Here is a 55375-nt window from a genome sequence, read left to right as displayed (position 1 = left end):
AGGGCCGCGAGCAGCGAGCCGCCCACGGCGACGGTCCCGGCGGCGAGCACGATGCCGCCGAGCACCGCCGCCTTCGCCGTGAGGACCGTGCCCCGGCGCGGCACCGCCGCCAGGGTCACCCGGATCATCCCGGTGCCGTACTCCGCTCCGATGAGCAGCACGGCGAGCACCGCGACCCCGGCCTGGCCGGCCTGCACGCCGGCCAGGCCGACCTTCGCCGGGTCCTGCCCGCACACCGCGCCGGGCGCGGCCCCGCAGTGCACCGCCGCCGCGCTCGCCACGCCCACGGCCACCGTGCCGACCGCGACCGCGGCCGCCAGCCACAGCAGGCCCGGCAGCGTACGGACCTTCGTCCACTCGGCGCGCACCGCCTGCGAGAGCGCGCTCACGCGTCCCTCCGCCGCAGCCGTACGGCGGCGAGGCCGGTCGCGACGGCGGCGTAACCGCACAGCACGGCGAATCCGGCCCAGGGGGCGAGCGGGAAGTACCCGTCTCCGGGCGAGTAGTCCGCGGTCACCTGCGCGTACTGGTGGGCGCTCTGCTGGACGGCGAAGGCCGCGGCCGGGGTGACGCGGGTGAGCCAGCGGGACGGGCCGGTGGGCAGCATCCCGGAGACCGCGAGGATGTAGGGCACCACGATGGCGACCACGACCGCGGTGACCGCGCCCGCGCTGCGCCGCAGCAGCGTGCCGACGGCGAGCGCCAGGACGCCGGTGACGGCGAAGAGCCCCGCGGTGCCGAGGACGATCCGCAGCTCGGTCCCGGCCGACAGGTGGTGGAGGGCGAAGTGCTTGTGCTTCTCGACCGCCCCGACGAGCGGCACCGCCACCAGCGCGGCGACCAGCCCGGTGACGAAGCACAGCCCGCCGACGACGGCGGCCTTGGCCGCGAGTACCCGGCCGCGCCGGGGCGCGGCGGCGAAGGTGGTGCGGATCAGCCCGCGGCGGTATTCGGCGGTGACCGACATCGCGGCCACGACCGTCACCACGACCAGCCCGGCGAAGGCACCGATGAGGCTGTCCTCGACGGACTTGCCGGGCTCGTCGCGGCCGTGCACCAGCGGGGCCACGTCCCCGCTGCCGGTGAGCGTGTAGGTGCCGCCGGACTGCCGGTAGCCCAGGTCGGGGTTCTTGTCGGGACCGCCGTCTGCGCCGACGGTGTCGCCGGTCCACGCGCCGGTCCGGTCACCGCCCGCGGCGCCCCGCACGGTGACCGAGTCGAAGGAGGCGGTCGCGGTGCTGGGGCCGCCGTCCACCGAACTGCCGTTCAGCGAGCGGCTGGTGACGACGTACTCGGGCGAGGTGGTGAAGAGCCCGATCTGCACGGTGGCCGGGAGCCCGGCCGGGCGGGCCGTGCCGATCCGCGTCCAGTGGATGCCGTCGGTGGAGTCGTAGCCGGTGAGGGTGCCGCCGCTGCGGGTCAGCCGCAGCCACCGCGGGGAGTCCGCGGTGACCTTGCCGGGCAGGCCCGCCGTGTCGTGGGTGAAGTCGTACTGCATGCGCACGCCGTGCGCGCCGGTGAGCGCGACGGCCGCGTACGCCGAGCCCGGCTTCGTACCGTCCTTGACGATGACCCCGGCCTTGGCCCAGGGCTGCACGCCCGAGGCGAGCCCACCGCCGCCGCTTCCCGGTCCGGCGTGGCCCTCGGGCGCGTACTGGCCGGTGAGCGAGGTGATCCGGGCGGTGACCGAGCCGTCGCCGGTCAGCGGGCGGTGCACGAAGGTCAGGGCGTCGCGGACCTCGACACCGCCGGGACCGGTGAGCGCGGTGTGGTCGCACGCGCCGCCGTCGGGGCCGTTGCAGACGATGCTGCTGCCCGCCGCGCCGAGCAGGCCCACGGCGACGGTGACGACGGCGGCGGTGACGAGACCGGCGACCCAGCCGCGTACCGTGCGGAATTTGGTGAACTCCGCGTGCAGCAGCCGCAGGAAGCCGTCCCGGCCGGGGGCCTGCGGGGAGCGGTACGGGGTGGTGGTCACGGGCGCGGGGGCGGTCACAGCGCACCTCCGGACCGGAACTCCACGGCGTCGCGGGTCAGTTCCATGTACGCCTCCTCCAGCGTGGCACGGTGCGCGCTCACTTCGGAGAAGGGCAGGCCGGCCCGTCCGAGCAGCGCGGTGACCTGCTCGGCGGCCAGACCGGCGACGGTGAGCGTGTCGCCGCCGGTCGCCGCGACGGTGGCGCCGGCCTGCGCGAGCAGGGTCATGGCGCGGACGCGTTCGTTGGTGCGCAGCCCGACCCGGTCGCCGGAGGCCGCCGCGATCAGTTCGGCGACCCCGGTGTCGGCTATGACCCGGCCGCGGCCGACGACCACCAGGTGGTGGGCGGTGTCCTGGAGTTCGCTCATCAGATGGCTGGACACCAGCACCGCACGGCCCTCGGCGGCGAGCGCGCGCAGCAGGCCGCGCATCCACACGATGCCTTCGGGGTCCATGCCGTTGAAGGGCTCGTCCATGACGAGCACCGGCGGATCGCCGAGCAGCGCGGCGGCGATGCCGAGCCGCTGGCGCATGCCCAGCGAGAAGCCCCCGGCCTTGCGGCGGGCCACCTGTTCCAGGCCCGCCAGGGCGATGACCTCGTCGACGCGGCGCGCGGGCAGACCCTGCGAGTGCGCGAGCCACAGCAGGTGCCCGCGGGCGCTGCGGCTGGGCTGGAGCGCGCCCGCGTCGAGCAGCGATCCGACGTGGGCGAGGGGGTTGCGCAGCTCGCGGTAGGGGCGGCCGGCGACCAGGGCGGTGCCGGAGTCGGCGGCGTCCAGGCCGAGGACCACGCGCATGGTGGTGGACTTGCCCGCGCCGTTGGGCCCGACGAAGCCGGTGATCCGCCCGGGGGCGACGGTGAACGTCATCCCGTCCAGTGCCGGTGCCGCCCCGAACCGCTTGTGCAGTTCGCGGACTTCGATGGTTGCTTCCATGACGGACGAGGCTAGGCAGCCGCGGGCCGCGGCGCGTCACGCGGCGGAGCGGTCCTCGGCGTACCGTCGCGGTGGTACGCCGGACGGGTGGTGTCCCCCCTGAGATGTACGGCGGAGTCCCTGGCCAGGAGGACGCGCCGGGTGCGGACTTGCGGGGAGAATGCCGGTGTGAGGCCGAAAGACACCACGTGGGTCGGGGAGTTCGCGGCGTCGCCACGGGCTCCGGCGGTCCTGGCGGCGCTGCTCGCCGCTGCCGCGGTCGCGGAGGCGGCGGTGCGGGTCGCGGTGACGGGCGGTCACGGGCGCTCCCCGGCGTTCGCGCTGCTGGTGGTGGCGCTGCTGGCGCTCGCGACGACGGTGCCGCCGGTGTTCCTGTCCGCGCCGCCCGCCGCGGTCGTGGCGGCGGCCGCCGCGGTGCTGTCCCTCACCGCGTTCGGCACCTTCACGGCCGCCGGGGCGGTGGCGGTGCCGCTCGCCCTGCACCGGCTCGCCGCAGGGGCGCAGGCCGGGGGCGGCGCCCGGGTGGGCCTCGCGGTGGGGCTGGCCGTGCTCCTGCCGGTGGTCGCGCTGTGCGACCCGCGGCTCGCGGGGGAGGCGCGGGTGCTGGCGCTGCTGGCCGCGTCCGCCGCGCCGGGCGCCGCGTGGGCCGGGGCCGCACGGGCGGCACGCGCCGAGGCCAGGGTGCACAGCGCGGCCCGGCAGATCACCGCGCGCAGCCTGCTGGAGCACACCGCGCGCGGCGAACGGGCCCGAATAGCCCGGGAGTTGCACGACGTGGTGGCGCACCACATCTCGATGATCGCGGTCCAGGCCGAGACCGCGCGGCTGACCACACCCGGGATGCCGCCCGCGGGCGCGCAGCGGCTGTCGGACATCGGCGACACCGCGCGCGCCGGGCTGACCGAGATGCGCCGGCTGCTCGGGGTGCTGCGGCAGGACGCCGAGGTGGACACCGCCGAGCGCCGTCCGCAACCGGGCCTCCAGCAGCTCACCGAGCTGGTCGACGAGGCCCGGGGCGCCTCGGGCGCCGGTGTGCGGCTCATCGTGTCCGGCCCGGCGGCGGCGCTGGACCCGGGGGTGGAGCTGGCGGCCTTCCGTATCGTCCAGGAAGCGCTCACCAACGTGCGCCGGCACGCCCGGGGCGCCGCGGTGGACGTGGAACTGCACTACGGGGAGGACGCGTTGCGGCTGCGGGTGCGCGACAACGGGCCGGGGCCGCGGCCCGCGCCGGGCGGCGCCGAGGGGCCCGGCGGGCACGGGCTGCCCGGGATGCGGGAGCGCGCGGCCGCGGCGGGCGGCACGCTGAGCTGCGGGCGGGCGCCGGGCGGCGGCTTCGTGGTGGAGGCCTCGCTGCCGGTGGCCGCGGAGGTGCTGCGGTGAGCGCCGCTCCCCCGCCGCCGGTGCGGGTCCTCGTCGCGGACGACCACCAGGTGGTGCGGACGGGCTTCGCGGCGCTGCTGGACACCCAGCGGGACTTCACCGTCGTCGGCACCGCGTGCGACGGGGCCGAGGCGGTGGCCGCGTGCGCGGAGCTGGCGCCCGACGTCGTGCTGATGGACATCCGGATGCCGGTGCTCGACGGCATCGAGGCGACCCGGCGGCTGACGGCCGTGGAGGGCGCCGCGCCGCGGGTGCTCGTGCTGACGACGTTCGACCTGGACGCGTACGTGTACGACGCGCTGTGCGCCGGGGCGAGCGGCTTCCTGCTCAAGGACGTCACGGCGGAGCGTCTCTTCGAGGCGGTGCGGGTCGTCGCGGCGGGCGAGGCGCTGCTCGCGCCGGGCGTGACGCGGCGGCTGATCGCCGAGTTCGCCCGGCTCCGCCCGGCCGCCGCACCCGGCTCCCCCGACTCGCCCGGCTCCCCCGCCGCCCGGCCGTCCTCCGAGCTGGCCGCGCTCACCCCGCGCGAGACGCAGGTGCTGCAGCTGGTGGCGCAGGGCCTGTCCAACGCGGAGCTGGCCGCGCAGCTGACGGTCACGGAGGAGACCGTGAAGACGCATGTGAGCCGCATCCTGGCCAAGCTCGGGCTGCGCGACCGCACCCAGGCCGTCGTCATGGCGTACGAGACGGGGCTGGTCACGCCGTCGGGCCGGTGAGACCCCCGCTCAGCCGGGGTCCGGCCCCGGCCCGGACCGGTCGCGGAAGGGCGGGACGGGCGGGCCCTCGGGGAGCAGTTCGATGATCACGAAGGCGGTCACGGCCGCCAGCACCACCACCGGCAGCGAGCCGGTGTACCCCAGCAGCAGCGCCACCAGCACCACCGTGCTCACCGGCAGCCGCATGGCCGCCGCCGCCGCGGCGGCCATGCCCGCCGCGGTAGCGGGCACGACGCCGAAGCCGGGCAGGGGCGCGAGCAGCACCCCGAAGGCCGCGCCGAGGAAGAGCGACGGGAAGATCGGCCCGCCGCGCAGGCTGCCGAGGCTGATCGCGTAACCGGCCGATTTGAAGACCAGCACCGCGACCAGCGCGCCCACCGACCACGCGTGCGGGTGCGCCGCCAGGTCCGGCAGCGTGGACTGCCCGGACAGCGCCACGTCGGTCGGCGACCGGCCGGTGATGCCGGTGTACGCCGCGGCGCAGCACCCCATGGCGAGCGCGGCCAGCAGCGTGTTGCGCAGCGGGTGGGCGACGACCAGGATCGCGGTGCGGCGCCCGGCGAGCATGACGTAGTGGATCACCACCGCGATGAGCGCGGCCATCAGCACCGACCACACCACGTCTCCGGCGTCCAGCAGCGGCGGCGCGGGCAGGCCGATCTCCAGGCTGCCGGTCTTCAGCCCGGTCCAGTGGCCGAAGCCGGTGAAGACGATCGCGCCGACACCGCTGGACAGCAGCGCGGGCAGCATGACGGCGAAGAGCCGGGGCCCGCCGACCCCGGCGACCTCCATCAGCATCACGGCGGCCACCAGCGGGTTGCCGAAGATCGCGGCGATGGCCGCGGCGGCGCCGGCCGCGCCGACCAGCGCGGTGCTCGCCTCCGTCGCGGGGGCGCGGGCCAGGTCCCGGAAGAGCAGCGCCAGGCCGCCGCCGAGCGCGATGAGCGGTGCCTCGGGCCCGAGCACGACGCCGAAGGGCAGACAGCACAGCGCGGCGAGCACGACGCCCGGCAGCGACGCCGGGGTGGAGCTGCCGGAGTGCAGGCCGGCCACCGGGACGTGCCCGCCGCGGCCGGGGAAGCGCAGCACCACCAGGGCGGTGCCCGCGCCCGCCACGACCGCCCCGGCCAGCGACCACCACCACGGGGCGCGGTCGTACCCGAGGTCGTGCGGCCACTGTGTCCAGATCAGGTGCTGGAGCTCGTGCAGCGCGGCCAGGAACCAGAAGGCGACGAGCGACACCGGGATGCCGATCACCCCGCTGAAGACCAGCGCCCGCCGGTACTGCGGCCGGCGCAGCATGTCCCGCAGCGCGTCGGCCTCCTTCGGCTGGCTGCCGGGGGCTCCCCCGGCCGGGGCGCCGGGGGCGGGGGCCGGGGCGGCCGGGGTCTGCTCGCTGATGGGTCGCCTCCTGGCTCGGCGCCCGCGGGCGCCCGGACCGTATACGAACGGGACGGACCGCGGGCACGGTTCGGACGGGCCGCGCGGCGGGGTGGGACGCCCCCGCCCGGCGGTCAGCGCACACTAACCGCGGCTTCGCCGGCCACCGCCCGTGGCGCGCTGCGGCCCGGCCGAAAACCGCCCGGTGGGCGGCGGTACGTCTGCGCGGGGAGGGGAGCCGCGGGGCCGCGGGGCCGGGGCGCGTGGTCCGCGGGCCGTCACGCGGTCCGTTGCAGGGCCACCACCGCGACGTCGTCGCCGAGGCGGCTGCCGACGTGCCGGGCGAGGTCGGCGGTGAGGGCGTTGACCAGGTCGGCGGGGGCGAGGTCGCGCCAGTCGGCGAGCCGGTCGGCCAGCGGGTAGAAGGTGCCGTCGCAGTCCCTGGCCTCGATGACGCCGTCGGTGTAGAGCAGCAGCACGTCGCCGACCGCGAGGTCGTACGTGTCCAGGTGCTGGGTCTCCGGGGTGAGGTCGCCGAGGCCCAGCGGCACCGCGGGGTGCGCGGACTCCAGCGGCAGGACCTCGCCGTCGTGCAGCAGGATCGGCGGCGGGTGGCCGCAGTTCGCGATGCTGATGCACTCCCCGCCGGGCGCGACGTCGACCATCACGGCGGTGACGAAGCGCTCCAGGGCGCCTGCCGACGGGGCCGCGGCGGGCTCGGACGCGGGCCCGAAGGGTGTCTGGGGGGTCGGGGGCGGCGGCGGTGCCGGGGGGAGTTCCGGGGCATCGGTGAGGTCGTCGCGCAGGCTCTCGTCGAGCGCGGCAGGCAGCGCCCGCAGCGGGGTGCGGTGCCGGGCGGTGCGGCGGAAGGCGGCCAGCAGCATGCCGGTGACCTCGACGGCGGCCATGCCCTTGCCCTGGACGTCGCCGACCATCACGCGGATACGGCCGCCGCCGAGGTCCGCGGCGGCGTAGAGGTCGCCGCCGATGGCCGCCTCGCGGTCGGCGGCGAGGTAGGTGGAGGCGATGGCGAGCGGGCCGAGCCGGGTCGGCAGCGGGCGCAGCAGAGCCCGCTGGGTGACGGCGGCGACCCATCTGACCTGCGCCAGCTCGCGTTCGCGGCGCTGCCGTACGGCCGCGGCCAGTACCGACGCGCCGCCGATGAGGGTGGTGGTGGCCATGACGACGGGGAAGTTCACCGCGTCGAGCTGGCCGTTGTTCCAGGCGGCGATCGCCAGGCACGGGAAGGTGGCGGCCACCAGCAGCAGGACGGCCCACGGGCCGAGGAAGACCGCCGACAGGGCGGGCACCCCCACCATGAGCCCGCCGATGCGGATCCGCGTCCCGCCCGAGACGTCGAGGACCAGCAGCAGCGCGAGCAGCAGCAGCGCCGCGACCAGCCGGGCCGTCGTCGAATAGGCGACCCTCGGCAGGTGCGCGTCACCGGACGCACCGTTCCGGGTCATATGTCCAAAAATACCGCTGAAAGCCCCAGGTCATCCGCCCCCGGGTGGGTGACCTGGCGATCAGGCGGACGGCGGGGCGGTGCTGCGCCGGATGACCAGGCTGGTGGCGAGCTCCATACGGGTGGTGGAGGTGGTGCCGGGCGCCGCCCGCAGCCGCAGCATCATCCGCGAGGCCTCCTCGGCCATCCGCCGCAGCGGCTGCCGGACGGTGGTCAGGGCCGGGCGGGACCACTGGGCCACGGCGACGTCGTCGTAGCCGACCACCGAGAGGTCGGCGGGGGTGCGCAGTCCGTGCACGCCCGCCGCCTCCAGGACGCCGATGGCCTGCAGGTCGCTGCCGGCGAAGATCGCCGTGGGCCGGTCGGGGCGGCCCAGCATCCGCATCGCCTGCTCGTAGCCGCCCTCGACGTGGAAGTCACCGAAGGCGATGAGTTCGGGGTCGATGTCGAGACCCGCGGTCGTCATGGCCGAGCGGAAGCCGTCCAGCCGGGCGAGCGAGCACATCATGTCCTCGGGACCTGTGATTATCCCGACACGGCGGTGTCCGAGTTCGATCAGATGCCGGGTCGCGGCGAGGCCGCCGGACCAGTTCGCCGACCCCACCGAGGGCACGTCGGGCTCCGGGTCGCCGGCCGGATCGATGATCACAAAAGGGATCGAACGGCTCCTGAGCTGCTGCTTGAACTCGTGGGGCAGCGCGGAGAAGACCAGGATGACGCCCATCGGGCGGCGCCGCAGGACCCCCTCGATCCACTCGTTGTCCGGCGAGTGGCGGGTGCCGCTCTCGGTGAGCACCACGCTGCCGCCGATCTCCTTGGCGACCTTCTCGACGCCCAGGATCAGCTCCATGGCCCAGATGGCGTCCAGCTCGTGGAAGACGATCTCGATCAGGGGCGCCTCGGAGCCGCCGCGGGTCGTCCGGCGGTATCCGTGCAGCTCCAGGAGTCGTTCAACTTTCAACCTCGTCAGCGCCGAGACGTCCTGACGCCCGTTCAGCACTTTCGAAACTGTCGAGACGGAGACCCCGGCAGTTTCGGCGACCTGGGCGAGCGTGACCCGACTCTCGTCCACCTCTTCATCCATAAGAGCGCAGCGTACGACACATCTGCGCGTAACGCTTTGATAACCCGGAGCCCGAGGGTTGACCGTTTCGCAGCCGCACCTTAGCGTCACATCGCGCAGCAATTTTCGGCGAGGATGCCGAAACATTTCGAAAGGCTGGACGATGAAGAAGAGATGGCTTCCCCGTGCTGTGGCCGGCAGCGTGGTACTCGCCCTCGGGCTGACGCTGGCCGCGTGCGGCGGTGGCAGCTCCAGCAGCAGCGGCTCTGGCAGCTTCACGGTGCTCGTCTACGGTGACGCGAGCAACAAGGTCGAGAAGCAGATCGTCGACACCTTCAACAAGACCTCGAAGGTCAAGGCGAAGCTTCAGACGATCCCTGGCGCGGACTACCAGACCAAGCTTCAGACGATCATCAACACCAAGCAGGCGCCCGACGTCTTCTTCAACTGGGGCGGCGGCAGCATCGCGCCCTTCGTCAAGGCCGGCCTCCTCCTGCCGCTCGACGACATGATCGCCAAGGACCCGGGCCTGAAGTCCAACTTCCTGCCCTCGGTCTTCAACGGCGCCGTGGTCGACGGCAAGTCCTACGGCGTCCCGATGCGCGGCACCCAGCCGGTCATGCTCTTCAACAACAAGAAGGTCCTGAGCGACAACGGCCTGAGCGCGCCGAAGACCTGGGACGACCTGCTGAACGCGGTCAAGGTCCTCAAGGCCAAGCACGTCACCCCGATCGCCCTCGGCGGCGGCGACCAGTGGCCGACCCTCATGTGGTACGAGTACATGTACGACCGCATGGCCGGCCCGAGCCTGTTCGACAAGGCCCTCGGCGGCGACAAGTCCGCCTGGGACACCCCCGAGAGCCGTGCCGCGCTGGGCAAGCTCAAGGAACTGATCGACGCGGGCGCCTTCGGCACCAACTACGACTCGGTCAAGTACACCGACGGCGGTTCGGTCGCGCTCGTCGCGCAGGGCAAGGCCGCCTTCGAGCTCATGGGCTCCTGGTACTACTCGCAGCAGCAGCAGGACAACCCTGACTTCGCGAAGGCCGACCTGGGATACAGCACCTTCCCGACCGTCTCGGACGGCAAGGGCGACCAGACCGACATCGTGGGCAACACGAACAACTACTACTCGGTCCTGAAGAAGACCAAGTACCCGGACGCCATCGCGCAGTTCCTGAAGCTGCAGTACAGCGACGAGTTCGTGAAGGCCCACGTGGCGATCGGCAACCTGCCGACCACCACCAACACCACGAACTTCCTGGACCAGGCCGCCGACCCGGCCTACGCGAAGTTCCAGTACGACCTGGTGAAGGCCGCACCCTCGTTCCAGCTCTCGTGGGACCAGGCCTACCCGCAGTCGGCCAGCAACGCGATGCACACCGCCGTCCAGCAGTTCTTCGACGGCAAGCTCGACGCCGACGGCTTCATCAAGGCCATGCAGGCCCTGCCCACGTCCTGAACCGGGATCCAGAAATGACCACCACTGATTCACCCAGGGTGGGGAAGCGCCGGCCCGTACTCCGGGCCGGCGCCGGCCGGCCGGGCCGCAAGTCCGGTGCCTCCGTGGCCCGCCCAGGCTTTGCCTGGGCGGCGCCCGCCACTCTGTTCTTCGCCCTCTTCGCCGTCCTGCCGCTGATCATGGTCGCGGTGCTGTCCTTCTCGAACTGGGACGGCATCAGTGCGCTGTCCTTCACCGGCGTGGACAACTGGACGAGGCTGTTCCACGACCACGTGATGCTGCAGAGCATCGTCCTCACCCTCGTGGTCACCGTGCTCGGCGTCGTCGTCCAGACCCCGCTAAGCATCCTGCTCGGCGTGTGGGCGGCCGGCAAGCAGCGCAACCGGGCAGTTCTGTCCGCGATCTACTTCATCCCGCTGCTGCTCTCGGCGACGGCGATCTCCATCCTGTGGCGCGCCCTGCTCGACCCGAACTTCGGCATCCCGTCCCAGGCCAAGTGGCTGTTCGGCGACGGCAACCTGTTCGGCCACCAGGGCACCGCCATCGGCGTGCTGATCTTCGTCGGCGCGTGGCAGTACACCCCGTTCCACACCCTGATCTACCAGGGCGCGGCCCGCGCGATCCCGCCGGTGCTCTACCAGGCCGCCGCGATCGACGGCGCCGGGCGCTTCCGGCAGTTCTGGTCCATCACGCTGCCGCAGCTGCGGACCACCATGGTCACGTCGATGATCCTCATGGTCGTCGGCGGCATGACCGTGTTCGACACCGTGCTGATCCTGACCCAGGGCGGCCCCGGCACGGACACCACGACCACGCCGTACTACTCCTACGTGCAGGCGTTCAAGAACTTCGACTTCGGCTACGGCTCGGCCATCGCCATGGTCCTGGTCGTGATCGCCACGATCATCTCGCTCGTCATCGTCAAGTTCTCCGGTTACGACAAGATGCGCAGCTCGACGGAGGGACTGTGATGAAGCGCCGTCCCAATTACCTTGCCGGTTTCGGCTCGCTCGTCTGGCTGGTCCTGATCGGCCTGCCGCTGTACGTCATGCTCGCCGCGACCCTGCAGAGCCGTTCGGACTACTCGGCCAACGGCCCGCTGTCGTGGCCGAAGCACTTCACGCTGTCGAACTACACCCAGGACTTCTCCAACGGGTTCGGGCACTTCTTCCTGAACACGCTGCTGGTCACGGTGGCCGTGGTGGCGATCGTGCTGGTGCTGATCCCGCCGCTGTCGTACGCGATCGTACGCAGCCAGGGCAAGACCACCACCGGCATCTTCCGGCTGTTCCTGCTGGGCCTGGCGATCCCGTCGCAGGCGGTGATCATCCCGATGTTCTACGTGATCACCAAGGCCGGTCTGTACGACAACCTCATCGGCCTCATCCTGCCGACCGCGGCGTTCTCGCTGCCGGTCTGCGCGCTGGTCCTCACCGGCGTGATGCGGGAGATCAACTCCGAGCTGTACGAGGCCATGGCCATGGACGGCGCCTCGCCGACCCGGACGTTCTTCCAGCTCGTGGTTCCCCTGTCCAAGAGCGGTCTGTCCACGATCGTGGTCTTCTCCGCCCTTCAGGCCTGGAACGGCTTCCTCTTCCCGCTGGTTCTGACCCAGACCGACAAGTCCCGGGTCATCACCATGGGCCTGTTCCAGTTCCAGACCGAGCACGGCATCGACGTCCCCGGCCTGCTGGCCGCGGTCGTGCTGTCGATGCTGCCCATCTTCATCGTCTACCTGTTCGCCCGCCGTGCCCTGGTCCAGGGACTCATGGGCGTCGGAGGAAAGTGACCGGCACCGTGGCCGAAGAGAACAAGTCCGCTACTCCCCCCTGGAGGGACACCTCCCTCGCCCCGGAAACCCGGGCCGACGCGCTGATCGCGGCGATGACCGTGCAGGAGAAGGTCGCGCAGCTGTTCGGGATCTGGGTGGGTGCGTCCGACGAGGGCGGCGAGGTCGCCCCGTACCAGCACGAGATGGAGGAACCGGTCACCCTCGAGAGCCTGCTGCCGCAGGGTCTCGGCCAGCTGACCAGGTCGTACGGAACCGCGCCGGTCGACCCGGCGCTCGGCGCGCTGTCGCTGCTGCGCACGCAGCGGAGCATCGCCGCGGCGAACCGTTTCGGCATCCCGGCCGTCGCGCACGAGGAGTGCCTGGCCGGCTTCGCGACCTGGGGCGCGACCGCCTACCCCGTACCGCTGTCGTGGGGCGCCAGCTTCAACCCGGAGCTGGTCCGCTCGATGGCGGCCCGGATCGGGCAGGACATGCGCTCCGTCGGCGTGCACCAGGGCCTGGCCCCGGTGCTCGACGTGGTGCGCGACGCCCGCTGGGGCCGGGTCGAGGAGACGATCGGCGAGGACCCGTATCTCATCGGCACGGTGGCCACCGCCTACGTCCAGGGCCTGGAGTCCACCGGCATCGTGGCGACGCTCAAGCACTTCGTCGGCTACTCGGCCTCGCGCGCCGGGCGCAACCTCGCGCCGGTCAGCATGGGCACCCGGGAGCGCGCCGACGTCATGCTGGCGCCGTTCGAGATGGCGATCCGGGAGAGCGGTGTCCGCTCGGTCATGCACGCCTACACCGACATCGACGGTGTGCCCGCGGCCGCCGACGCCGACCTGCTGACCGGGCTGCTCCGTGACACGTGGGGCTTCACCGGCACGGTCGTCGCGGACTACTTCGGCATCGCCTTCCTCCAGCTGCTGCACGGTGTGGCCGGCAACCTCGGCGAGGCGGCCGGTGCCGCCCTCAACGCCGGTGTGGACGTCGAGCTGCCGACCGTCAAGGCGTTCGGCGAGCCGCTGCTCAAGGCCATCGCCGACGGCCAGGTGCCCGAGGCGCACATCGACCGCGCCCTGCGCCGCGTGCTGATCCAGAAGGTCGAGCTCGGCCTGCTGGACCCGGACTGGGACCCCGTGCCCGCCGCACTGGCCGGCGTGGACACCGCCGACACCGCCACGCTGCGCGGCGCGGTGGACCTCGACTCGGCGGAGAACCGGGCGATCGCCCGCGAGATCGCCGAGCAGGCCGTGGTGCTGCTGCGCAACGAGAACGGCACGCTGCCGCTCGCCCGCCCCGCGAAGATCGCGGTCATCGGCCCCAACGCCGAGGTCCCGACCGCGGTGCTGGGCTGCTACTCCTTCCCGGTGCACGTCGGCAGCCAGCACCCCGAGGTGCCGGTCGGCATCGAGCTGCCCACCCTGCGCGAGGCGCTGGCCGAGGAGTTCCCGGACAGCGAGATCGTCACGGCGCGCGGCTCGGACATCGACACCGACGACACCGGCGGCTTCGCCGAGGCGGCGCGGCTGGCCGCCGAGGCGGACATCGTTGTCCTCGCGCTCGGCGACCGTGCCGGGCTCTTCGGCCGCGGCACCAGCGGCGAGGGCTGCGACAGCGAGTCGCTGACCCTCCCCGGTGTGCAGCAGCAGCTGCTCGACACGCTCCTCGACGCCGGCACCCCGGTCGTCGTCACCATGCTCGCGGGCCGGCCGTACGTGCTGGGCCGCGCGGTGGACGAGGCCGCGGCGATCGTGCAGACGTTCTTCCCCGGCGAGGAGGGCACGCGGGCGGTCGCCGGTGTGCTGTCCGGCCGTGTCGCGCCGTCCGGCAAGCTGCCGGTCAGCATCCCGCGCAGCCCCGGGACCCAGCCGTCCACGTACCTGGTGGCCAAGCTCTCGCACGCCAGCGAGTCGTCCAACATCGACCCGACCGCCGCCTACGGCTTCGGTCACGGTCTGACGTACACCAGCTTCCAGTGGGGCGACCTGGAGGTGCCGGAGCTGGAGACCGGTACCGACGGGGAGATCGGCCTGTCCTTCACCGTCCGCAACACCGGTGAGCGCGCGGGCACCGAGATCGTGCAGCTCTACCTGCACGACCCGGTCGCCTCCGTGGTCCAGCCGGTGCAGCGGCTGATCGGCTACCGCCGGGTCGACCTGGAGCCGGGGCAGTCCGCCCGGGTCGAGGTCACGGTGCCCGCCGACCTGGCGTCCTTCACCGGGCGCGACGGCCGCCGTGTCGTGGAGCCCGGCGAGCTGGAGCTGCGGCTCGGCGCGTCCTCCACGGACCAGCGGCTGACGGTGGTCGCGACCCTCACGGGCCAGGTCCGCGAGGTCGACCACACCCGCAGGCTGCACGCCGCCTTCCGCACGACGGCGGCCTGACGGTCTGACGGCCTTACCCCGAAGCGGCTGCGGCCGCCGGCTCCCACCGGCGGCCGCAGCCGCTTCGCCGTGTCCCGGGGCTTCCGCCGCCCGGGGAATGACGCGACCGGCCCCCGTGCGCGGACGATCGCGCGAAGCACCGCACGGGGCGGCCCGCGGCGCCGGGACCCGCGGCCCGCAGCCCCGCAGCCCTAGGCCAGCCGCAGGACCTCCCGCAGCGCCGCGGCGAGTTCCGCCTCCGGGTCCGCGGAGGCGGCGGGCGCGCGCCAGGCCACGAAGCCGTCGGGGCGGACGAGCACCGCGCCGTCCGCGGCGACGGTGTGGGCCGCGGCCCAGTCCGCGTCCGGCTCGGTGAGCAGGTCGGCGGCGGGGTCGGCGCCGACACGGTAGCGGTCCAGCGGCACCCCGAGGGTGCGGGCGGCCCGTTCGGCGGCGGCGTGCCACCCGGCGCCGGACGCGGCGCCGCTGAGCAGCACCGGCACCTTCTCGTACAGGTCGAGCGTGGACAGCCGCTCGCCGCCGCGGGTGACCCACAGGTGCGGGGCGCGGGTGCCCGGGTCGCCGGTCCACAGGCGCGGGCCCTTGCCGCCGGGGCCCGCGGGAGCCTGCGGCGCGGGGCGGCCGGTGGCGGCGTGGCCGTACGGCGGCAGGACCGGGCCGCCGGGGGGCGCCTGCTCGCCGGGGCGGGCGGGGGTGTGCGGGACGACGGGCCCGCCGGTGTCGCCGGGGCCCGCGGGCGGGGCGGGCCGCGCGGGGGGCTGCGGGACGACCGGGCGGTCCGGGTCCACACCGACGACCGCGCCGGCCGGGTAGCGGTAGCCGAGCGCCACGGTGAGCACGCCGCTCTGCCGGTTGCCGGCGGCGGGCAGCGCGTCGTAGCCGGGGTGGCTGTGCTCGGCGGAGCGCTCCGAGGCGCGGGCGCTGGTGGCGACGGCGACCGGCCGCCGCTCCTGGCCGTAGGTCTCCAGCAGGCCGGGCCCGGCCCAGCCGCCGAGCACCGCGGCGAGTTTCCAGGCCAGGTTGTGGGCGTCCTGGATACCGGTGTTGGACCCGAACGCGCCGGTCGGTGACATCTCGTGGGCCGCGTCACCGGCCAGCAGCACCCTGCCCTGCCCGTAGCTCTCGGCCACGCGTTCGGCGGCGTGCCAGGGGGCCTTGCCGGTGATCTCGATCTCCAGGCCGGGCACGCCGACGGCGGTGCGGATGTGCGCGGCGCACCGCTCGTCGGTGAAGGCGTCCAGCGGCTCGCCGTCCTCGGGGTGCCAGGGGAGGTGGAAGACCCACTGGTCCTGGTTGTCGACGGGCAGCAGCGCGCCGTCCGCGTCGGGGTTGGTGAGGTAGCAGGCGATGAAGTGCCGGTCGCCGACGACCTCGGCGAGGCGCTTGGCGGTGAAGGTGACGCTGACGTTGTGGAACAGCTCGCCCGCGCCGGTCTGCCCGATGCCCAGCGCGTGCCGCACGGGGCTGCGCGGCCCGTCGGCGGCGACGAGGTAGTCGGCGCGCACGGTGCGGGTGGTGCCGCTCTCGCGGTCCAGGATCTCCGCGGTCACCCCGTCCGCGTCCTGGGTGAAGGACGTCAGCTCGGTGCCGAAGCGGATGTCGCCGCCCAGCTCGCGGGCCTGCCGCAGCAGTACCGGTTCCAGGTCGTTCTGGCTGCACAGGCACCAGCCCGAGGGGCTCAGCGCGGCCAGGCCGCCGCCGGGGTCGATCTCCCGGAAGAGCCAGCGCTGGTTGTCGCCGGTGAGCGATTCGGCCTGGAGGATGCCGTGGTTGCGGGCGAGCACGGAGGCGGCCTCACGGATCGCCGGCTCGACGCCCGCGGTCCGGTAGATCTCCATGGTCCGCACGTTGTTGCCGCGGCCGCGCGGGTGGTGCGAGGTCGCCGCGTGCTTCTCCACGAGCAGGTGGCGCACGCCGAGCCGGCCGAGGAAGAGGGAGGCGGACAGCCCCACCAGGGACCCGCCGATGACGAGGACCGGTACGTGCTCGGGGCGGTCGGTGGACGTCGGTTGCATCTGTTGCTCCTGCCTTACGGGCGCGGGGCGCGGCGGCGGTGCGCCGCCGGTGCTGCCGGGACCTGCGCCGGGATGCGGCGCGGCCCAGGGGCCCGGCACGCCGTCGTCCGGTCCCGCCTCTCTCCTTGCCCGGTCGGCGGCCCGCGGGGTTGCGGCGGCCGCGCATTCGCCCGCATGGACCGCAGATCTCGCGGCGTTGGCGGCATCGACGCACGATCGGAAAACCAGGGGACGGCGGATCGGCAGTCGGACACGGCCGCGCGGCAGCCCACCCGCGACAAGCCCGTACGCGAGACCCGCCGCCGACCGGCGGCGCCGTAAGGAGAAGTGGAAGATGACGACCCTGTCCGGAGAGCCGGGAACGGCGGGCACCGCCGTCGCCGCGCGCGACACCGAGCCCGCGACGCTGCGCGTGGTGCTGATGCTGGACGTCAGGAAGGGCGCGCAGCAGGCCTTCCTGGACGCGTACCAGCTGCTGCGCGACCAGGTCGCGTCGGTGCCCGGCCATGTCAGCGACCAGCTGTGCCAGTCCATCGAGGACCCGTCGCAGTGGCTCATCACCAGCGAGTGGGAGAGCGCCGCGCCCTTCCTGGCCTGGGTGGAGAGCGCCGAGCACCGCGAGATGGTCAAGCCCATGCACGACTGCGTCAACGACACCCGGTCGCTGCGCTACGAGGTGCTGCGCGAGACGTCGGCAGCCGGGCACACCGGCAGCCGCGCGCCGCGGCCGGAGAGGGCGGGCGACGGCCGGATCCGGCACGCGATCACCTTCACCGTCCGGCCCGGCAGCGAGGAGGTCGTCGCGAAGCTGCTGAGCGAGTACGCCTCGCCGTCGGCCCGGGTCGACTCGGCGACCCGGCTGTGCCGGACGTCGCTGTTCATGCAGGGCAACCGGGTGGTGCGGGCGGTCGAGGTGCGCGGCAGCCTGTCCGCGGCGCTGCGGCACGTCGCGCAGCAGCCCGAGGTGCGGGCGGTCGAGGAGGCCATCAACCCGTACCTGGAGGAGGAGCGCGATCTGACCTCACCTGAGTCGGCGCGCGCCTTCTTCGGCCGGGCGGCGCTCCCGGCGGTGCACGAGGCCGTGGCCGAGGCGGAGCGCGGCGGCCCGGTGCAGCGGTACGCGCTGCAGTACCCGGTGCGCGGTGGCGGTGGCGCCGCGGCGGCCCGGGTGCTGGCCCGGTCCGACGAGCTGGCGGCGGCCGACCCGACCGGCCCGCTGGTGCGCAGCACGGTCTTCCAGCGCGACGACGTGGTCGTGCGGGTCGTCGACCTGGCGGCCCCCGCCGAGGCGGACCTGGCGCTGACCACCGGCACCGCGGACCGCGACCTGGCCGCCGAGCTGGCCCGGCAGCTGGAACTGCCCGGCGCCGCCCGCGACCTCGGGACGGACCAGGGGCGCGCGGCGCTGCTCGCCCACTGCCGGATGACCCTGCTCACCGACCGCCACTCGCAGGACGTGTGACGGCCGGCCGCACGGCCCGGCAGTCCCGCTGCCCCGCACCACCGCAGGCGACACGGCCGCGGATCCCCCGCGGCCGGCCGCTGTGACACCACTGGAAGCACCCCTCATGACCGCTCAGCCCCACCGGATCGTGCACGTCGACGACGTCGAGCCCAACCGGCGCCGTGGCGGTGATCTGCGCGCCATGCTCACCCCGACCCTCTGCGGATCGACGAGCGGCTTCATGGGCGTCGCGATCGTGCAGCGCGGCGAGCACATCGCCGAGCACTACCACCCCTACTCCGAGGAGTTCGTCCTCGTCGTCGAGGGCGAGCTGGAGGTCGATCTGGACGGCACGGCGTACGCGCTCGCGCCCGACCACGGCCTGCTGATCCCCAAGGACGTGCGGCACCGCTTCCGCAACGTCGGCACCGGCACGGCCCGGATGGTCTTCCACCTGGGCCCGCTCGCGCCGCGTCCGGAGCTGGGCCACGTCGACACCGAGGACGCCGCGGGCAACCCGCTGCCCGCCGCCGGTGCCATGGCCGGCGCCGGGCGGCCGCCGGAGGCGGCGGGAGCGGTCAAATGACCAGGCGGGTCGCGGTCACCGGTATCGGGGTGGTCGCGCCGGGCGGGATCGGCGTACCGGCCTTCTGGGACCTGCTGTCGTCCGGGCGGACGGCGACCCGGCGGATCTCACGGTTCGACGCCACGGGCTTCCGCTCCCGAATAGCCGCCGAGTGCGACTTCGACCCGGCCGGTGTCGGCCTCGACCCGGTACGGCTGGCCCGCGCCGACCGCTACGTGCAGTTCGCGATGGCCGCGGCGGACGAGGCACTGCACGACGCGGGCATGGACCCGCAGGCCGAGGACCCCTGGCGGATCGCGGTGTCGCTGGGCACCGCGGTGGGCGGCACGACCCGCCTGGAGCACGACTACGCCCTGGTGAGCGCGGGCGGTGACCGCTGGGACGTGGACCCGGCGAAGGCCGAGGCGCATCTGCACCGGGCCTTCACCCCGGCCGCCCTGAGCGCGGAGGTCGCCGAGCAGATCGGCGCGCACGGCCCGGTCCAGACGGTCTCCACCGGCTGCACCTCGGGCCTGGACGCGGTCGGCTACGCCTTCCGGACCATCGAGGAGGGCCGCGCCGACATCTGCATAGCCGGCGCGTCGGACTCGCCGATCTCGCCGATCACGGTGGCCTGCTTCGACGCCATCAAGGCGACCTCGCCGAACAACGACGACCCGGCGCACGCCTCACGGCCGTTCGACGCCGACCGGGACGGCTTCGTCCTCGGCGAGGGCGGCGCGGTGCTGGTGCTGGAGGAGCTGGAGCACGCCCGGGCCCGCGGCGCGCACGTCTACTGCGAGGTCACCGGCTACGCCACCTTCGGCAACGCCCACCACATGACGGGGCTGACCCGCGAGGGCCTGGAGATGTCGCGGGCCATCGACCACGCGCTCGCGCACGGCAGGACCGACCGCACCGCCGTGGACTACGTCAACGCGCACGGCTCGGGCACCAAGCAGAACGACCGGCACGAGACGGCCGCGGTCAAGCGGTCGCTGGGCGAGCACGCCCGCAGGACACCGATGAGCTCGATCAAGTCGATGGTCGGGCACTCCCTCGGCGCGATCGGCGCGATCGAACTGGCCGCCTGCGCACTGGCGATGGAGCACGGCGTGGTGCCGCCGACCGCCAACTACGAGACCCCGGACCCCGAGTGCGACCTCGACTACGTGCCGAAGGAAGCGCGCGAGCGGCGGCTGCGGACGGTGCTGTCCGTCGGCAGCGGCTTCGGCGGCTTCCAGTCCGCCGTGGTCCTCAACCGGGAGGAGGCGAACCGATGACCGGCACGACCACAGGAAGGACCGCCGCGCGGCGCCGTACGGTGATCACCGGGCTGGGCGTCGTCGCCCCCACCGGAGTGGGCGCCGACGCGTACTGGAAGGCGGCCAAGGAGGGCGTGAGCGCGCTCGGCCCGGTCACCCGGGAGGGCTGCGAGGCACTGCCGCTGGCCGTCGCGGGCGAGGTGCCGGGCTTTGACCCGTCCTCGCTCGTCGAGGAGCGCTACCTGGTGCAGACCGACCGTTTCAGCCACTTCGCGATGGCCGCCGCCGACATGGCCCTGCGCGACGCGGCTCTGGACGCGGCGGGCGCCGGGGAGTACGGCATCGGCGTGGTGACCGCGGCCGGTTCCGGCGGCGGCGAGTTCGGCCAGCGCGAACTCCAGCAGCTGTGGGGCCGCGGGCCGCGCTTCGTCGGCCCGTACCAGTCGATCGCCTGGTTCTACGCGGCGAGCACCGGCCAGATATCCATCCGCGGCGGTTTCAAGGGCCCCTGCGGGGTGGTCGCGAGCGACGAGGCGGGCGGGCTCGACGCCTTCGCGCTCGCCGCGCGCGGCATCCGCGGCGGCACCGACGCCATCGTGGTCGGCGCGACCGAGGCGCCGCTCGCGCCGTACTCGGTCGTGTGCCAGCTGGGCTACCCGGAGCTGAGCCGCGCGACCGACCCGCAGCAGGCCTATCTGCCCTTCACCGACCGGGCGTGCGGCTTCGTCCCCGCCGAGGGCGGCGCGATGTTCGTCGCCGAGGAGGAGGACGCGGCCCGCGCCCGCGGCGTCACCGCACGGGCGGTGGTCGCCGGGCACGCCGCGACCTTCACCGGCTCCGCGGACTGGGCCGCCTCCCGCGAGGGCCTGGCGCACGCGATCCGCGGCGCGCTGGCCGAGGCGGACGCGGCACCCGAGGAGATCGACGTGGTGTTCGCGGACGCGCTCGGCGTGCCCGCCGCCGACCACGCCGAGGCCCTGGCGCTGGCCGATGTGCTGGGCCCGCACGCGGCCCGCGTGCCGGTCACCGCCCCCAAGACCGGTACCGGGCGCGCCTTCTGCGGCGCCGCGGCACTGGACGTGGCCTGCGCGGTGCTGGCCATGGAGCACGCGGTCGTGCCGCCCACCCCCCACGTCACCGACGTGACGGGCGGGCTCGACCTGGTCACCGGCCACGCCCGGCCCGCCGACCTGCGCACCGCGCTGGTGCTCAGCCGCGGCCTGCTCGGCTCCAACTCGGCGCTCGTGCTGCGGCACGGCGCGGACGCCCGGCCGTGACCGCCGCCCCCACTCCCCCGGTCCCCGACCGGAACCCCTCACGCAAGGAGCCGCTCATGCACACCGTGATCACCTACCCGGAACTGGCCGCGCTGATGGAGCGCCGGGCCGGCGTCGTCGTCGACCCGGCCGACCTGGAGCTCCAGTCCGACACCCCGTTCGCCGACTTCGGCCTCGACTCGCTGGGCCTGCTCGGCATCGTGGGCGCGCTGGAGAACGAGCACGGCGCGACCATCCCGGCCGACGCCGACGCCTGCCGCACGCCGCGCGAGCTGCTGGACGTCGTCAACGACGTGCTGAAGGCGAGGGCATGAGCCATGGCCGCACACACCGAGAACGAGATCGTCATCGGCGCCCCGCTGGACCTCGTCTGGGACATGACGAACGACCTGGAGCGCTGGCCGCAGCTGTTCAGCGAGTACGCGTCCGTGGAGGTCCTGGAGCGCCAGGGCCGTAGGACAACCTTCCGGCTCACGATGCACCCGGACGAGAACGGCACGGTGTGGAGCTGGGTGTCCGAGCGCGAGCCGGTGCCCGAGACCCGTACCGTGACCGCCCGCCGGGTGGAGACCGGGCCGTTCGACTTCATGGAGATCTTCTGGAGCTACCACGAGGTTCCCGGCGGCACCCGGATGCGCTGGGTGCAGGACTTCGCCATGAAGCCCGACGCGCCGGTGGACGACGCCGGGATGACCGCCCGGATCAACGCCAACTCGGTGGTCCAGCTCGAACTCATCAGGGACACCATCGAGAAGCGCGCCCGCGAGGACGTCCCGGTCGCCAACTGACGCCGCGCCCCGGGCGGGCAGCCCGCCCGGGGCGTGAACCACCCGCGCCCCGCCACGCCCAGGAAAGGACGTACCGCCGTGCACCGCGCCCTGATCGTCGCCCGGATGGCCCCCGGCTCCGCGGACGACATCGCCGAGGTCTTCCGCACCTCCGACCGCGGCGACCTGCCGCGGCTCATCGGGGTGAGCAGCCGCAGCCTGTTCCAGTTCGGCGACCTCTACTTCCATCTGATCGAGGCGGACGGCCCGCCCGGAGCCAAGGTGGCCGAGCACGCCTCGCACCCCGACTTCCAGGACGTCAGCCGCCGGCTGTCCCCCCACGTCAGCGCGTACGACCCGGAGACCTGGCGGTCCCCGAAGGACGCGATGGCGCGGGAGTTCTACCGCTGGGACCGCGACCGCGCGGCGGTCTGACGTCCCGGCGGCCGACGGGACCGGGCCGCGTGCAGGGCCCGTTCCGTCGTCCGGACGGCCCAATTCGCCACCCGGAGGGCGCAAGGACCACCCCCTTGCAGCTCTCTCCGGTGGCGCGTGGGGTGCGTGGGGCTGACGGTGAACACGTCGCACCTGCGATTCGCTTCGGCCGACCGCCTGTCGGCCGGCGCAGACGCGGCGGAAGGAACACCTCACATGCGCACTGCCCGCACCCTCTTCGCCGGAGCTGCACTCACCGCAGTCCTCGCCATCGCCGCCCCGGCCGCCCACGCGACGGGTGCCGTCAACGCGTACGACCCGAGCAGCCACGGTTCGTCGCACTCCACCACCCACGACAACTCCCAGTCGACGACGGAGAACAGCAGCGACTCCGCCGCGACGGGCTCGGACAACGCCACCTCGGACGACGCCGCCCAGCAGGGCGACGCCGGTTCGTGGCACGGCAAGCACCCGCACGGCGGCGTGCACACCGGCGGCGGCGGCATGGCGCTGTCCGGTGGCGGCATGGCGGCCGGTTCGGTGCTGCTGCTCGGCGGCCTCGGCGCCGGTGCGGTCGCGCTGCGCCGCCGTCGCACCCCGGTCGGCGGCCTGGTCTGAACCGCCCTCCGGTGAACGGCTGATCACCGGCTGAACACTCCTCAGCTGTCTCCTGCCGTGGCCACCGTCGCTCCCTGCGGCGGTGGCCACGGCATATCCGGCTCCGCCGCCGGAAGCCCACGCTCGCGAGCCGCGGCACGGCCCGGCGAGAAAGGCCCGAGGAAAGGCACCGCCCCATGGACCAGCAGTACCCGCCGCCGCCCGCGGGCGCGGCGGACGCCCCGCCGCCCCGCACGCGCTCGCGCATGCTGCGCTGGGCGCTCGCCTCGGCGGCGATCGGCGCCCTGATGATCTACAACTCGGTCGACTCCGCGGGCCGCGGCCTGCCCGCCCCGCCCGCCTCCGCAGCGGCGCCGCCCAGCGCCACCACGAGCGGCCAGAGCGCCATCGCGCCCGTGCCGACGGTCACCGTGCCGCCACTGCCGGGGTCCGCCCCCACCCGGCTGGTCGTCAAGGGCATCGGGGTCGACGCCCCGTTCACCACCTTGCACCTGGACTCCTCGGGCAATCTCGCCGCGCCCCCGGCCGGGGACAAGAACCTCGTCGGGTGGTACGCCGACGGGCCCAGTCCGGGCGAGCGAGGTCCGGCGATCGTGGCGGGGCACGTCGACACCAAGACCGGTCCCGCGGTCTTCCTGATGCTGCGCCTGGTCAAGCCGGGCGACCCGGTGGAGATCACCCGGGCGGACAAGACGGTGGCGGTCTTCACCGTCGACTCCGTCGAGCAGTTCTCCAAGGGCGACTTCCCCGACCAGCGGGTCTACGGCGACACCCCCGACCCGCAGCTGCGCCTGATCACCTGCGGCGGCTCCTACGACCGCAGCAAGCGCGACTACACCGACAACGTCGTGGTCTTCGCGCACCTCACGTCGTCCCGCACCGCCTGACCACCCCCGCACGACGGCGGCCGGCCCGGAGATCCCCGGACCGGCCGCCGTCGTCGCGCGCGGGGCCGGGTCAGGCGCCGGGGACCACGCTGTCGAAGGCGTGCAGGTACGGGCCCACCGGGCGCACCTCGCCGACCGTGAGGCCGGCCTCGGTCATCCGCGCGACCATGCTCTCCCGGGTGTGCTTCTGCCCGCCGACGTTGAGCAGCAGCAGCAGGTCCATCGCGGTGGTGAAGCGCATGGACGCGCTGTCGTCCACCAGGTTCTCGATCACCAGCACCCGGGCCCCGGGGCGGGCGGCGGCGACGACGTTGCCCAGCGTCCTGCGCGTGCTGTCGTCGTCCCATTCGAGGATGTTCTTGATGACGTACAGGTCGGCCTGCACCGGGATCCGGTCGCGGCAGTCGCCGGGCAGCAGCGTGGCGCGGTCGGCGAGCGCACCGCCCTCACGCAGCCGCGGGTCGGCGTTGGCGACGACCTCGGGCAGGTCGAGCAGGGTGCCGCGCATCTGCGGGTAGCGCTCCAGCAGCCCGGCCAGCACGTGGCCCTGGCCGCCGCCGATGTCGGCGACCGAGGCGATGCCGGTCAGGTCGAGGCTGTCCACCACGTCCCGGGCGGACTGCATGCTGGAGCGGGTCATGGCCTTGTTGAACACCGCGGCGGAGTCCGGCGCGTCCTCGTGCAGGTACTCGAAGAAGCGCTTGCCGTACAGGCCGGTGACGACGTCCCGGCCGGTGCGCACGGCCTCGTCGAGCCGCGGCCAGGCGTCCCAGGTCCACGGTTCGGTGCACCACAGGGCGATGTTGCGCAGCGAGTCGGGCGCGTCCTCGCGCAGCATCCGCGACATCGCGGTGTGCGCGAAGCGGCCGTCGCCCTGCTCGGCGAAGACGCCGTAGCTGCCCAGTGCGCGCAGCAGCCGGCCGAGCGGCCGGGCCTCGGTGCCCACCACCGCGGCCAGCTCCTCGGCGGTCGCGGGTTCGTCGCCGAGCGCGTCGGCGACGCCCAGCCGGGCGGCGGCGCGGAGCGCGGCGGCGCACGCGGCGCCGAAGACCAGCTCGCGCATGCGCATCGCGGACTGGTCGGGGGCGTGCTGCGGCGCCGCGGGCGTGGCCTGCTGCGCCTCGGCGGTGGCCGGGGGCGCGGCGGCCGGTCGGGTCATGGTCATGGTCGGCCCTTTCGGTCGTGCCGGGTCGGGGGCGGGATCGGACGCGGCCGCGGCGTGCGCGGCGGTCCGGCGCGGCGGACGGTCAGCACCGGCCGGCCGGCTGGGAGACGGCGCAGGAGTTCGCGCTGAAGGTGTTGCCCGAGCCCTTGGTGTCGCGGTCGGCGATGTCGGCGGGCACGTTGCCGGTCAGGGTGTTGTCGTCCACCTGGTTGCGCAGGTCGGCGACGCCCACCTCGCTCGGGAAGAGCACGACGCCGCCGGACATGGGCGAGGCGCCGGAGTTGCCGCTGATGGTGTTGCCGGTGACACGGGTGTCCTCGGCGCCGGTGAGCAGCACGCCGGTGCCCTGGATGGCGGGGAGCCGGCCGCTGGCGGCGCAGAACTTGTTGTTCTCGGTGATCCGGTTGGCGCGGATGTCGAGGTCGCCGGCCTTCGGGTTGTTCTCGTCGCCGACGACGAAGACACCGCCGCAGTTGCCGGAGACGGTGTTGTCCTCGACGGTGAGGACGCGCGCCCGGCGGACGGTCACACCGATCCGGTTGCCGGTCAGGGTGTTGCCGGAGATCACGGTGCCTTGGGTGTCGAGCGCGCCGCCCTCCTCGCTGACGAGGTTGGCGACGAAGATGCCGGACTGGCCGTTGTCGACGGCCCGGTTGTCGCTGAGCACCGCGCGGGTGGACTTCTCCTGGCTGATGCCCTGGGCGCCGTTGCCCTGCGCCACGACGTGCCGGACGACCATGCGGTCGGTGTTGGAGGCGTCGATGCCGTCGGCGCGGAAGCCGGTGACGTCGAGGCCCTCGATGCGCACCGCGGTGAGCGGCTCGGACACGCCGGTCACGCACAGGCCGTGCCCGGCGGCGGCGCACGCGGCCTGGGTCGTGGTGCCGCTGACGGCGGTGCCCTCCTTCGGCTGCGCCGCGGCGGTCTGCTTCTGCGCGGGCGCGGTGCCGGTGTCGGCGCCGGTGGTGGACGTCGTGGTGTTCATGTGGGTGCTCGGGGTGTCCGCCGAGGCGGCGCCGTCCGCGGGCGCGGACCCGGCGCCCTGGCCCGCCGGGGCGGTGAGGGTGACCTGCCCGGGGGCGGCGCCCATCAGCGTCACGTTGCGCGTGATCTGCACGCTCTCCCGGTAGGTGCCGGGCATCACCAGCACGGTGTCCCCGTCGGCGGCCGCGTCGACCGCCTCCTGGATGGACTGGCCCGCGCGCACCACGTGGAGGCTCCCCGCCGCGTGCGCGGCGGGCGCCACCATGACGCCGGCGCCGAGCGCCGCGGCCGCCATGACTCCCGCCAGGTATGTGCTGTGCCGTACGAGCATCGCTCTGACCTGCCTTTCTCGACCTGGCAGAGCGACAGCGCTGCGCAAGGTCCCAGGGCCTTCTTCGGATCGCGCCCGCCGTCTCGCCCCCTCGGGGGTGGGCGGCGCGGACGCGCTTCGAAGCTATGGGCGCCCTGGTCGGCCCGCCATTTGTGCGCGGGCATCCGGGGACGGCGCGGGGCCGCCGTACGCGCGGTGCGCACGGCGGCCCCGTGGTGCCGTTCCGTCAGCCGGCCGCGGCCGCCGTCACGAGGCGGTGCAGACCGGGGTGCCGAGATCCGTCGCGGATCCGTTCAGGGTCATGCCCCACGAGGTGCTCGCCGACGGTGCGAGGGTGCCGTTGTAGGAGACGTTGCGCAGCGTCGTCGCGGGCGCCGACGTGTCGACGGCGGCGTTCCACACGCTCGCGACCTGGACGCCCGAGGGCAGTGTCAGCCGTACGGCCCAGCCGCCGGTCTGCCGGGTGCCGGTGTTCTGCACCGTCACGTCCGCCTGGAAGCCGCCGGACCAGGAGTTGCTGATGTGCACGGCCGCGGTGCAGCCGCCGGAGGCGGGCGGCGTGGTCGGCGGGGTCGTCGGGGGCGTGGTGGGAGGCGTGGTCGGGGGCGTCGTCGGCGGGGTGGTGGGGGGCGTGGTGGGAGGCGTCGAGCCGTCGCCGCCGCCGGTGGTGTAGCTGGTGGCCGTGTACGCCGCCGAGCACTGCCCGGAGCAGGACGCGGGGAGCGAGAAGTCGTAGGTCCGGCCGCCGAAGACGTAGGAGTCGGTGACGTCGCGGACCCGGATGCGGAAGTCGGTGCCGCCCGCGGTGATCGGGTCGAGGATGAAGGACTGGCCCATGTCCCCGTTCATCTGCGCCTCGTGCCAGGCGCCCGCGGAGTAGTACTCGACGCCGTGGATGCCGTTGGGCAGGTGCGAGACGGAGACCGCGCCCCAGTAGCGCTGGGCGCCCTGGAGGAAGCCGATCTTGATGTCCCCGGTGTAGCCCGGCGCCTCGACGTAGTGCCAGGACACCTGGCGGTTGTTCCAGTGGTCGGCGAGGCCGCTGACCGCGCTGCCGTTCTGCGTGAAGTGGCCGAGCGAGGCGGTGTCCAGGTCCAGGTGGTTCGGGTCGTCGCGGCACCACGCGTTGGGGTCGGCGCAGCTGTCGGCGACCAGCATGGTGAGGGTGGCGCCGTCGTACTGGTCCGACGTCCAGCCGCCGCCACGGCAGAAGGCCTGGCCGGCGGCGCCGTCGTTGGTGCCGGTGCAGTAGTCGCCGATGGTGACCTGCACATAGCGGCCGCAGTTGTGGCCGTTGTCCCAGGCGCCGATGATCGAGCTCTGCGAGGCGGGCACCGGGCGCTGGTACATCGTGTAGTCGCCCGGGGTGTCGAAGACGTTCAGCGCGACGAAGTCCGGGATGTCGAGCGCCGACTGGGGCATGCCGCAGCCGCCGTAGGGCTGGCCGAGGCCGTCGAAGTGGGTGGCGTTGCCGGTGACGTCGGCCGGGGCGGCGGCGGGCGTGGCCGCGGGGGCGGGCAGCATCGTCAGGAAGGACACCAGCGCCGCGGTGACGGCGGCGGCGAGCGCGGCGATCAGTCTGCGGTGCGGCCGGCGGCGGTGGTGCGCGGGTACGCGCATGGACGGCTCCTTGACGTGGGGGAATGGGAGCGCTCCCATAGTCACCGTGCGGGCCCGGCGCCGTCAACGGTCCGCGAAGCGGCGGCACATGACGGGACGGCAGTTCGCTGAACCGCGTAAGCAAGGGGCGGACGCGGACGGTCCCCCGCCGCGGGGAGGGCGGCGGGGGACCGTACGGATACGCGGCCGGCTCAGGAGACGGCGCAGGCCTTGCCGTTGAGGGTGAAGGCGGCCGGGACGCCGTTGGTGCCGGACACCGAGGAGGCGCTGAACCCGAAGGCGACGCTGCCGCCCGCCGGGACGGTGCCGTTGTAGGAGGCGTTGGTCACGGTGACCTGCTTGCCGCTCTGCGCGGCGACGCCGTTCCAGATGTTGGTGATCTTCTGGTCACCGGGGAAGGAGAAGACCAGGCTCCAACCGCTCAGCGCCGAGGTGCCGTTGGTGACGGTCACGCTCGCGTTGAAGGCGCTGCCCCAGTCGTCGATGTGGTAGTTCACCGCGCAGGAACCCGCGGGCGGCGTCGTGGGGGGCGTCGTCGGCGGGGTGGTGGGCGGCGTGGTCGGCGGGGTGGTGGGAGGTGTCGTCGGGGGCGTGGTCGGGGGCGTCGTGGGCGGGGTGGTGCCGCCGCCGCTCTTGGCCTTGTCGGCGTTGGAGTGCGCGGTGAAGTAGCTCAGCACCGCATCGCCGTGCATCACCCCGTAGTTGCCGTCCTTGCTGCTGTTCATGTACCACCAGAAGGCGTCCGCGTCGCCGTTGCCGGACTCCATCGTGCTGTAGATGGCCGGCCAGTACGTGCTGCGGGTGCTCGCCGAGGTGTTGAACTCCCCCAGGAAGAACGGCTTCCCGGCGCCGGTGTGCGCGTCGGCGATGTATTTCGCGACGAGTGCCTGCGTCGCGCTCACCGAGAGGTTCGCCCAGCCCTCGGTCGGATAGATGTGCGCGGAGCAGAAGTCGATGTACTGCGACTGGCACTCGTACGTGTACGGCACGCCGTTGTCGCTGCCGTAGCCGTAGGCGCTGCCCTGGCCCTCGATGCCGTTGTCGATCATGTGGTGACCGTCGATGGACCGGATGTGCGCGCCGACCTTGTCCTCCCAGGCCCGGAAGGTCGCGCCGACCGTGTTGTCGGCCGGGTCGACGTCCTGGTAGCGCGGCTCGTTCATCAGCTCCCAGGAGAAGATGGTCGGGTCGTCCTTGTAGGCCACGCCCGTGTAGTGGTTGACCCGGTTGAGCGCGTAGTCGACGTAGAACTCGTAGTCGGCCAGGCATCCCGGGCACTTCGACGCGTCGAAGAAGTAGCCGGAGTTGGCGGTGGAGACGCCCTCCCAGCCGAGGACGGCGTTGACGCCGCCGTAGGCCGTCCAGTAGTTCTCCAGCGCCGGGACGACCCGCAGGCCGTGCTGCGCGGCGGAGTACAGGATGTAGTCGAACTCCGCCCACTCCTGCTCGTTCATGGTGTTCTTGGCGGGCTCGAAGCCGTGCCACTGCTCGTGGTCGAACATCCAGGTGCGGACGACGGTGACGCCGTCCGCCGCCATGTTCGCCATCTCGCTGTCGATGGCGGCCTTGTCCATGTACTGCGTCTCGGTGTCGCCCGAGCCGCTGCCGAAGGTGAACAGGTCGTAGGAGTTGGCTCCGGCGAAGTAGGCGGTCTTGCCGTCCACGCAGAAGTGCGTGCCGCAGCGCTGGACGAAGCCGGTGGTGGCGGCGCGGGCGGGGCCGGGGGCGGCGACGGCGAGAAGGGCGGCCATCAGTGCCGTCGTCACCGCGGCGAGCGCCGCCAGCCAGAAGCGTCGTGCTGGGAGTGTCATGCATTCTCCTCGGAATGTCCGGACGTTCCCTGACAGGAAGGCTGGTACGGGCGACAGCGGAGTCGGATGGCGACTTCCGCCTGTACCGGTTAAGCAAGATGAAGGTACTGAGGCGTGACGGAAAGTCAAGGGATCCGCCGCACACGCCCGCGGAGCGCGCGGCCCCCGCGGACCGGCCCCCGGAACCGACCCCTCCGGCAGCGGGGCGGCGCGGCGTACGCGACAGCCCGCAGACGGGGTGTACAGGAGGGCGCGGGCCGTCTGCGTGGGCGTCTCGATGCGGGGTAGCGTCCCGGAGTGGACGTACTGAGCGATGTGGTAGCGGCAGCCAGGACCGGGCGGCCGCGGTCGTCGCTGGTGCGCTGCTCCGCGCCCTGGGCACGGGAGTTCGGCCCCGGGCCGGACACGGTGTCGGTCCATGTGGTGCTGCACGGCGCGTGCGTGCTGCGTGTCGACGCGGACGACGGCTCCGCCGCCTCCGCCGTGCCGGACGGCGAGGCCCTGACCGCGGTGGCGGCCTACGACGGCCCGCGCACCGCCGGCCACCCGCCGCCCGCACCGGGGTCCTGGCCGGTCCGGGCCCCGGCCGGGGCGCGCGCCGGCCCCGGCGACGTCCTGCTCGTCCCGCACGGCGCCGACCACCTGCTGACCGACCCGCTCGGCGGCCCGGACGCCCCCAGGCACCTCTCCCCCGGCGGCGCGCCGCGGCCCGCCGTCCGCGGCGGCGCCGTCCCGCCCGCGCGCCTCAGGCCCGGCGGCCACGTCCCCGGTCCGCGCGGCGCCGAGCGCACCCCGCCGGACCCCGCACCCGGCGACGGGCCCGCGTCCGTCCTGCTCAGCGGCGGCTACCGGCTCGACCCGCGCTACGTCCACCCGCTGCTGCACGAGCTCCCGGCGGTGCTGCACCTGCCCGCGAGCCCGGCGCGGCACCCGGACGTCACCGCCGCGGTCCGGCTGCTCGCCGGGGAGCTGGACCGGCCGCGGCTCGGCACGGACGCGCTCATCCCCCCGCTGCTCGACGCCCTGCTGCTCTACGCGCTGCGCGCGTGGTTCGCCGACCGGCCCGGCCCCGACACCGCCGAGCCGGGCTGGGGCGCGGCGCTGACCGACCCGCCGGTGGCCGCCGCGCTGCGCGCGATGCACCGTGCCCCGGACGCCCCCTGGACCGTCGAACGGCTCGCCCGCGAGGCGGGTCTGTCCCGCGCCGCCTTCGCCCGCCGCTTCGCGTCCCTCACCGGACGCCCGCCGCTCGCCTACCTGACGTGGTGGCGGATGACGCTCGCCGCCCGGCTGCTGGCCGAGTCGTCGCTGCCGCTGGCGGGGGTCGCGGCCCGCGTGGGCTATTCCTCCGAATTCGCCTTCGCCCACGCCTTCAAGCGGTGGTACGGCGTGGCGCCCGGCCGGCACCGCCGGACGACCCAGGCAGCAGCCACGCCCCACCGGCCGGTTCACGCGCCGACGGCGCGTCGGTAACCTGACCGGGACCGGCCGGAAGGAGCCCTGTGCCCAGCTACGCCTACTCCGCCACGATCGCCGCACCCGCCGCCCGGGTCTGGGAGGTGCTCGCCGCACCGGAGAAGTGGCCGGAGCTGACCCCGGCCATGACCTCGGTACGCGGCCTCGCCGGCCCGGACCTGTCCCTCGGCGCCCGCTTCGCCGTCCGCCAGCCCCGGCTGCGCCCCGCGGTCTGGCAGGTCACCGCCCTCGACGAGGGCACGTCCTTCACCTGGGAGAGCCGCGCTCCCGGCGCCGTCTCCCGGGCCGGTCACGTCGTCGAACCGGAGGGCACCGGCACCCGCCTCACCCTGACCCTCGACCAGTCCGGCGTCCTGTCCTGGCCGGTCGGCTTCCTCCTCGGCTCCACGATCCGCCGCTACCTCGCCCTGGAGGGCGAGGGCATCAAACGCCGCACGGAGCAGCCCGCGGCCCAGGAGTGAGCCCGGCCGCGATATTCGCTGGCCACCGTCCGCCGCGGTCTTCATAATGCCGCGGTGGATCCAGTGACACTTGAGACCGACCGCCTGCTGCTGCGCGCCTTCACCCCGGACGACGTGGACGCGGTGTACGAGGCCTGCCAGGACGCGGACATCCAGTTCTACACGCCGGTCCCGGTGCCGTACCGGCGGGCCGACGCGGAGAAGCGCATCGGTGAGGACATGCCCGCGGGCTGGGCCGAGGACAAGAACTACACCCTCGGCGCCTTCCGCCGGGACACCGGCGACCTGGTCGGCCTGTACTGCCTGTTCGTCGTCAGCCCCGGCGTCTGGGAGCTCGGCTACTGGGCGGCCCGGCAGCAGCGCGGACACGGCTTCTCGGTGGAGGCGGCCCGGGCCCTGTGCGACTGGGGCTGGGCCACCCTCGACGTCCACCGCATCGAATGGTGGGCGATGGTCGGCAACACCGGATCGCGCGCCGTCGCCGAGAAGATCGGCTTCACCGTCGAGGGCACGCTCCGCAACCGCGGCATAGCCAACGACGGCAAGCCGCACGACTGGTGGGTGGGGGGACTGCTGAGGCCCTGACCTGCGGCGTGGCATGCTGGCACGATGAGCGACACGCACGGCACCACCCTCGTCCGCTGGCCCGCCGAGGGACCGTCCGACGAGGCGCTGTCCGCGCTGCTCGCCGCCTACCACCTGCGGACGGAGTCCGAGAAGGGCGCCCCCGTCACGGGCGCGGAAGACCTGCCGCCCCGCTACCGCGCCGAGGTGGCCGACCCGCGCACCGCCTTCGCGGGTGACACCGTTTTGGTGGCCGTGAGCGGCGGCACCGCCGCCGGGTGCGTCGTGGTGACGGCCCCCGCGGGCGGCCGCTCGGAGGTCAAACGACTGTGGACCGACCCGGCCCTGCGCGGCCGCGGCATCGCGTCGACCCTGCTCGGCGCGGCCTTCACCCGGTCAGCGGCAGCGGGCGCGACCGCCGTGCGGCTGTCGGTCTGGAACTGGCGGACCGACGCGATCGCCCTGTACGAGCGGCTCGGCTTCACGGTGGTGGAGTCCTGGGACGAGCGGGACGCCCTGGTCTGCATGGAGCGGGCCCTCGGCTGACCGGCCGCGCGGTCGCCGCCCCGGTCATTCCGTCGCGGTCACTCCGTCGCGGTCAGGCACTCGGCGAGCAGGTCGAGGACGTCGCGCCAGGCCCGCCGCGCGTGCCGCGGGTGGTAGCCGACGCCGGGGACCGTGGGGTGGTCGACCGTCGGGTGGTGGAAGGCGTGCAGGGCTCCGCCGTAGACCACGAGGCGCCAGTCGACGCCCGCCGCCTGCATCTCGGCCGTGAACGCGTCCCGCACCGCGGGCGCCATGATCGGGTCCTCCGACCCGACCCCGGCCCACACCGGGCAGCGGATGCGCGCCGCCTCGCCCGGTCGGCCCGTGGTCAGCCCGTTGACCGTCCCGATCGCGCGCAGATCCGCCCCGTCGCGCCCGAGTTCCAGCCCGACGGCGCCCCCGGTGCCGTAGCCGACGGCGGCGATCCGCGCGGGGTCGGTGCGCGGCTCGGCGAGCAGCACGCCGAGGGCCGCACGGCCGACGGCCCGCATCCGCTCGGGGCTGGCGAGCAGCGGCATGCAGCGGTCCAGCATCTCCTGCGGGTCGCCCAGGTAGCGCCCGCCGTGCAGGTCGAAGGCCAGCGCCACGTACCCCAGCTCGGCGAGGGCGTCGGCCCGGCGGCGCTCCACGTCGCTGAGCCCCATGCCCTCCGGCCCGATCAGCACCGCGGGGCGGCGACCGGTTCCGGCCGGGAGTGCGAGGTGTCCGGTCATCGTCAGCCCGTCGGCGGGGTATTCGACCGTGCGCGTTGTCGTCGTCATATGACGGGACGGTAGTGACCGGCGGGTCCGGCCGGGCCGCTGTTCTCCGCCGGCGGAACGGCGCGGTGGAGACTGTGGCCTGCTGACGCGGACGGGCAGCGCACGCCTGCCGCGCGGCAGCGGCGGGGCACTGACGGCCGCCCCGGCACCGCTTCCCGGGCGAACGGGCCTGCTGCTAGCGTGCGCTGATGAACGCTCTGGGCCCCGTGACATGGCCGCCGGAACCGATCAGGACGAAGCGGCTGGTGCTGCGCGCGTCCGAGGCGCGCGACCGGGCGGCGTTCGTCGAACTGCTCGCGTCGCCCGAGGTGCACACCTACCTGGGCGGTCCCCGGCCGCGCGCCGAGCTCGAACGGGAGCTGCCCGAGGTGCCCGAGCAGTGGCCCGGGAGCTTCGTCGTCGAGCTCGACGGTTCGATGATCGGGCAGATCCTGCTCAGGAGGGGGCCCCGCGACCGCCGCCCGGCCGCCGCGGGGAAGGCCGATCTCGGCTACCTGTTCCTGCCGCGGGCGTGGGGGTCCGGTTACGCCGCCGAGGCGTGCGCGGCGGCACTCGGCTGGCTGGACTGCGTCCTCCCGGGCGAACCGGTGGTGCTCGCCACCCAGACCGCCAACTCCGCCTCGATGCGCCTCGCGGCGCGGCTGGGCTTCACGGAGGCGGAGAGGTTCGAGGCGTGGGGCGCCGAGCAGTGGCTCGGCCTCCGGCCCCCGGCCGCGGCGCCGTCCGCCCGGCCGTGAAGCCGTGAGGCCGTGAGGCCGCCGGGCCGTCTCGTGGCCGGGTTCCCGGAGCGCCCGGCGGTGCCTGCCGCGACCTGACGCACACGCAACAGTTACGACACCGTAATAGCACCCCGCGTCCACTCCGGCACGCTCCGCGCCCGCTCCCCCGGATGCCGCGCGCCCGTCCCGCCCGACGAGGCGTCACCGCAGGTCAGAGCCTGTGTCCCTGTGACGTACGAGGGCTCGGCGGATGCCGCGGGCAGCGGCGCGGCGGGCGGTGGGACCCAGCACCGCGGGGCGGCTGGTGCGGCTGTGAGCAGCGGTGTCACAGCTGGCCGAGAGCGCTCTCACGAAATCTTGACACCGGCTTCCCGCAGCCCGCAGGGTACGTCTGCAAGAGAGCGCTCTCACGCGCCCGCGGTCCGTGGGACTGCCGGTCCCGGGTCGTACGAAGGTCGCAGACAGTCGCGGAAGGTGGTCGTCGTCATGTCGTCGTTCAGAGTTGCGGGCAGCGAACTCCCCGGCACCGTCACGGACACCGCCACCACGACCGCCACCGCCACATCCACCGCCATCTCCACCGCTCCGGCAGCGGCGGCCCCGGCCACCGGCTTCCGCACCGGCGCGCACCCCGACGCACAGCCCGACGCGCACCCCGACGCCGACACCGGCGGGCTGAGCCGCCGCTCCTTCATCACGACCGCCGCGCTGGCCTCCGCCGTGCCGCTGGGCAGCGCCGCGGCGCCCGCCGCCGCCCAGGGCCAGGAGCGCCGACCGGGTCCCGCGGAGCCGGACTTCGGGCCGAACGTGCGGGTCTTCGACCCGGCCACCCCCGCCGCGGAGATCCAGGCCGCGCTGGACGCCGCCGCCCAGCAGCAGGTCGTGGGCGAGTTCGGCACCGGCCGCTTCGCCTTCCTCTTCAAGCCCGGCAGCTACGACGTGGACGCCCAGCTCGGCTACTACACCTCGGTCGCGGGCCTGGGCCTGTCGCCCGACGACGTGACGATCAACGGCGCGGTGCGCGTCGAGGGCAGGCCGCAGCCGGGCGGCGGGGACAGCGCGCTCACCAACTTCTGGCGCTCGGCGGAGAATCTGGCCGTCGAGCCCGCGGGCGGGGCCAACCGCTGGGCGGTGTCGCAGGCCGCGCCGCTGCGCCGGGTGCACATCCGCGGCCGGCTCCTCCTGTCGCCGCGACTCGGCGGCTTCGCCAGCGGCGGCTACATCGCGGACTCGGTCGTCGACGGCGAGGTCGTCAACGCCTCGCAGCAGCAGTGGTTCACCCGCAACAGCACGGTCGGCGGCTGGTCCGACGCCGTGTGGAACCAGGTCTTCTGCGGTGTCACCGGCGCGCCCGCGCAGTCCTTCCCCGAGCCGCCGTACACCACGCTGCCGACCACCCCGGTCAGCCGTGAGAAGCCCTTCCTCTACGTGGACGCGACCGGCCGCTACCGGGTCTTCCTGCCCGCGCTGCGGCACGACACCGCGGGCGCGACCTGGAGCGCGGGGCACACCCCGGGCAGTTCGATCCCGATCGAGCAGTTCTTCGTCGCGAAGCCCACCGACTCGGTGCGCGCCATCAACAAGGCGCTGGCGCAGGGCAAGCACCTGCTGCTGACCCCCGGCATCTACCGGCTGACCGGCACGATCAAGGTCAAGTGGGCGGGCACGGTGGTGCTGGGCCTCGGCTTCGCGACGCTCGTCCCGGTCACCGGAGCGGTCGCGATGCGGGTGGAGAACGTGCGCGGGGTGCGCATCGCCGGGCTGCTCTTCGACGCGGCCGAGGCCGAGTCGCGGGCGCTGCTGGAGATCGGCGGCGGGCGCGGCCGGCGCAGCGACCCGCAGGATCCGACGTCGGTGCAGGACGTGTTCTTCCGGGTCGGCGGCGCGGGCCCGGGGCGTACCGGCACGGCGCTGGTGGTGGGCAGTGACGACGTGCTGATCGACCATGTCTGGGCGTGGCGCGCCGACCACGGCAGCGGGGTGGGCTGGACGGTGAACACCGCCGAGCACGGCGTCGTCGTCAACGGTGCCGACGTCATGGCGACGGGGCTGTTCGTGGAGCACTTCCAGCAGGAGAACGTGCTGTGGAACGGCGAGGGCGGCCGCACGGTGATGTTCCAGAGCGAGCTGCCCTACGACCCGCCGCACCAGGGCGCCTACCGCCGTCCGGGCGCCGACGGCTACCCGGCGTACAAGGTCGCGGAGCAGGTGCGGCGGCACGAGGCGTGGGGGCTCGGCTGCTACTGCTTCTTCACGGTCGACCCGGAGATCCGGGTGCGCAGCGGGTTCGAGGCGCCGGTGACGGACGGGGTGCGCTTCCACGACGTGCTGACGGTGTCGCTCAACGGCGCCGGGGTCATCGAGCACGTCGTCAACGACCACGGCGGGGCCGCGCAGGGCACCGCGACCGTGCCGGTGCACGTGATCGACTACCCCGCGTACTGAACGGGAGTTGGATGCCACGGAACGTCACCAGGCGTTCTGTGTGGGGCAGTTGAGGTCGCCCAAAGGGTCGAGGCTGCCTAGGATGGGGAGTGTTCCAGCTCACTTCCGCCTCGGCTGCGCCGAGCCGACGATGCCGCGAGGACCCGATGGACGACGCGCATGTCCCGCTGACGGACCGCATCGACGTCAACGTGCCCAGTGTGGCGCGGATGTACGACTACCTGATGGGCGGCAAGGACAACTACCCCGCCGACCGGGCGGCGACCGAGGAACTGCTGGAGCAGGTCCCCAGCACCAAGGTGCTGGCCGTGAACAACCGCGCGTTCCTGCGCCGGGTGGTGCGGCGGCTCGCCGAGGACTACGGCATCCGGCAGTTCGTCGACCACGGCTCGGGCCTGCCGACGCAGGACAACGTGCACGAGGTGGCCCAGCGGGTCGACCCGGAGTGCCGGGTGGTCTACATCGACAACGACCCGATCGTCCTCGCGCACGGCCGGGCGCTGCTGGAGGAGAACGAGAACACCGCCGTGATCCAGGCGGACATGCGTGACACCGAGGCAGTGTGGTCGCATCCGGAGGTCAAGCGGCTCATCGACACCGAGCAGCCGGTCGCGGTGCTGTTCGTGTCGGTGCTGCACTGCATCCCGGACCGTGACGACCCGGCGGGTGTGGTGCAGCGCGCCGCGGCCAAGGTGCCGCCCGGCAGCTTCCTGGTGGTGTGCCAGCTGGTGAGCGAGGACGAGGAGACGCGGCGCGGCGTCACCGACTTCATGGACCGCACCACGGACGGCAACTGGGGCGAGGTGCGGCGCGAGGCGGACGTCCGGCACTTCCTGGAGGGCACCCGGCTGCTGGAGCCGGGGCTCGTCGAGGTGTCGACCTGGCGCCCGGACTCCGACCTGGTGCCGCGGCAGCCGAGCATGGAGTGGATCGAGTACGGGGGCGTCGGCCGGATCGACTGACGCCCCCGCCCGGCGTCAGCGGTAGCGCTGGAGGGCCTGTTCCAGGAGCACCCGGCTGGCCGCCGGGGTCGCGGCGAGCGCGCTCAGCTCGTCCAGCGCGGCGCGGTAGTGGTCGACGTCGGCGAGCCGGTCGAGGTAGACCGCGCTCGTCATGTGCTCCAGGTACACCATGTCCGGCAGGAAGCCCTGCGCGAAGCGGAGGTAGGTGACGGACGTCCCCGGGGTCGCCGCGGCGCTCGCGGCGTAGGAGGCGATCTGCAGCCGTACGCCGGGCTGACGCAGCACCTCCAGCAGATACGTGAGCTGCTCGCGCATCACCTCGGCGCCGCCGACCGGGCGGTGCAGCACGCCCTCGTCGACGAGCGCCCACAGTACGGGGGCGCCGGGCTCGGTCATCCGCCGCTGCCGCTCCAGGCGCAGGTCGACGCGCCGGGCGTTCTCCTCGGCGGGCGCGAGGCGGTGGCCGCTGTGGACGACGGCCCGCGCGTACCGCTCGGTCTGGAGCAGGCCGGGCACGAACTGCGTCTCGTAGCTGCGGACCAGGTGGGCGTCCCGTTCCAGGCCGATGAGCTGCTGGAGCCAGTCGGGCACGATCTCGCCGTACGGCTGCCACCAGTCGGGGCCGGTGGCGCGCTGCACCAGGCGGGCGATCTCGGTGCGCTCGGCCTCACCGACACCGTAGAGGTGCAGGAGTTCGTCGACGTCGCGGGCCTTGAGGGAGACGTGCGCGGTCTCCATGCGGCTGATCTTCGAGGCGTGCGCGCGGATGTGGGCGCCCGCCACGGCCGGGGAGCAGCCGCAGCTCTCCCGCAGGGCGCGCAAGTAGGTGCCGAGCACCCGGGACATGGCCCGGGAACCCATCTCGGGGCGGCGCTCGAACAGGGGTAAGGGCGAGGCGGGCTGCGGCTGTGCGGTCATGCGGGCTCCCCGAGTGGTACCGGAACGGCCGGTACTGCTCCGCGAAGCCCGCGACCCGCCCCTGGGGCGTCACACCGCAGGCTTCACACCGTGAAGGTGTCGAAGTCGCCGTCCTTGGCGCCTCCGACGAATGCGGTTATCTCCTCCCGTGTGTATACCAGAGCCGGCCCGTCGGGATACCGGGAATTGCGAACCGCCACCCCTCCGTCGGGAAGTCGCGCGAACTCCACGCAGTTTCCGCTCGGGTTGCTGCGGGCGCTCTTGATCCATTCCACTCCGGGAATGCTGCTGGCCTGAACACCGTTGCCGAACTGCTCGGTCATCGCCGTACCGCCTCTCGGGCTTGCTTCCGCCGGCTGGTGCGCCGCACGGGCACCGTCGAGTGGTGTCCGCATCCGGGGTCTACCCCGCACCTGCAGCTGCAATTCCCGATGCAATTGCATACATTGCCCCGGCCCTCGCCACGTCTCCTGCCCGCGTCAGGTGGCGACAGCGCCGAGTGAGACGAATCCGCAGATCAGCACGAAGAGGATGGCCAGCAGCGGCCAGATGAAGCGCAGGTACCGGTCGTAGCGGACCTTGGCGAGCGAGACCCCGCCGATCGTCACGGCCGTGGTGGGCACCCACAGGTTCATCCAGCCGCTCGCGGCCTGCCACGCGGTGACGACGACAGCGCGGGAGACGCCCGCGAAGTCGGCGAGCGGCGCGAGGATCGGCATCGCGAGGGTGGCGTGGCCGGAGGTGGAGGGGATGAGGAAGGCCAGCGGCAGGTTGACGACGAAGACGATGACCGCGAAGAGCGCGTTCGACGATCCGGAGACGACGCCCTCGATGGCGTGCAGCACGGTGTCGGTCACCTTGGCGTTGTTCATGATGACCGTGACGCCGCGGGCCAGCATGATGACGAGCGCGGGCGAGATGAAGTCCGCCGCGCCCTGCACGATCGTGGAGCTGAGCTTCTGCTCCCCCATCCGCGCGAGCAGCCCGACGAGCACGGCCGCGACGACGAAGAGCGCGGCGAGTTCGGCGAAGGACCAGTCCAGCTCCCAGCCGTACGGCACGGCGTCGGCCTTGCCGGTGAGCGCGCTCGACCAGGGCACCACCGAGAAGATCATGAAGGTGAACACCAGGGCCACCCCGGCCAGCACGGTCTTGTGCCGCCGGGTCAGTTCCGGCGGCTCCTGGGTGCGTTCCGCGCCCTGCTCGCGGTCGCCGGGCAGGAAGCCGCTGATCGAGCGCTCGGGGCGGCGCTGCACCCGGTGGCCGTAGCGGACCACGTAACCGACCGTCACGGCGGTCAGCACGACCCACATCAGGGAGCGCAGCGCGATGCCGTCGCCGAGCGAGATGTCGGCGGCCGAGGAGGCGACGCCGGTCGCGAAGGGGTTGACGGTGGAGCACAGCACGCCGACGCCCGCGCCGAGGATGATCGTGCCGGTGGCCACCATGCGGTCGTAGCCGAGGGCGAGCATCAGCGGCACGATCAGCCCGTAGAAGCCCAGGGTCTCCTCGGCGAAGCCCTCGACCGTGCCGAGCACCGAGAAGACGACCATGATGCCGGCGATCAGCAGGGCGCCGCGGGTGCGCAGCGCGTGCGCGAGCCGGGCGATGCCGCGGTCCAGGGCCCCGGTCGCGAAGACCACGGTGATGAACGCGCCGATGGCCAGCACGAAGAGGAAGACGCCCGCGCTGCCGTACAGATCGCCGGTGTTGTCCGGGCCGACGGCGCCGGTCTTCGGGTCCTGGATGCCGTAGAGGCCGTTGACCGGCGAGAGGAAGAGGTCTTTGAGGTGGCCGCCGAAGCTCAGACCGGAGGGGACGTGGTGGTAGGTGCCCTGGATCGGCTTGCCGTCGGCGTTGCGGCGGTACTCGCCGGACGGGATCGCGAAGGCCAGCGCCCACACCGCGACGGTGACCAGGGCCAGGACGGTCAGCGCGCTGGGGAAGGTGAAGCGGTGCCCGCCGCTCCCGCCGCCGTCGCCCCCGCCGTCGGCGGACGGCGGCCCGGCGCCGTCCGCCGACGTGCCGGGGCCCGCCGTCGCGGCGCTCACCGCCGGCCGCCCGCCGCCCTGAAGTCCGCGGCGTACTCGCGCAGGAAGGCCGCCTCGGCGACGACGGCGCCGCGCAGTTCGGAGAAGAGCACCCGCTCGTTGGGCGCGTGCAGGTTGCACATGCTGTCCTGCGCGCCGAAGAGCAGCACCTCGGCGTCCGGCACGGCCCTCGCGAGCCCGTTGACCAGCGGGATGGAGCCGCCGCTGGCCGCCAGTTGCGCCTCGCTCCCCCAGCCCTCGCGCAGCGCCGCGCGCGCCGCCCGGTAGGCGGGCCCGTCCGTGGCGGGTTCAAAGCCGGGGCCCGCGTCGCTCGGGGTGACGGTCAGCGCGATGCCGTACGGGCGCTGGGCGCGCAGGTGCCGTACCAGTGCGTCGGTGGCCTCCCGCGGGTCCTGCTGGGGGTGCACGCGCAGGTTGAGCTTGGCTCGGGCGTACGGGACGACGGCGGAGGCTGCGCCGTCCACGGCGGGGGCGTCCAGGCCGATCACGGTGATCGCCGGGCCGCTCCACAGCCGCTCGCCGAGGCTCCCGCTGCCGGTCAGCGGCATCCCGTCGGCGACGGTGGCCAGTTCGCGGAATTCCTCGTCGGTGTACGACGCGCCCCGCCACTCCTCGCGGCGCAGCCCCTCGACGGCGACGTCACCGTGCTCGTCGTGCAGCCCGGCGAGGGCGCGCAGCAGCGCGAGCAGCGCGTCGGGGGCGGCCCCGCCGAACTCCCCGCTGTGCCGGGCCTCGGCGAGGGTGCGGACCTCCACCACGACCTCGGCGACGCCGCGCAGACCCGTCGTCAGGGTGGGGGTGCCGGGGCGCAGGTTGCCCATGTCGGCGATGACCATCGCGTCGCACGCGAAGCGCGCGGGGTCGGTCGGCGGGTAGTCGTCGAAGGCGCTGCCGTACTCCTCCTGGCCCTCCAGGACGATCTTCAGGCCGGTCGGCGGGCGGCCGCCGTACGCGCGCAGCACTCCGATGTGGGCGATGACGTTGGACTTGTCGTCGGCGATCCCGCGCGCCCGCAGGCCCCCCTCGACGGGTGTCGGCTCGAACGGCGGGGAGAGCCACAGCGACTCGTCGCCGGGCGGCTGGACGTCGTAGTGGCCGTAGAGCAGCACGGTCGGCGCGTCCGGGTCCGGTGGCGGCACCTCGGCGTAGATCACCGGCGCGGTGTCGGGCAGGTCGAGGCGCTCGATGTGCTCGACCCCGGCGTCCCGCAGCAGCTCCACCAGCAGGTCGTGGGCGCGCTCGACCTCCGCGCGCGGGTAGCCGGGGAAGGCGACGGAGGGGATCGCGGCGAGCCGGGCGAGGTCCGCGGTCAGGCCCTCCATCAGGCTGTCCACCGTGCTGCTGAGGTCCATCGGCGCTCCCCGGTCCGGCTGGTCCGTGCCCGGGCCCGGGCACGGCTGTCCACCTCAGACCCTGGCGCACGCCGCGCCGCCCGTGCAGGCCGGGGTGGGCCGAACGGGCGGCGGGCGGACGGCGGACCGCGGACCGCGGCTCAGGCCGCGCGCACCTCCAGCAGCAGCGCCTGACCGGGGTTCAGCGTCGGCATGGGCAGCCCGGCGTGCACCGCGACCGCCCCCGGCAGCGGCACCCAGCCCTCCAGCGCGGCGGTGAACCAGGCGGGCCCGGCGTTCTGGTGCAGCGACGGCAGGCCGGGCTCGGTGCGGATCCGCACCCGGTAGGCGGCCGCGGGGTCGAGGCCGGGCAGCGGCACGCGTCCGGCCTGGCCGTCGGCCGAGGTCTCGGTGCGGGCCCAGCAGTAGAGCGCGGCGGAGGTGTCGGGCGCGACGACGCCGTGCAGCAGCACCGCGTCGTCCGGGAGGTCGGCGCGGATCTGCCGTCCGCTGTGCAGCAGCGGGCGCAGCTCGCGGTAGAGCGCCGTCCAGGCGGTGATGAGCGCGAGTTCCTCCGGCGCGCAGGCGGTGAGGTCCTGCTCGATGCCGGGGTGGCCGAAGAGGCTGGTCACGAGGCGGAAGGAGGCGGTGGTGACGCGTGCGGTGGTGTGGCTGCGCTCGGCGCCGACGTGCGAGCCCATCAGCTCGGGCGGCAGCAGCTGCCCGGTCCAGCGCTGGATCGCCTGGCGTTCGACCGGGTCGTTGCAGTCGGAGGTCCAGACCCGGTCGGTGCGGGCGAGGATGCCGAGGTCGATACGGGCGCCGCCGGAGGCGCAGCTCTCGATCTCCAGCCCGGGGTGGCGGGCCCGCAGTGTGTCGAGCAGCCGGTAGAGCGCCTCGACCTGGGCGTGGCCCGCGGGCCGGTCGCCGGGTCCGTGCACGGCTTCGTGCAGATCCCGGTTGTGGTCCCACTTGAGGTAGCCGATGCCGTACTCGCCGACGAGCGTGCCGATGCGCTCCAGCAGGTACGCCCAGGCGTCCGGGTGGCTGATGTCGAGCACGTACTGCTGCCGCGAGGTGGGGCCGAGGCCGCGCGCGGGGCCGAGGATCCAGTCGGGGTGGGCGCGGGCCAGCTCGGAGTCGGGGTTGACCATCTCCGGCTCGACCCACAGCCCGAAGTCCATGCCGAGCGCGCGGACGTGGTCGGCGAGCGGGCCGAGGCCCTCGGGCCACACGGCGGGGTCCACGTACCAGTCGCCGAGGCCGGCGTTGTCGGCGCGGCGGCCGGTGAACCATCCGTCGTCCAGCACGAAGCGCTCGACGCCGACCTCGGCGGCCCGGTCGGCGAGGCGGCGCAGCCGGTCGAGGTCGTGGTCGAAGTAGACGGCCTCCCAGCTGTTGAGGACGACCGGCCGGGGGCTGTGCGGGTGGCCGGGGCGGGCGCGCAGCAGGGCGTGGAAGCGGTCGGCGAGGCCGTCGAGTCCGGCGCCGGACCACGCGAAGTGGCACACGGGGGTGCGGTAGGTGTCGCCGGGCGCGAGGCGGATCTCGCCGGGCCGCAGCAGTTCGCCGCCGCCGAGGACACCGCCGTGCACGCCCGCGCCCTCGGGCAGCCGTTCGGCGAGGTAGCGCTGGTCGCCGCTCCAGGCGATGTGCACGCCCCACACCTCGCCGGTGCGGAAGCCGAAGCCGGGCGCGCCGGCGGCGAGCAGGTAGGGCGAGTCGGCGCCGGGCTTGCCGCGCCGCGCCTCGCGGACGTGGCTGCCGTAGCCGAGCGGGCGGCGCTGCGGCACCCGCTCGCGGCTCCACTTGCCGGTGAAGTCCAGCAGTTCGGTGGCCCGTCCGGGCAGCGGCAGCAGGGTGGTGACGCGCGCGAGGTCGTACGGCTCGGGTCCGGCGTCGGCGCGGCGCGTCAGGGTGGCCGAGGCGGCGAGCACACCGGAGGGTTCGAGACGGTACGTCAGCTCGGTGTCGAGGCCGGTCGCGGTGTCGGTGAGGGACAGCACGATCTCGCCGCCGCCCGCCGGGGACTGCGTGTGCGTGCTGCCGGTCAGTACCGGTCCGGGCGCGGCGGCGCCGCCCGCCGCGTGGCCCTCCTGCGCCGGGGTCCCGGACCAGCCGTCGGCCTCGGTGGGCCAGACGGTCAGCCGGCGCGGCACGTCGAGGGCGTTGTTGAGCACCACCTGGTCGGCGGTCAGAGCGAGCGCGGCGGTGTCCGCGTCCGACAGCGCGCCGAGGTCGGCGCCCCAGTGCAGTACGCGGGGCACCGGCGCGGTCAGTTCGACGACGAGCGCGGTGCCCGCCGCCCGCAGGGCGAGGACACGGGCGGGGGGTGTCGGCATGGGGAGTCCTTTCAGGCCTCGCGTTCGATCATGGTGAATCTAGGGCGCTTTTCATTCGGTGGTCAACAGATTCCAACGTCAGGAAGGACGTGCCCGGTGCGGGTCCGCCCCGCGGTACGGTGCCGGGCATGACCTCAGCCGCAGCACACACTCCCGGGCCGGTGACCGCCGACGACGTCACCGAGGCCGTACGCCTGTCGATCGCCGCCCTGCGCGAGGCCCCCGAGGACGGCTGGGACGCCCCGGCGGGCGACCTGACGTGGACGTGCTGGCAGACCGCGGAGCACCTGGCCGACGACCTGTTCGCGTACGCACTGCAACTCGGGCCCGAACGGCCGCCGTTGACGACACACGTGCCGGTCACCTGGCACCGCGAATTCCCCGGCGGACCGGCGAGCACCGTCTTCGTCGAGCGCAAGGAGGGCACCGCGGGTCTGCTCCAGGTGCTGGACGGCTGCGGCGCGCTGCTGGCCGCGATGGTGCGGGTGACCCCGCCGCAGGTGCGCGCGCACCACGGCTTCGGCGCCGCCGACCCGGAGGGCTTCGCGGCGATGGGCGTCGTCGAGACGCTCGTCCACGTCCACGACATCGCCGCGGGGCTCGGCCTGCCGCCCTTCACCCCGCCGCCCGCCCTGTGCGCCCGCACCCTGCACCGCCTCTTCCCGCACGCCCCGGCGGACACCGACCCGTGGCCCGCGCTGCTGTGGTCGACCGGCCGCGTCGCCCTGCCGGACCGCCCGCGCCAGGAGAAGTGGCGCTGGTACGGCGAACCGCGCGGCTGACGGGCGGCGCCGGCGCGGCGTCGAGACGTCCCCGCTCGGGAAGCGCCCCCCGGGCGGGGAAGCGCCCGCGGTTCAGGGCAACGGGGCGGCGGACGCGGGCGCGAGCAGGGGGGCCAGCAGGTCGCCGTGGGCGGCCAGCCGCGCGGGGACGTCGGCGATCGTGAAGGCCAGGTCGGCGGGCGAGGCCGCGGATTCCACCTCGTCCCAGGACAGCGGCGTGGAGACGGTGGGCTCGGGACGGGCGCGGACGGTGTAGGGGGTCGCGGTGGTCTTCTTGCGGGAGTTCTGCGACCAGTCGAGGAAGACGCGCCCGGTGCGGTCGGCCTTGGCCATGCGGGAGACGACGCGGTCGGGGTGGGCGCGCTCCAGCTCGCGGGCGACGGCGCGGGTGTAGGCCGAGGCCCGCTCGGCGTCGGCGTCGCGCAGCGCGGCGTACAGGTGCAGCCCCTTGGAGCCGCTGGTCTTCGCCCAGGCGTGCAGCCCGTCGGCGGCGAGCCGGTCGCGCAGCAGCAGCGCCACCTCGCAGCAGTCGACGACGGTGCGCCCGGGTCCGGGGTCGAGATCGACGACCAGCCGGTCCGCGGCGCCGGGTTCCGCCGACCGCCACTGCGGGGTGTGGATCTCCACGCAGGCCAGGTTCGCCGCCCACATCAGGGTGGCCAGGTCGTTGATCTGGACCTGCGGCATCAGCTCGCCGCTCTTGCGCGGCGTCTCGGAGGTCGTCACCCAGTCGGGCGTACCGGCGGGCGGGCGTTTCTGGAAGAAACGCTGCCCCTGCACGCCGTCGGGGGTGCGTACGAAGCTCACCGGGCGCCCGGCGCAGTGCGGGATCAGGGCGTCGGCCACGGTCGCGTAGTAGTGCAGCAGCTCGCCCTTGGTGGTGCCGGTGTCCGGCCACAGGACCCGGTCGAGGTGGCTGAGGGTGATCCGGCGTCCCCCGACCTCGGTGATCGGCATACCCTAAAGATCCCATATCCGGATCAAAGGGACATGCTATGCGCAGCGTCTGGAGCGGGACCCTCGCCTTCGGCCTGGTCTCCATCCCGGTGAAGCTCGGGTCCGCGGTGTCCAGCCACAAGATCGGCTTCCGGCAGATCCATCTGGCCGACCAGGGCCGGGTGCGCTACCAGAAGACCTGCGAGCTGGACGAGGAGGTGCTGTCCTCCGCCGAGATCGGCCGCGCCTTCGAGACCCCGGACGACCAGCTCGTCGAGGTCACCGACGCCGAACTCCAGGCGCTGCCGCTGCCCACCGCCAAGACCATCGAGGTGAGCGGCTTCGTCGACACCGCGCGGATCGACCAGATGCAGCTGGACACGCCGTACTTCCTCGCCCCCTCCTCCCCCACCGCCAACAAGCCCTACGTGCTGATGCGCGAGGCGCTCTCCCGCTCGGGCAAGGCGGCGGTCGGCAAGTTCGCGATGCGCAACTCCGAGCACCTGGCCCTGATCACCGCCCGCGACGACATCCTGCTGCTCCAGACGCTGCGCTGGCCCGACGAGCTGAACTCGGCGGCCGACGCGGCACCGCGCGGCAAGGTCAACATCTCCGACAACGAGCTGAAACTCGCCGACACCCTCATCGAGGCGCTGGGCGAGGCCGACCTCACCGCCTATCACGACGAGTACGCGGCGGCGGTCGAGGCGCTGGTCACGGCCAAGCTGGAGGGCGCCGAACCGCCCACGGTCGAGGGCGAGACCGGCGGCGGCCAGGTCGTGGACCTCATGGCGGCGCTCCAGGCCTCGGTGGACCAGGCCCAGGAGGGCCGCGCGGGCGGCGGCGGGGGCGAGGAGGGCAAGGACGCGACCGTGACGGACATCGGCGGCCGGTCGGGCAAGGGCGGCGGTACGGGCAAGCGTCCCGTCAAGAAGGCCGCGGCGAAGAAGACGGCGGCCAAGAAGACGGCGAAGAAGGCCCCCGCGAAGAAGGCGGCGAGCCGCCGCAAGGCCAACTGACCCCGCCGGAGCGGCCGGACGGCCCGCCACGCAAAGAATTGAGGGTCGACTTTCATTTGACATCACACCTCTTCATGGGAGTCTACTGTCATTGCACAGCCGACTCCCTGGAGGCCGCCATGTCCGCGCCCGCCACCCCTCCCCCGACGCTCGCCTCCTCGCCCCGCCGGTGGTGGGTGCTGGCGGCCCTGACGCTGAGCGTGCTGACCGTCGCGCTCGACGGCACCGTCGTCACCGTGGCACTGCCCACGCTGGCCGGTGAACTCGGCGCCGACAGCGCCCAGTTGCAGTGGATCAACGGCGGCTACCTGCTGGCGCTGTCGGTGGGCATGCTCCCGGTCGGGCTGCTCGGCGACCGCTACGGGCACCGCCGGATCCTGATCGCCGGCGTCACGCTCTTCGGCCTCGCCTCGCTCGCCGGCACCCAGGCCGACAGCCCCGGGCAGCTCATCGCGATACGGGCCGTGCTCGGGCTGGCCGCGGCGATGATCATGCCGGTGTCGATGGCGGTGCTGCCGAAGGTCTTCGGGCCCGAGGAGGTGCCCAAGGCGATCGGCGTGTGGACGGCGGCCACCGCGCTGGGGCTGCCGGTCGGCCCGCTGATCGGCGGATGGCTGCTGAACCACTTCTGGTGGGGCTCGGTCTTCCTCTTCAACGTGCCGCTGTTCGCCCTCGCGCTGGCGGCCTGCCTCCTGCTGCTGCCCGCCGAGCCGCCGCGCGCCCGTGCCGCGGCCGCGCCCTTCGACCTGGCGGGCGCGCTGCTCAGCGGCCTGGGCATCACCGGCCTGGTCTACGGCACGATCCTGGTGCCCGGCGACGGCTGGGGCAGCGCCCGGGTGCTCGCCGGGATCGCGGGCGGGGCGGCGCTGCTCGCGGCCTTCGTCGTGCAGCAGCGCCGCCACCCCTTCCCGCTGGTGGACAGCGGACTCTTCACCGACCCGCGGTTCCGCTGGGGCACGCTCGTCGCCGTCTTCGTGAACTTCGCCGTGATGGGCATCCTGTTCGTGGTGCCGCAGTACCTCCAGGCGGTGCTCGGGCACGACGCGTTCGGCACCGGGCTGCGGATCCTGCCGCTCATCGCCGGGCTGATGGCGGCCGCCGCGCTGAGCGAGCAGCTCGTCCCGCGGCTGGGCGCCCGGGTCGTGGTGCCCGCCGGACTGCTGGTGCTGGCCGCGGGCACCCTGCTGGGCGCGGCCACCGGCAGCGGCGCGGGGTACGGCTACGCGGCGGTGTGGCTGACGCTGACCGGGCTGGGCTTCGGGCTCGCCACCGTGCCCGCGACCAGCCTGGTCATGGCGTCGCTGCCGCCCGGGGCCTCCGGGCGGGGCACCAGCCTGCTGGAGACCGTCCAGCAGGTCGGCGGCGTGCTCGGCGTGGCGGGGCTCGGCAGCCTGCTGAGCGCGGGCTACCTGGCCCGGCTGCACGTGGCCGGGCTGTCGGCCGCGGACGCCGGGCAGGCGCGCGACTCGGTCAGCGGCGCCGACGAGGTCGCCGCCCGGCTGCGCGACCCGGCTCTCGCGGACACCGCGCACCGGGCCTTCCTGCACGGCATGGGCCTGGCGCTGCTGGTGTGCTGCGCCATCGCGGTCGCGGGCGCGCTGCTCGGGGCGCTCTTCCTGCCCGGCCGGGACGCATCCGGCGCCCCCGCCCCGGCAACCGCCCCGGCCGGGCCCGGGTCCGTACCGCGGCCGGCCGGCTTGGCGGACGGGACGGGGACGACGGACGCGGCAGGGGCCGGGTTGGCGGGGGCGGTGCCCGAGCGCGGAGAATCGCCGGCATGAACGCCAAGGAGACCCCGGCCGCGCCCGGGACGAGCCTGCGGGAGCGCAAGAAGCAGCGCACCCTCGCGACCATCCGCCGCGAGGCCTACCGCCTCTTCGCCGCCCAGGGCTACGAGGGCACCACCGTGGAGCAGATCGCCGCCGCGGCCGAGGTCTCCCCCAGCACGTTCTTCCGCTACTTCCCCACCAAGGAGGACGTCGTCCTCGACGACGACTACGACGCCGCGCTCGCCGACGCGCTGCGGGCCCGCCCGCCGGGCGAGCCGGTCTTCGACAGCCTGCGGATCGCGCTCACCGACTCGCTCGGCAGGATGCTGGAGGCCGACCGCGACGAGCTGCTGCTGCGCACCCGGCTGGGCTTCACCGACCCGGCGCTGCGGGCGCGCTCGTGGGACGAGCTGATCCGCAGCCAGGACTCGGTGGCCGAGGTGATCGCCGAGCGCACCGGCCGGGCCGCCGACGACCTGGACGTGCGCTGCACCGCCGCCGCCCTGATGGCCGTCTCCACCGCGGTGGTGCGGCACTGGGTGGAGCACGACGGCGAGGTGGACCTGGTGCCGCTGTACGACCGGCAGTTCGCGCTGCTGTCCGGCGGCCTGCGGTTCTGACCCGGGGCGACCGGGCACGTCCGCCATACGGGACGGCGGCGCGCGGCGGAAGATCTTGCGGGCGCAACGGGTTGCACCTCGGGTGAGCGCCGACCAGGCCGGCGCAGAAACGGAGCAGCAGCCCGACCATGTCGACCAGCCTCGAACCCGCCCAGCCGGCCCACCCCGCACCGCCCGCGCACCCGCTGGACAACCCGGTGTGGGCCGCGCTGACCGGCCCGCAGGCCGCCCTCGCCGTCACCGCCGGGTCCGCGGCCCGCTTCCACCCGGAGGTGTCGCCCTTCGTGGCCGTCGCCGACCCCGACGACCCGCGCGGCTGGGCGGATCTGGCCGCGCTGGTCGGCGCCGGGAACGCCTTCGCGCTCACCGGGGCCGACGCGCTGCCCGGCGGCTGGGAGCCCGGCAGTGCCGGTCAGGGCGTGCAGATGGTCGGATCCTCCGTCACGGCGCTGACCGACGACGAGGCGGAGCGGCTCGGCCCCGCGGACGTCCCCGAGATGCTGGAGCTGGTGGCGCGCACCAGGCCGGGCCCGTTCGCGGCCCGTACGGTCGAGATGGGCGCGTACTACGGCATCCGCCGGGAGGGGCGGCTCGTCGCGATGGCCGGTGAGCGGATGCGGCCGCCGGGCTGGACGGAGATCAGCGCGGTCTGCACCGACCCCGAGCACCAGGGTCAGGGCCTGGCCTCCCGGCTGGTGCTGCACACCGCGGCGGGTGTCGCGGCCCGCGGCGACACACCGTTCCTGCACGCGGCCGCCGTCAACACCGGTGCCATCAGGCTCTACGAGTCGCTGGGCTTCTCCCGGCGCCGGGACGTGCACTTCCACTTCTCGAAGATCCCGGCCGCCGACCCCGCCCGCTGACCGCCGGACGGCACCGCCACCACCGAGCACAGGAGAGCACCAGATGGCCATCGCGTACATCCACACCGCTTTCGGCGGCCCCGAGACCGAGTCCCTCGCCGACCTGCCGCGGCCCGTACCCGGGCCGGGCCGGCTGCTGGTCGCGGTGCGCGCCGCCGGGGTCAACCCCGTCGACTGGAAGCGGCGCACCGGCTACCGGCGGCCGGGCGGCGCGGCGACCGAGCTGCCCGCGGTGTTCGGCAGCGAGGCCGCGGGCGTCGTCGTCGAGGTGGGCCCGGACGTCGAGGGCTTCGCGCCCGGCGACGAGGTCTTCGGCCACGCCGACAACGGCGGCTACGCCGAGCTGACGCTGCTGCCCGCGGCCGGCACCGCGCACAAACCCGCCGGTCTGACGTGGACGGACGCGGCCGCGCTGCCCGTCGCCGCCGCGACCGCGTACGACGCGGTCGTCCAGCTCGCGCTCCCGCCGGGCGCCACCTTGCTGGTCAACGGGGTCGGCGGCGGGGTCGGGACGGCCGCGGCGCAGATCGCCCGGCACCGCGGCCTGAAGGTCGTGGGCACCGCGAGCGAGGGCAAGCGGGCCTTCACCGAGTCGCTGGGCGCGGTGCACGTCGTCTCCGGCCCCGGCGTCGCCGACCGGATCCGCGCGGCGGCGCCCGGCGGGGTGGACGGGATCATCGACCTGGTCGGCGGCGAGCCGCTGCGCGAGGTCGCGGCCCTGCTCGGCGACCGCTCCCGGCTGGTCAGCGGGGCCGACAAGGAGGGGGCCGTGGAGCTGGGCGGGGCGGCGATCGTGCGCGAGCGCACCGGGGCGGTGCTGGACGCGGTGGCCGCGCTCGTGGTGGCGGGCGCGCTGGATCCATACGTGACGCGGACCTTCCCGCTCGCCGAGGCGGGCGCGGCGCTGCGTGCGGTGGAGGAGGGCCACACCCGCGGCAAGATCGTCCTCACGGTCGGCGGCTGAGTCCCGCCGGGCAGGCACCGGACGGCGGCTCGGCCCCCGCGCCGTGCCCGGTCAGCGGCCCCCGCCCGGCGGCCCGGACCCCCGCCGCGGGAGCGGGACCCTCCCGGATCGCGGGCCGCGGCCCGGGAAGGACGTCCGCACCAGCTCCCAGGCGTCCGCGACCGGCCCGACGTGCCCGAGCTTGTCGGGGTTGACGACCGTGCGGATGGCCTGGATCCGGCCGTCCAGCACGTCGAGCGTCCAGGTGTTGATGACGCGGCCCTCCCGGTCGCGGAAGATCGCCCCCGGCTGGCCGTTGAGCCGGTGCGGTTCCAGACCGGCGCCGAGCGCGGTGAAGGACTCGGCGAGGGCGGCCAGCACCCGCGCCACCCTGGCGACGCCGACGACCGGCGTGAAGAAGTTCGGGCCCTTGCCGCCGCCGTCGGCGACCATCGCCACGTCCGCGGCGAGCATGTCCCGCAGGGCCTGGACGTCGCCCTCCCGGAAGGCGTCGAGGAAGCGCCCGGCCAGCTCCTCGCGGTCGCGCCGGTCGGCCTCGAAGCGCGGGCGGCCCGCGTCCATGTGGCGGCGGGCGCGTACCGCGAGCTGCCGGCACGCCCCCTCCGACCGCCCGACGGCGGCGGCGATCTCCGGGAAGCGGAAGCCGAAGACCTCGCGCAGCACGAAGACCGCGCGCTCCAGCGGGCTGAGCCGCTCCAGCAGCAGCAGCGCGGCCATCGACACCGAGTCCGCCAGCTCCGCCGAGCGCGCCGGGTCCTGGTAGGGGTCGGCGAGCAGCGGCTCGGGGAACCACGGGCCGACGTACTCCTCGCGGCGGACCCGGGCCGAGCGCAGCACGTCGATCGCGATCCGGGTGACCACCGCGGAGAGGTAGGCGCGCGGCGAGTCGGGCCGGACGGGCGCGGTCCGGTCCCGCAGCCACGCCTCCTGCACGGCGTCCTCGGCCTCGCTGACGCTGCCGAGGATCCGGTAGGCGATCGAGAACAGCAGCGGCCGCAGCTCCTCGAACTCCGCGGCGGGCGTCACGCCTCCAGCTCCGCCCGGAAGCCCTGCCGCCACGAGGGGTACCGCGGCTCCCAGCCCAGTTCGCGCCGGGCCTTGGCGTTGGAGAAGCCGCGGCCCTCGGTCATCATGACGACCGCCTGGTCGCCGGCCAGCAGCCGGGCCAGCCACACCGGCACCCGGCGCGGCGGCTTGGCCCCCGCGCACCGGGCGAGGTGGGGCAGCCACTCGGCGGCCGGGGCGGGCTCGTCGTCGACGACGTTGAAGACGCCGTGCGCCTTCTGCTCCACGGCGAGCACGGTGGCGCTCGCCGCGTCGTCCAGGTGGATCCAGGAGCTGTACCCCTGACCCTTGCCGACCAGCGGATACTGCCGCTTGCGCACCAGTGTGACCTGGTCGTCGATGGCGCCGGGTCCGTAGAAGGCCCCGTAGCGCAGCACCGCGCCGCCCGTCGCGAGGACCGCCCGTTCGACGTGTGCCAGCACCTCCATGCCGTACTGCGCGGCGGTGCCGGTGAGCAGGTCGAGCGGATCCTCCTCGGTCTTGACCCAGCCGCCCTCGCGGATGCCGTTCCAGCTGGCGTAGCCCTGGGCGACGACATGCGGCACCCCGGCCGCGGCGGCGGCCGCGAGGAGGTTGTCGGTGCCCTCGGAGCGCAGCCGGTTGGTGGCGGCGAACCAGCGGTCCGGGTGCTTGATGTCGGGCTTCCCGGCGTGCGCCAGGGAGATCGCCGTCATCTGGTGCACGACCGTGTCGGGGCGGGCGTCCGCCACCGCGGCCCGTACCGCCGCCGGGTCCAGGCCGTCCATGACGACGCCCTCGGCGCCCAGCCCGCGCAGCACGTCCAGCTTCGCCGCGCTCGTCGTCGTGGCCGTGACCTGGTGACCGCGGGCCACCAGCTGCGGCACCAGCCGCCGCCCGAGCACCCCGGTCCCGCCCGCCACGAACACCCGCATGACCATCACCTTCCCGAATCCCTCGCCGTGTACCGTCCCCCCGGGTTATGACGAGGCAGCCCCGCCCGACGTGACACGGCGGGCGGGGCGGGGGTGCGACCGGACCGCGCCTCAGCCGTGCGAGCGGCGGCGCAGCGCGGGGTCGGTGAGCGCGGGCGGGACGTATCCGGCGTCGCGGGCGACGAGGTTGACGCCGGGCGGCACGATCTCGTCGATCCGGTCCAGCACCTCGCGGTCCAGCGTGATCTTGTCGGCGCCGAGCTGGCCTGCCAGCTGCTCGAAGGTGCGCGGGCCGATGATCGCCGAGGTGATGCCGGGGTGCTCCAGCACGAAGGCGAGGGCGAGCTGGACGAGCGTGAGCCCGGCCTCGTCGGCGAGGGCGGCGAGCGCGTCGGCCGCGGCGAGCTTGGCGGCGTTCTCCGCGGAGCCGATGTCGAAGCGGGCGGTCTGCCGGTCGGCGCGGCTGGAGACGGGCTGCTCGGCGCCCTTGCGGTAGCGGCCGGACAGCCAGCCCCCGGCCAGCGGGCTCCAGGACAGCACCGCGAGGCCGTAGCGCTGCGCGACCGGCAGCACCTCGCGCTCGATGCCGCGGGCGAGCAGCGAGTACGGCGGCTGCTCGGCGACCACCCGCTCGCGGCCGCGGCGCTCGGCGATCCACTGGCCCTCGACGATCGCCGAGGGCTCGAAGGTGGAGGTGCCGATGTAGCGGATCTTGCCCTGGTGGACGAGGTCGGACAGCGCGCCCAGGGTCTCGTCGAAGTCGGTGCCGGGCTCGGGGCGGTGCACCTGGTAGAGGTCGATCCAGTCGGTGCCGAGCCGGCGCAGGCTGTTCTCGACCTCGCGGACGATCCAGCGGCGGCTGTTGCCCTGCTCGTTGGGGTCGTCGCCGAGGCTGCCGTGGAATTTGGTGGCCAGCACGACGTTGTCGCGGCGGCCGCCCGCCAGTGCCTTGCCGACGACGGTCTCCGACTCGCCGGCCGAGTAGACGTCGGCGGTGTCGACGAAGTTGATGCCGGAGTCCAGGGCGTGGTGGATGATCCGCACGGCGTCGTCGTGGTCGGGGTTGCCGCGCGGGCCGAACATCATGGCGCCCAGGCACAGCGGGCTGACCTTGACGCCGGTGCGTCCGAAGGGGCGGTACTCGGTCATCGTTGTCCTTTGTCGAGGAGCGTGTCGTGAACGGGGGCCGGACCGGTCCCGGGCCGGGGTTCCGGTGCGGCGGAGGCCAGCTGGTCGACGGACGCGGACGCGCCCGCCTGCCGGAAGGCGTCCCAGAGCCGGCGGTAGGGGCCGCCGGCCGCGAGCAGGGCGGTATGGGTGCCGGTCTCGACGACGCGGCCGCGGTCCAGGACCACGATCCGGTCGGCGCGGGCGGCGGTGGTCAGCCGGTGGGCGACCACCAGGGTGGTGCGCCGCCGGGTCAGCGCCTCGGTCGCGGCGGTGACCCGGGCCTCGGCGGCCAGGTCCAGAGAGGCGGTGGCCTCGTCGAGCAGCAGCACGTCGGGGTCGACGAGTTCGGCGCGGGCCAGGGCGAGCAGCTGCCGCTGGCCCGCGGACAGGTTCCGGCCGCGCTCGCCGACCGGCTGGAGGTAGCCCAGCGGCAGCGCGGCGACCATCTCGTGCGCCCCGACCGCGCGCGCGGCCGCCTCCACCTCGGCGTCGCCCGCGCCGGGGCGGCCGTACGCGATGGCGTCCCGCACGGTGCCGCTGAACAGGTGCGCCTCCTGCGGTACGAGGCCGAGCCGGGCCCGGTAGCCGCCGAGGTCGAGGGCGCGCAGGTCGTGCCCGTCGGCCCGCACCGCGCCGGTGGTGGGGTCGTAGAAGCGGGCGAGGAGCTTCATGACGGTGGACTTCCCGGCGCCGGTCGCACCGACCAGGGCGACGGTCTCGCCGGGGGCGATGCGCAGCGTCAGATCGTGCAGCACCTCCTGGCCGCCGCCGCCCGCGTAGCCGAAGGACACGCCGTCGAAGGCGAGTTCGCCGCGCAGCGCGCCGACCGGCCGGGGGTCGGCGGCGGCCGGGGTGCCGGTCGGGGTGCGCATCAGCGTGCGCAGCCGCGACAGGCCCACGACGGCCTGCTGGTAGCCGTCGAAGACCTGGGAGAGCTGCTGGATCGGCGAGAAGAAGAGGTCCACGTAGAGCAGGAAGGCGATCAGGGTGCCCG

General features: G+C 74.1%; 50 protein-coding genes (2 of these 50 running past the window's edge). 28 read left to right on the top strand and 22 right to left on the bottom strand.

Annotated features, from left to right (window positions below; all coding sequences use genetic code 11):
• The 3 genes in view from ACH4PY_RS27620 to ACH4PY_RS27610 are tightly spaced (each overlapping or abutting the next) and all read right to left on the bottom strand, a layout consistent with a single transcriptional unit that may run on beyond the window.
• Positions 1-389: the 5' portion of an ABC transporter permease gene (locus ACH4PY_RS27620; RefSeq protein WP_398188468.1), read on the bottom strand. Its footprint begins 388 nt before the window's first position; only the first 389 of its 777 coding nucleotides appear in the window; the start codon lies at positions 387-389; the stop codon falls past the left edge of the window.
• On the bottom strand, positions 386-1996 hold the full coding sequence (locus tag ACH4PY_RS27615) for an ABC transporter permease subunit (RefSeq protein ID WP_398188465.1): 1611 nt from the start codon (positions 1994-1996) through the stop codon (positions 386-388). Before ACH4PY_RS27615 ends, ACH4PY_RS27620 begins: the two co-directional genes overlap by 4 nt.
• Positions 1993-2913: an ABC transporter ATP-binding protein gene (locus ACH4PY_RS27610; protein WP_398188462.1), complete on the bottom strand. Its 921-nt coding sequence runs from the start codon at positions 2911-2913 to the stop codon at positions 1993-1995. The genes ACH4PY_RS27615 and ACH4PY_RS27610 overlap by 4 nt, the downstream gene beginning before the upstream one ends.
• Before the next feature lie 168 nt (positions 2914-3081).
• On the opposite strand from ACH4PY_RS27610, the gene ACH4PY_RS27605 reads away from it, so the two are divergent.
• Positions 3082-4293: a sensor histidine kinase gene (locus tag ACH4PY_RS27605; protein ID WP_398188459.1), complete on the top strand. Its 1212-nt coding sequence runs from the start codon at positions 3082-3084 to the stop codon at positions 4291-4293.
• On the top strand, positions 4290-5009 hold the full coding sequence (locus tag ACH4PY_RS27600) for a response regulator (protein ID WP_398188456.1): 720 nt from the start codon (positions 4290-4292) through the stop codon (positions 5007-5009). The genes ACH4PY_RS27605 and ACH4PY_RS27600 overlap by 4 nt, the downstream gene beginning before the upstream one ends.
• Positions 5010-5018: 9 nt before the next feature.
• Here the strand turns inward: ACH4PY_RS27600 and ACH4PY_RS27595 are convergent, their stop codons facing one another.
• The 3 genes from ACH4PY_RS27595 to ACH4PY_RS27585 form a co-directional block, all read right to left on the bottom strand.
• Complete coding sequence (locus tag ACH4PY_RS27595) at positions 5019-6311, bottom strand: chloride channel protein (RefSeq protein WP_398188453.1); 1293 nt, start codon at positions 6309-6311, stop codon at positions 5019-5021.
• A gap of 356 nt (positions 6312-6667) precedes the next feature.
• The gene (locus tag ACH4PY_RS27590) at positions 6668-7855 is read right to left on the bottom strand and encodes a PP2C family protein-serine/threonine phosphatase (protein WP_398188450.1); all 1188 of its coding nucleotides are present in this window, start codon (positions 7853-7855) and stop codon (positions 6668-6670) included.
• 60 nt (positions 7856-7915) lie between these two features.
• Positions 7916-8938 (bottom strand): LacI family DNA-binding transcriptional regulator, encoded by a 1023-nt coding sequence (locus ACH4PY_RS27585; RefSeq protein ID WP_398188447.1) that lies wholly within the window; start codon positions 8936-8938, stop codon positions 7916-7918.
• Between the two features lie 142 nt (positions 8939-9080).
• On the opposite strand from ACH4PY_RS27585, the gene ACH4PY_RS27580 reads away from it, so the two are divergent.
• From ACH4PY_RS27580 to ACH4PY_RS27565, 4 genes are read left to right on the top strand one after another with little or no spacing between them, the layout of a single operon-like run.
• Positions 9081-10379, top strand: a complete 1299-nt coding sequence (locus ACH4PY_RS27580; protein WP_398188444.1) for an ABC transporter substrate-binding protein — start codon at positions 9081-9083, stop codon at positions 10377-10379.
• A gap of 14 nt (positions 10380-10393) precedes the next feature.
• A complete protein-coding gene (locus ACH4PY_RS27575; RefSeq protein ID WP_398188441.1) occupies positions 10394-11350 on the top strand; it encodes a carbohydrate ABC transporter permease in 957 nt (318 codons plus the stop codon).
• Entirely contained in the window at positions 11350-12168 is an 819-nt protein-coding gene (locus ACH4PY_RS27570) for a carbohydrate ABC transporter permease (protein WP_398188438.1), read from the top strand. The genes ACH4PY_RS27575 and ACH4PY_RS27570 overlap by 1 nt, the downstream gene beginning before the upstream one ends.
• The gene (locus ACH4PY_RS27565; RefSeq protein ID WP_398188435.1) at positions 12165-14540 is read left to right on the top strand and encodes a beta-glucosidase; all 2376 of its coding nucleotides are present in this window, start codon (positions 12165-12167) and stop codon (positions 14538-14540) included. Before ACH4PY_RS27570 ends, ACH4PY_RS27565 begins: the two co-directional genes overlap by 4 nt.
• Before the next feature lie 191 nt (positions 14541-14731).
• On the opposite strand, the gene ACH4PY_RS27560 is transcribed toward ACH4PY_RS27565, so the two are convergent.
• Positions 14732-16555, bottom strand: coding sequence for an FAD-dependent monooxygenase (locus ACH4PY_RS27560; protein WP_398188432.1), 1824 nt, complete (start codon positions 16553-16555; stop codon positions 14732-14734).
• Positions 16556-16889: 334 nt separating this feature from the next.
• Here ACH4PY_RS27560 and ACH4PY_RS27555 point away from each other — a divergent pair, with 334 nt between their 5' ends.
• The 9 genes from ACH4PY_RS27555 (at position 16890) to ACH4PY_RS27515 (ending at position 23813) form a co-directional block, all read left to right on the top strand.
• A complete protein-coding gene (locus tag ACH4PY_RS27555; protein WP_398188429.1) occupies positions 16890-18017 on the top strand; it encodes a SchA/CurD-like domain-containing protein in 1128 nt (375 codons plus the stop codon).
• A 106-nt stretch (positions 18018-18123) separates the two neighbouring features.
• Positions 18124-18585, top strand: a complete 462-nt coding sequence (locus ACH4PY_RS27550) for a cupin domain-containing protein (RefSeq protein ID WP_398188426.1) — start codon at positions 18124-18126, stop codon at positions 18583-18585.
• On the top strand, positions 18582-19847 hold the full coding sequence (locus ACH4PY_RS27545) for a beta-ketoacyl-[acyl-carrier-protein] synthase family protein (protein ID WP_398188424.1): 1266 nt from the start codon (positions 18582-18584) through the stop codon (positions 19845-19847). Before ACH4PY_RS27550 ends, ACH4PY_RS27545 begins: the two co-directional genes overlap by 4 nt.
• Positions 19844-21106, top strand: coding sequence for a beta-ketoacyl synthase N-terminal-like domain-containing protein (locus ACH4PY_RS27540; protein WP_398188421.1), 1263 nt, complete (start codon positions 19844-19846; stop codon positions 21104-21106). The genes ACH4PY_RS27545 and ACH4PY_RS27540 overlap by 4 nt, the downstream gene beginning before the upstream one ends.
• A gap of 56 nt (positions 21107-21162) precedes the next feature.
• Complete coding sequence (locus ACH4PY_RS27535; protein ID WP_398188418.1) at positions 21163-21420, top strand: acyl carrier protein; 258 nt, start codon at positions 21163-21165, stop codon at positions 21418-21420.
• Positions 21421-21423: 3 nt separating this feature from the next.
• The gene (locus ACH4PY_RS27530) at positions 21424-21894 is read left to right on the top strand and encodes an SRPBCC family protein (RefSeq protein WP_398188416.1); all 471 of its coding nucleotides are present in this window, start codon (positions 21424-21426) and stop codon (positions 21892-21894) included.
• A gap of 78 nt (positions 21895-21972) precedes the next feature.
• On the top strand, positions 21973-22308 hold the full coding sequence (locus ACH4PY_RS27525; protein WP_398188413.1) for a TcmI family type II polyketide cyclase: 336 nt from the start codon (positions 21973-21975) through the stop codon (positions 22306-22308).
• 216 nt (positions 22309-22524) lie between these two features.
• Positions 22525-22926 (top strand): hypothetical protein, encoded by a 402-nt coding sequence (locus ACH4PY_RS27520; protein ID WP_398188411.1) that lies wholly within the window; start codon positions 22525-22527, stop codon positions 22924-22926.
• A gap of 176 nt (positions 22927-23102) precedes the next feature.
• Entirely contained in the window at positions 23103-23813 is a 711-nt protein-coding gene (locus tag ACH4PY_RS27515; RefSeq protein ID WP_398188408.1) for a class F sortase, read from the top strand.
• A 70-nt stretch (positions 23814-23883) separates the two neighbouring features.
• On the opposite strand, the gene ACH4PY_RS27510 is transcribed toward ACH4PY_RS27515, so the two are convergent.
• From ACH4PY_RS27510 to ACH4PY_RS27495, 4 genes are all read right to left on the bottom strand, one after another.
• Entirely contained in the window at positions 23884-24882 is a 999-nt protein-coding gene (locus tag ACH4PY_RS27510; RefSeq protein WP_398188619.1) for a methyltransferase, read from the bottom strand.
• Positions 24883-25060: 178 nt separating this feature from the next.
• The gene (locus ACH4PY_RS27505; protein WP_398188405.1) at positions 25061-26293 is read right to left on the bottom strand and encodes a nitrous oxide reductase family maturation protein NosD; all 1233 of its coding nucleotides are present in this window, start codon (positions 26291-26293) and stop codon (positions 25061-25063) included.
• 246 nt (positions 26294-26539) lie between these two features.
• On the bottom strand, positions 26540-27913 hold the full coding sequence (locus ACH4PY_RS27500) for a cellulose binding domain-containing protein (RefSeq protein ID WP_398188403.1): 1374 nt from the start codon (positions 27911-27913) through the stop codon (positions 26540-26542).
• A gap of 191 nt (positions 27914-28104) precedes the next feature.
• Positions 28105-29724: a cellulose binding domain-containing protein gene (locus ACH4PY_RS27495; protein ID WP_398188400.1), complete on the bottom strand. Its 1620-nt coding sequence runs from the start codon at positions 29722-29724 to the stop codon at positions 28105-28107.
• 297 nt (positions 29725-30021) lie between these two features.
• Here ACH4PY_RS27495 and ACH4PY_RS27490 point away from each other — a divergent pair, with 297 nt between their 5' ends.
• The 4 genes from ACH4PY_RS27490 (at position 30022) to ACH4PY_RS27475 (ending at position 32771) form a co-directional block, all read left to right on the top strand.
• Entirely contained in the window at positions 30022-31197 is a 1176-nt protein-coding gene (locus ACH4PY_RS27490; RefSeq protein WP_398188397.1) for an AraC family transcriptional regulator, read from the top strand.
• A gap of 29 nt (positions 31198-31226) precedes the next feature.
• A complete protein-coding gene (locus ACH4PY_RS27485; protein ID WP_398188394.1) occupies positions 31227-31661 on the top strand; it encodes an SRPBCC family protein in 435 nt (144 codons plus the stop codon).
• Between the two features lie 63 nt (positions 31662-31724).
• Positions 31725-32246 carry a GNAT family N-acetyltransferase gene (locus ACH4PY_RS27480; RefSeq protein WP_398188391.1) on the top strand — a complete coding sequence of 174 codons (522 nt, stop codon included), beginning with the start codon at positions 31725-31727 and terminating at the stop codon, positions 32244-32246.
• Between the two features lie 24 nt (positions 32247-32270).
• On the top strand, positions 32271-32771 hold the full coding sequence (locus tag ACH4PY_RS27475; RefSeq protein WP_398188388.1) for a GNAT family N-acetyltransferase: 501 nt from the start codon (positions 32271-32273) through the stop codon (positions 32769-32771).
• Between the two features lie 38 nt (positions 32772-32809).
• Here the strand turns inward: ACH4PY_RS27475 and ACH4PY_RS27470 are convergent, their stop codons facing one another.
• The gene (locus tag ACH4PY_RS27470; protein ID WP_398188385.1) at positions 32810-33532 is read right to left on the bottom strand and encodes a dienelactone hydrolase family protein; all 723 of its coding nucleotides are present in this window, start codon (positions 33530-33532) and stop codon (positions 32810-32812) included.
• A gap of 188 nt (positions 33533-33720) precedes the next feature.
• On the opposite strand from ACH4PY_RS27470, the gene ACH4PY_RS27465 reads away from it, so the two are divergent.
• The 3 genes from ACH4PY_RS27465 to ACH4PY_RS27455 all read left to right on the top strand — a co-directional run bounded on the left by ACH4PY_RS27465 (position 33721) and on the right by ACH4PY_RS27455 (position 37658).
• Positions 33721-34269 carry a GNAT family N-acetyltransferase gene (locus ACH4PY_RS27465; RefSeq protein WP_398188381.1) on the top strand — a complete coding sequence of 183 codons (549 nt, stop codon included), beginning with the start codon at positions 33721-33723 and terminating at the stop codon, positions 34267-34269.
• Positions 34270-34737: 468 nt separating this feature from the next.
• Positions 34738-36696 (top strand): coagulation factor 5/8 type domain-containing protein, encoded by a 1959-nt coding sequence (locus ACH4PY_RS27460; RefSeq protein ID WP_398188378.1) that lies wholly within the window; start codon positions 34738-34740, stop codon positions 36694-36696.
• A gap of 146 nt (positions 36697-36842) precedes the next feature.
• Complete coding sequence (locus ACH4PY_RS27455; RefSeq protein ID WP_398188375.1) at positions 36843-37658, top strand: SAM-dependent methyltransferase; 816 nt, start codon at positions 36843-36845, stop codon at positions 37656-37658.
• A gap of 15 nt (positions 37659-37673) precedes the next feature.
• Here ACH4PY_RS27455 and ACH4PY_RS27450 read toward each other — a convergent pair whose 3' ends face one another.
• From ACH4PY_RS27450 to ACH4PY_RS27430, 5 genes are all read right to left on the bottom strand, one after another.
• On the bottom strand, positions 37674-38576 hold the full coding sequence (locus ACH4PY_RS27450) for a helix-turn-helix domain-containing protein (RefSeq protein ID WP_398188372.1): 903 nt from the start codon (positions 38574-38576) through the stop codon (positions 37674-37676).
• An 83-nt stretch (positions 38577-38659) separates the two neighbouring features.
• Positions 38660-38899, bottom strand: coding sequence for a DUF397 domain-containing protein (locus tag ACH4PY_RS27445; protein ID WP_398188369.1), 240 nt, complete (start codon positions 38897-38899; stop codon positions 38660-38662).
• 156 nt (positions 38900-39055) lie between these two features.
• Positions 39056-40510, bottom strand: a complete 1455-nt coding sequence (locus ACH4PY_RS27440; RefSeq protein WP_398188616.1) for a YfcC family protein — start codon at positions 40508-40510, stop codon at positions 39056-39058.
• Between the two features lie 113 nt (positions 40511-40623).
• Positions 40624-41979, bottom strand: coding sequence for a M20/M25/M40 family metallo-hydrolase (locus ACH4PY_RS27435; protein WP_398188366.1), 1356 nt, complete (start codon positions 41977-41979; stop codon positions 40624-40626).
• Between the two features lie 140 nt (positions 41980-42119).
• Positions 42120-44300, bottom strand: a complete 2181-nt coding sequence (locus ACH4PY_RS27430) for an alpha-galactosidase (protein ID WP_398188363.1) — start codon at positions 44298-44300, stop codon at positions 42120-42122.
• 128 nt (positions 44301-44428) lie between these two features.
• Here ACH4PY_RS27430 and ACH4PY_RS27425 point away from each other — a divergent pair, with 128 nt between their 5' ends.
• The gene (locus tag ACH4PY_RS27425) at positions 44429-45082 is read left to right on the top strand and encodes a hypothetical protein (RefSeq protein WP_398188360.1); all 654 of its coding nucleotides are present in this window, start codon (positions 44429-44431) and stop codon (positions 45080-45082) included.
• Positions 45083-45154: 72 nt separating this feature from the next.
• Here the strand turns inward: ACH4PY_RS27425 and ligD are convergent, their stop codons facing one another.
• The gene (ligD, locus tag ACH4PY_RS27420; protein ID WP_398188357.1) at positions 45155-46039 is read right to left on the bottom strand and encodes a non-homologous end-joining DNA ligase; all 885 of its coding nucleotides are present in this window, start codon (positions 46037-46039) and stop codon (positions 45155-45157) included.
• A 38-nt stretch (positions 46040-46077) separates the two neighbouring features.
• Here ligD and ACH4PY_RS27415 point away from each other — a divergent pair, with 38 nt between their 5' ends.
• The 5 genes from ACH4PY_RS27415 (at position 46078) to ACH4PY_RS27395 (ending at position 51253) form a co-directional block, all read left to right on the top strand.
• Positions 46078-47037, top strand: a complete 960-nt coding sequence (locus ACH4PY_RS27415; protein ID WP_398188354.1) for a Ku protein — start codon at positions 46078-46080, stop codon at positions 47035-47037.
• Between the two features lie 119 nt (positions 47038-47156).
• Complete coding sequence (locus ACH4PY_RS27410) at positions 47157-48818, top strand: MFS transporter (protein ID WP_398188350.1); 1662 nt, start codon at positions 47157-47159, stop codon at positions 48816-48818.
• Complete coding sequence (locus tag ACH4PY_RS27405; protein WP_398188347.1) at positions 48815-49426, top strand: TetR family transcriptional regulator; 612 nt, start codon at positions 48815-48817, stop codon at positions 49424-49426. The genes ACH4PY_RS27410 and ACH4PY_RS27405 overlap by 4 nt, the downstream gene beginning before the upstream one ends.
• 128 nt (positions 49427-49554) lie before the next feature.
• Positions 49555-50289 (top strand): GNAT family N-acetyltransferase, encoded by a 735-nt coding sequence (locus tag ACH4PY_RS27400; RefSeq protein ID WP_398188344.1) that lies wholly within the window; start codon positions 49555-49557, stop codon positions 50287-50289.
• Between the two features lie 43 nt (positions 50290-50332).
• The gene (locus ACH4PY_RS27395; RefSeq protein ID WP_398188341.1) at positions 50333-51253 is read left to right on the top strand and encodes an NADP-dependent oxidoreductase; all 921 of its coding nucleotides are present in this window, start codon (positions 50333-50335) and stop codon (positions 51251-51253) included.
• Positions 51254-51304: 51 nt separating this feature from the next.
• Here the strand turns inward: ACH4PY_RS27395 and ACH4PY_RS27390 are convergent, their stop codons facing one another.
• From ACH4PY_RS27390 to ACH4PY_RS27375, 4 genes are all read right to left on the bottom strand, one after another.
• Complete coding sequence (locus ACH4PY_RS27390; protein WP_398188338.1) at positions 51305-52279, bottom strand: RNA polymerase sigma-70 factor; 975 nt, start codon at positions 52277-52279, stop codon at positions 51305-51307.
• Positions 52276-53211, bottom strand: a complete 936-nt coding sequence (locus ACH4PY_RS27385; RefSeq protein WP_398188335.1) for an NAD-dependent epimerase/dehydratase family protein — start codon at positions 53209-53211, stop codon at positions 52276-52278. Before ACH4PY_RS27385 ends, ACH4PY_RS27390 begins: the two co-directional genes overlap by 4 nt.
• Before the next feature lie 111 nt (positions 53212-53322).
• Positions 53323-54360, bottom strand: a complete 1038-nt coding sequence (locus tag ACH4PY_RS27380; RefSeq protein WP_398188332.1) for an aldo/keto reductase — start codon at positions 54358-54360, stop codon at positions 53323-53325.
• Positions 54357-55375, bottom strand: partial view of an ABC transporter ATP-binding protein gene (locus ACH4PY_RS27375; RefSeq protein ID WP_398188329.1) — the 3' end only. Its footprint extends 2911 nt past the window's final position; the window shows 1019 of its 3930 coding nt (coding positions 2912-3930); its start codon lies off the right edge, out of view; its stop codon occupies positions 54357-54359. The genes ACH4PY_RS27380 and ACH4PY_RS27375 overlap by 4 nt, the downstream gene beginning before the upstream one ends.

The organism is Streptomyces sp. NPDC021224, from assembly GCF_044332905.1.
Taxonomy (GTDB): Bacteria; Actinomycetota; Actinomycetes; order Streptomycetales; family Streptomycetaceae; genus Actinacidiphila.
The sequence above is the reverse complement of the archived record's forward strand: the minus strand, read 5'-3'. Positions and strand labels throughout refer to the sequence as shown.

Excerpts from the sequence above, each read along its gene's own strand:
- ACH4PY_RS27500 (WP_398188403.1), bottom strand. The coding sequence starts at position 27,913 with ATGCGCGTACCCGCGCACCACCGCCGCCGGCCGCACCGCAGACTGATC.
- ACH4PY_RS27415 (WP_398188354.1), top strand. The coding sequence starts at position 46,078 with ATGCGCAGCGTCTGGAGCGGGACCCTCGCCTTCGGCCTGGTCTCCATC.
- ACH4PY_RS27450 (WP_398188372.1), bottom strand. The coding sequence starts at position 38,576 with ATGACCGCACAGCCGCAGCCCGCCTCGCCCTTACCCCTGTTCGAGCGC.
- ACH4PY_RS27550 (WP_398188426.1), top strand. The coding sequence starts at position 18,124 with ATGACCGCTCAGCCCCACCGGATCGTGCACGTCGACGACGTCGAGCCC.
- ACH4PY_RS27515 (WP_398188408.1), top strand. The coding sequence starts at position 23,103 with ATGGACCAGCAGTACCCGCCGCCGCCCGCGGGCGCGGCGGACGCCCCG.
- ACH4PY_RS27455 (WP_398188375.1), top strand. The coding sequence starts at position 36,843 with ATGGACGACGCGCATGTCCCGCTGACGGACCGCATCGACGTCAACGTG.
- ACH4PY_RS27610 (WP_398188462.1), bottom strand. The coding sequence starts at position 2,913 with ATGGAAGCAACCATCGAAGTCCGCGAACTGCACAAGCGGTTCGGGGCG.
- ACH4PY_RS27435 (WP_398188366.1), bottom strand. The coding sequence starts at position 41,979 with ATGGACCTCAGCAGCACGGTGGACAGCCTGATGGAGGGCCTGACCGCG.
- ACH4PY_RS27580 (WP_398188444.1), top strand. The coding sequence starts at position 9,081 with ATGAAGAAGAGATGGCTTCCCCGTGCTGTGGCCGGCAGCGTGGTACTC.
- ACH4PY_RS27395 (WP_398188341.1), top strand. The coding sequence starts at position 50,333 with ATGGCCATCGCGTACATCCACACCGCTTTCGGCGGCCCCGAGACCGAG.
- ACH4PY_RS27510 (WP_398188619.1), bottom strand. The coding sequence starts at position 24,882 with ATGCGCATGCGCGAGCTGGTCTTCGGCGCCGCGTGCGCCGCCGCGCTC.
- ACH4PY_RS27505 (WP_398188405.1), bottom strand. The coding sequence starts at position 26,293 with ATGCTCGTACGGCACAGCACATACCTGGCGGGAGTCATGGCGGCCGCG.
- ACH4PY_RS27385 (WP_398188335.1), bottom strand. The coding sequence starts at position 53,211 with ATGCGGGTGTTCGTGGCGGGCGGGACCGGGGTGCTCGGGCGGCGGCTG.
- ACH4PY_RS27475 (WP_398188388.1), top strand. The coding sequence starts at position 32,271 with ATGAGCGACACGCACGGCACCACCCTCGTCCGCTGGCCCGCCGAGGGA.
- ACH4PY_RS27570 (WP_398188438.1), top strand. The coding sequence starts at position 11,350 with ATGAAGCGCCGTCCCAATTACCTTGCCGGTTTCGGCTCGCTCGTCTGG.
- ACH4PY_RS27585 (WP_398188447.1), bottom strand. The coding sequence starts at position 8,938 with ATGGATGAAGAGGTGGACGAGAGTCGGGTCACGCTCGCCCAGGTCGCC.
- ACH4PY_RS27545 (WP_398188424.1), top strand. The coding sequence starts at position 18,582 with ATGACCAGGCGGGTCGCGGTCACCGGTATCGGGGTGGTCGCGCCGGGC.
- ACH4PY_RS27380 (WP_398188332.1), bottom strand. The coding sequence starts at position 54,360 with ATGACCGAGTACCGCCCCTTCGGACGCACCGGCGTCAAGGTCAGCCCG.
- ACH4PY_RS27495 (WP_398188400.1), bottom strand. The coding sequence starts at position 29,724 with ATGACACTCCCAGCACGACGCTTCTGGCTGGCGGCGCTCGCCGCGGTG.
- ACH4PY_RS27405 (WP_398188347.1), top strand. The coding sequence starts at position 48,815 with ATGAACGCCAAGGAGACCCCGGCCGCGCCCGGGACGAGCCTGCGGGAG.
- ACH4PY_RS27465 (WP_398188381.1), top strand. The coding sequence starts at position 33,721 with ATGAACGCTCTGGGCCCCGTGACATGGCCGCCGGAACCGATCAGGACG.
- ACH4PY_RS27595 (WP_398188453.1), bottom strand. The coding sequence starts at position 6,311 with ATGCTGCGCCGGCCGCAGTACCGGCGGGCGCTGGTCTTCAGCGGGGTG.
- ACH4PY_RS27560 (WP_398188432.1), bottom strand. The coding sequence starts at position 16,555 with ATGCAACCGACGTCCACCGACCGCCCCGAGCACGTACCGGTCCTCGTC.
- ACH4PY_RS27540 (WP_398188421.1), top strand. The coding sequence starts at position 19,844 with ATGACCGGCACGACCACAGGAAGGACCGCCGCGCGGCGCCGTACGGTG.
- ACH4PY_RS27575 (WP_398188441.1), top strand. The coding sequence starts at position 10,394 with ATGACCACCACTGATTCACCCAGGGTGGGGAAGCGCCGGCCCGTACTC.
- ACH4PY_RS27530 (WP_398188416.1), top strand. The coding sequence starts at position 21,424 with ATGGCCGCACACACCGAGAACGAGATCGTCATCGGCGCCCCGCTGGAC.
- ACH4PY_RS27410 (WP_398188350.1), top strand. The coding sequence starts at position 47,157 with ATGTCCGCGCCCGCCACCCCTCCCCCGACGCTCGCCTCCTCGCCCCGC.
- ACH4PY_RS27430 (WP_398188363.1), bottom strand. The coding sequence starts at position 44,300 with ATGCCGACACCCCCCGCCCGTGTCCTCGCCCTGCGGGCGGCGGGCACC.
- ACH4PY_RS27555 (WP_398188429.1), top strand. The coding sequence starts at position 16,890 with ATGACGACCCTGTCCGGAGAGCCGGGAACGGCGGGCACCGCCGTCGCC.
- ACH4PY_RS27425 (WP_398188360.1), top strand. The coding sequence starts at position 44,429 with ATGACCTCAGCCGCAGCACACACTCCCGGGCCGGTGACCGCCGACGAC.
- ACH4PY_RS27535 (WP_398188418.1), top strand. The coding sequence starts at position 21,163 with ATGCACACCGTGATCACCTACCCGGAACTGGCCGCGCTGATGGAGCGC.
- ACH4PY_RS27590 (WP_398188450.1), bottom strand. The coding sequence starts at position 7,855 with ATGACCCGGAACGGTGCGTCCGGTGACGCGCACCTGCCGAGGGTCGCC.
- ACH4PY_RS27520 (WP_398188411.1), top strand. The coding sequence starts at position 22,525 with ATGCGCACTGCCCGCACCCTCTTCGCCGGAGCTGCACTCACCGCAGTC.
- ACH4PY_RS27470 (WP_398188385.1), bottom strand. The coding sequence starts at position 33,532 with ATGACGACGACAACGCGCACGGTCGAATACCCCGCCGACGGGCTGACG.
- ACH4PY_RS27460 (WP_398188378.1), top strand. The coding sequence starts at position 34,738 with ATGTCGTCGTTCAGAGTTGCGGGCAGCGAACTCCCCGGCACCGTCACG.
- ligD (WP_398188357.1), bottom strand. The coding sequence starts at position 46,039 with ATGCCGATCACCGAGGTCGGGGGACGCCGGATCACCCTCAGCCACCTC.
- ACH4PY_RS27445 (WP_398188369.1), bottom strand. The coding sequence starts at position 38,899 with ATGACCGAGCAGTTCGGCAACGGTGTTCAGGCCAGCAGCATTCCCGGA.
- ACH4PY_RS27400 (WP_398188344.1), top strand. The coding sequence starts at position 49,555 with ATGTCGACCAGCCTCGAACCCGCCCAGCCGGCCCACCCCGCACCGCCC.